At 62.0% G+C, this 56914-nt stretch carries 52 protein-coding genes (2 of these 52 only partly in view); 17 read left to right on the plus strand and 35 right to left on the minus strand.

Annotated features, from left to right (window positions below):
* The 3 genes from cuyB to ACN6KF_RS33045 form a co-directional block, all read left to right on the plus strand.
* Positions 1-187: the 3' portion of a cysteate racemase gene (gene cuyB / locus ACN6KF_RS33035; protein ID WP_434961107.1), read on the plus strand. It extends 548 nt beyond the left edge of the window; 187 of the gene's 735 nt are visible here — the last part of the coding sequence; the start codon falls outside the window, past its left edge; the stop codon is at positions 185-187.
* A gap of 231 nt (positions 188-418) precedes the next feature.
* Positions 419-925, plus strand: a complete 507-nt coding sequence (locus ACN6KF_RS33040) for a DUF2165 family protein (RefSeq protein WP_434961108.1) — start codon at positions 419-421, stop codon at positions 923-925.
* A 211-nt stretch (positions 926-1136) separates the two neighbouring features.
* Positions 1137-1934 (plus strand): phosphodiesterase, encoded by a 798-nt coding sequence (locus ACN6KF_RS33045; protein ID WP_434961109.1) that lies wholly within the window; start codon positions 1137-1139, stop codon positions 1932-1934.
* 143 nt (positions 1935-2077) lie between these two features.
* Here ACN6KF_RS33045 and ACN6KF_RS33050 read toward each other — a convergent pair whose 3' ends face one another.
* The 3 genes from ACN6KF_RS33050 to ACN6KF_RS33060 all read right to left on the minus strand — a co-directional run bounded on the left by ACN6KF_RS33050 (position 2078) and on the right by ACN6KF_RS33060 (position 5146).
* On the minus strand, positions 2078-4156 hold the full coding sequence (locus tag ACN6KF_RS33050; RefSeq protein WP_434961110.1) for a caspase family protein: 2079 nt from the start codon (positions 4154-4156) through the stop codon (positions 2078-2080).
* 263 nt (positions 4157-4419) lie between these two features.
* Positions 4420-4548: a hypothetical protein gene (locus ACN6KF_RS33055; protein ID WP_434961111.1), complete on the minus strand. Its 129-nt coding sequence runs from the start codon at positions 4546-4548 to the stop codon at positions 4420-4422.
* Positions 4549-4669: 121 nt separating this feature from the next.
* Positions 4670-5146 (minus strand): Lrp/AsnC ligand binding domain-containing protein, encoded by a 477-nt coding sequence (locus ACN6KF_RS33060; protein WP_434961112.1) that lies wholly within the window; start codon positions 5144-5146, stop codon positions 4670-4672.
* Between the two features lie 138 nt (positions 5147-5284).
* Here ACN6KF_RS33060 and ACN6KF_RS33065 point away from each other — a divergent pair, with 138 nt between their 5' ends.
* A complete protein-coding gene (locus ACN6KF_RS33065) occupies positions 5285-6304 on the plus strand; it encodes a 1-aminocyclopropane-1-carboxylate deaminase (RefSeq protein WP_434961113.1) in 1020 nt (339 codons plus the stop codon).
* A 212-nt stretch (positions 6305-6516) separates the two neighbouring features.
* On the opposite strand, the gene ACN6KF_RS33070 is transcribed toward ACN6KF_RS33065, so the two are convergent.
* A complete protein-coding gene (locus ACN6KF_RS33070) occupies positions 6517-7431 on the minus strand; it encodes a haloalkane dehalogenase (protein WP_434961114.1) in 915 nt (304 codons plus the stop codon).
* Between the two features lie 76 nt (positions 7432-7507).
* Here ACN6KF_RS33070 and ACN6KF_RS33075 point away from each other — a divergent pair, with 76 nt between their 5' ends.
* Positions 7508-8098, plus strand: a complete 591-nt coding sequence (locus tag ACN6KF_RS33075) for a TetR/AcrR family transcriptional regulator (RefSeq protein WP_434961115.1) — start codon at positions 7508-7510, stop codon at positions 8096-8098.
* A gap of 247 nt (positions 8099-8345) precedes the next feature.
* Here the strand turns inward: ACN6KF_RS33075 and ACN6KF_RS33080 are convergent, their stop codons facing one another.
* Complete coding sequence (locus ACN6KF_RS33080; protein WP_434961116.1) at positions 8346-8849, minus strand: hypothetical protein; 504 nt, start codon at positions 8847-8849, stop codon at positions 8346-8348.
* 523 nt (positions 8850-9372) lie between these two features.
* On the opposite strand from ACN6KF_RS33080, the gene wrbA reads away from it, so the two are divergent.
* Positions 9373-9972, plus strand: a complete 600-nt coding sequence (gene wrbA / locus ACN6KF_RS33085; RefSeq protein ID WP_434961117.1) for an NAD(P)H:quinone oxidoreductase — start codon at positions 9373-9375, stop codon at positions 9970-9972.
* Positions 9973-10489: 517 nt separating this feature from the next.
* Here the strand turns inward: wrbA and ACN6KF_RS33090 are convergent.
* The 8 genes from ACN6KF_RS33090 to ACN6KF_RS33125 form a co-directional block, all read right to left on the minus strand.
* Complete coding sequence (locus ACN6KF_RS33090; protein ID WP_434961118.1) at positions 10490-11347, minus strand: alpha/beta hydrolase; 858 nt, start codon at positions 11345-11347, stop codon at positions 10490-10492.
* On the minus strand, positions 11344-13290 hold the full coding sequence (fhuB, locus tag ACN6KF_RS33095) for a Fe(3+)-hydroxamate ABC transporter permease FhuB (protein WP_434961119.1): 1947 nt from the start codon (positions 13288-13290) through the stop codon (positions 11344-11346). Before fhuB ends, ACN6KF_RS33090 begins: the two co-directional genes overlap by 4 nt.
* A gap of 34 nt (positions 13291-13324) precedes the next feature.
* Positions 13325-13798 carry an ABC transporter substrate-binding protein gene (locus ACN6KF_RS33100; RefSeq protein ID WP_434961120.1) on the minus strand — a complete coding sequence of 158 codons (474 nt, stop codon included), beginning with the start codon at positions 13796-13798 and terminating at the stop codon, positions 13325-13327.
* A gap of 29 nt (positions 13799-13827) precedes the next feature.
* Positions 13828-14142, minus strand: coding sequence for an ABC transporter substrate-binding protein (locus tag ACN6KF_RS33105; protein WP_434961121.1), 315 nt, complete (start codon positions 14140-14142; stop codon positions 13828-13830).
* A 121-nt stretch (positions 14143-14263) separates the two neighbouring features.
* Complete coding sequence (locus ACN6KF_RS33110; RefSeq protein WP_434961122.1) at positions 14264-16666, minus strand: TonB-dependent siderophore receptor; 2403 nt, start codon at positions 16664-16666, stop codon at positions 14264-14266.
* 117 nt (positions 16667-16783) lie between these two features.
* Positions 16784-17746, minus strand: a complete 963-nt coding sequence (locus ACN6KF_RS33115; protein ID WP_434961123.1) for a FecR family protein — start codon at positions 17744-17746, stop codon at positions 16784-16786.
* Positions 17747-17985: 239 nt separating this feature from the next.
* Positions 17986-18492: an RNA polymerase sigma factor gene (locus ACN6KF_RS33120; RefSeq protein WP_434961124.1), complete on the minus strand. Its 507-nt coding sequence runs from the start codon at positions 18490-18492 to the stop codon at positions 17986-17988.
* A 522-nt stretch (positions 18493-19014) separates the two neighbouring features.
* Complete coding sequence (locus ACN6KF_RS33125; protein ID WP_434961125.1) at positions 19015-19983, minus strand: GlxA family transcriptional regulator; 969 nt, start codon at positions 19981-19983, stop codon at positions 19015-19017.
* Positions 19984-20100: 117 nt separating this feature from the next.
* Between ACN6KF_RS33125 and ACN6KF_RS33130 the strand changes: the two genes are divergently transcribed.
* Positions 20101-20742 carry an HD domain-containing protein gene (locus ACN6KF_RS33130; protein ID WP_434961126.1) on the plus strand — a complete coding sequence of 214 codons (642 nt, stop codon included), beginning with the start codon at positions 20101-20103 and terminating at the stop codon, positions 20740-20742.
* Positions 20743-21100: 358 nt separating this feature from the next.
* Here the strand turns inward: ACN6KF_RS33130 and ACN6KF_RS33135 are convergent, their stop codons facing one another.
* The 4 genes from ACN6KF_RS33135 to ACN6KF_RS33150 all read right to left on the minus strand — a co-directional run bounded on the left by ACN6KF_RS33135 (position 21101) and on the right by ACN6KF_RS33150 (position 27765).
* Positions 21101-23080, minus strand: coding sequence for a copper amine oxidase (locus tag ACN6KF_RS33135; RefSeq protein ID WP_434961127.1), 1980 nt, complete (start codon positions 23078-23080; stop codon positions 21101-21103).
* Between the two features lie 31 nt (positions 23081-23111).
* Positions 23112-24518 (minus strand): aldehyde dehydrogenase family protein, encoded by a 1407-nt coding sequence (locus tag ACN6KF_RS33140; protein ID WP_434961128.1) that lies wholly within the window; start codon positions 24516-24518, stop codon positions 23112-23114.
* Positions 24519-24628: 110 nt separating this feature from the next.
* Positions 24629-25552 (minus strand): helix-turn-helix domain-containing protein, encoded by a 924-nt coding sequence (locus ACN6KF_RS33145; RefSeq protein WP_434961129.1) that lies wholly within the window; start codon positions 25550-25552, stop codon positions 24629-24631.
* 143 nt (positions 25553-25695) lie between these two features.
* Positions 25696-27765: a 3-hydroxyacyl-CoA dehydrogenase NAD-binding domain-containing protein gene (locus ACN6KF_RS33150; RefSeq protein ID WP_434961130.1), complete on the minus strand. Its 2070-nt coding sequence runs from the start codon at positions 27763-27765 to the stop codon at positions 25696-25698.
* Between the two features lie 381 nt (positions 27766-28146).
* Between ACN6KF_RS33150 and paaG the strand changes: the two genes are divergently transcribed.
* Genes paaG through paaK form a run of 3 tightly spaced genes read left to right on the plus strand, consistent with a single transcriptional unit; the run spans position 28147 to position 30731 of the window.
* Positions 28147-28941: a 2-(1,2-epoxy-1,2-dihydrophenyl)acetyl-CoA isomerase PaaG gene (gene paaG, locus ACN6KF_RS33155; RefSeq protein ID WP_434961131.1), complete on the plus strand. Its 795-nt coding sequence runs from the start codon at positions 28147-28149 to the stop codon at positions 28939-28941.
* On the plus strand, positions 28938-29387 hold the full coding sequence (gene paaI, locus ACN6KF_RS33160; protein ID WP_434961132.1) for a hydroxyphenylacetyl-CoA thioesterase PaaI: 450 nt from the start codon (positions 28938-28940) through the stop codon (positions 29385-29387). The genes paaG and paaI overlap by 4 nt, the downstream gene beginning before the upstream one ends.
* Positions 29388-29420: 33 nt before the next feature.
* Entirely contained in the window at positions 29421-30731 is a 1311-nt protein-coding gene (paaK, locus tag ACN6KF_RS33165) for a phenylacetate--CoA ligase PaaK (RefSeq protein WP_434961133.1), read from the plus strand.
* Between the two features lie 15 nt (positions 30732-30746).
* On the opposite strand, the gene ACN6KF_RS33170 is transcribed toward paaK, so the two are convergent.
* Positions 30747-30998: a hypothetical protein gene (locus ACN6KF_RS33170; RefSeq protein WP_434961385.1), complete on the minus strand. Its 252-nt coding sequence runs from the start codon at positions 30996-30998 to the stop codon at positions 30747-30749.
* Between ACN6KF_RS33170 and ACN6KF_RS33175 the strand changes: the two genes are divergently transcribed.
* Positions 30913-31512 (plus strand): TetR/AcrR family transcriptional regulator, encoded by a 600-nt coding sequence (locus ACN6KF_RS33175; RefSeq protein WP_434961134.1) that lies wholly within the window; start codon positions 30913-30915, stop codon positions 31510-31512. The genes ACN6KF_RS33170 and ACN6KF_RS33175 overlap by 86 nt on opposite strands.
* A gap of 78 nt (positions 31513-31590) precedes the next feature.
* Here the strand turns inward: ACN6KF_RS33175 and paaZ are convergent, their stop codons facing one another.
* From paaZ to ACN6KF_RS33225, 10 genes are all read right to left on the minus strand, one after another.
* Entirely contained in the window at positions 31591-33645 is a 2055-nt protein-coding gene (paaZ, locus tag ACN6KF_RS33180) for a phenylacetic acid degradation bifunctional protein PaaZ (protein ID WP_434961135.1), read from the minus strand.
* Between the two features lie 52 nt (positions 33646-33697).
* Positions 33698-34474 (minus strand): Phenylacetic acid catabolic protein, encoded by a 777-nt coding sequence (locus tag ACN6KF_RS33185; RefSeq protein ID WP_434961136.1) that lies wholly within the window; start codon positions 34472-34474, stop codon positions 33698-33700.
* A complete protein-coding gene (gene paaE / locus ACN6KF_RS33190) occupies positions 34464-35537 on the minus strand; it encodes a 1,2-phenylacetyl-CoA epoxidase subunit PaaE (protein ID WP_434961137.1) in 1074 nt (357 codons plus the stop codon). Before paaE ends, ACN6KF_RS33185 begins: the two co-directional genes overlap by 11 nt.
* Positions 35538-35544: 7 nt before the next feature.
* Positions 35545-36102, minus strand: a complete 558-nt coding sequence (paaD, locus tag ACN6KF_RS33195) for a 1,2-phenylacetyl-CoA epoxidase subunit PaaD (RefSeq protein ID WP_434961138.1) — start codon at positions 36100-36102, stop codon at positions 35545-35547.
* Between the two features lie 9 nt (positions 36103-36111).
* Positions 36112-36861 (minus strand): 1,2-phenylacetyl-CoA epoxidase subunit PaaC, encoded by a 750-nt coding sequence (gene paaC / locus ACN6KF_RS33200; protein WP_434961139.1) that lies wholly within the window; start codon positions 36859-36861, stop codon positions 36112-36114.
* 20 nt (positions 36862-36881) lie between these two features.
* On the minus strand, positions 36882-37166 hold the full coding sequence (gene paaB, locus ACN6KF_RS33205) for a 1,2-phenylacetyl-CoA epoxidase subunit PaaB (protein WP_434961140.1): 285 nt from the start codon (positions 37164-37166) through the stop codon (positions 36882-36884).
* A 41-nt stretch (positions 37167-37207) separates the two neighbouring features.
* Positions 37208-38212, minus strand: a complete 1005-nt coding sequence (gene paaA / locus ACN6KF_RS33210) for a 1,2-phenylacetyl-CoA epoxidase subunit PaaA (RefSeq protein ID WP_434961141.1) — start codon at positions 38210-38212, stop codon at positions 37208-37210.
* A gap of 30 nt (positions 38213-38242) precedes the next feature.
* Complete coding sequence (gene pcaF, locus ACN6KF_RS33215; protein WP_434961142.1) at positions 38243-39448, minus strand: 3-oxoadipyl-CoA thiolase; 1206 nt, start codon at positions 39446-39448, stop codon at positions 38243-38245.
* Positions 39449-39963: 515 nt separating this feature from the next.
* On the minus strand, positions 39964-41199 hold the full coding sequence (locus tag ACN6KF_RS33220; RefSeq protein ID WP_434961143.1) for a dihydrolipoamide acetyltransferase family protein: 1236 nt from the start codon (positions 41197-41199) through the stop codon (positions 39964-39966).
* Positions 41200-41201: 2 nt separating this feature from the next.
* Positions 41202-43280, minus strand: a complete 2079-nt coding sequence (locus ACN6KF_RS33225) for an alpha-ketoacid dehydrogenase subunit alpha/beta (RefSeq protein ID WP_434961144.1) — start codon at positions 43278-43280, stop codon at positions 41202-41204.
* A 134-nt stretch (positions 43281-43414) separates the two neighbouring features.
* Here ACN6KF_RS33225 and ACN6KF_RS33230 point away from each other — a divergent pair, with 134 nt between their 5' ends.
* Entirely contained in the window at positions 43415-43882 is a 468-nt protein-coding gene (locus ACN6KF_RS33230) for an Lrp/AsnC family transcriptional regulator (protein ID WP_434961145.1), read from the plus strand.
* A gap of 281 nt (positions 43883-44163) precedes the next feature.
* On the opposite strand, the gene ACN6KF_RS33235 is transcribed toward ACN6KF_RS33230, so the two are convergent.
* Positions 44164-45057 (minus strand): LysR family transcriptional regulator, encoded by an 894-nt coding sequence (locus ACN6KF_RS33235; RefSeq protein WP_434961146.1) that lies wholly within the window; start codon positions 45055-45057, stop codon positions 44164-44166.
* A gap of 153 nt (positions 45058-45210) precedes the next feature.
* Between ACN6KF_RS33235 and ACN6KF_RS33240 the strand changes: the two genes are divergently transcribed.
* Together ACN6KF_RS33240 and ACN6KF_RS33245 are read left to right on the plus strand one after the other, a co-directional pair.
* The gene (locus tag ACN6KF_RS33240) at positions 45211-45861 is read left to right on the plus strand and encodes a hydrolase (RefSeq protein WP_434961147.1); all 651 of its coding nucleotides are present in this window, start codon (positions 45211-45213) and stop codon (positions 45859-45861) included.
* 204 nt (positions 45862-46065) lie between these two features.
* A complete protein-coding gene (locus ACN6KF_RS33245) occupies positions 46066-47034 on the plus strand; it encodes a quinone oxidoreductase family protein (RefSeq protein ID WP_434961148.1) in 969 nt (322 codons plus the stop codon).
* Positions 47035-47308: 274 nt separating this feature from the next.
* On the opposite strand, the gene derI is transcribed toward ACN6KF_RS33245, so the two are convergent.
* The 6 genes from derI to ACN6KF_RS33275 form a co-directional block, all read right to left on the minus strand.
* Positions 47309-47746, minus strand: a complete 438-nt coding sequence (derI, locus tag ACN6KF_RS33250) for a D-erythrulose-4-phosphate isomerase (protein ID WP_434961149.1) — start codon at positions 47744-47746, stop codon at positions 47309-47311.
* Between the two features lie 38 nt (positions 47747-47784).
* Positions 47785-48558: a triose-phosphate isomerase gene (locus ACN6KF_RS33255; protein ID WP_434961150.1), complete on the minus strand. Its 774-nt coding sequence runs from the start codon at positions 48556-48558 to the stop codon at positions 47785-47787.
* Positions 48559-48622: 64 nt separating this feature from the next.
* Positions 48623-49609: a sugar-binding transcriptional regulator gene (locus ACN6KF_RS33260; protein ID WP_434961151.1), complete on the minus strand. Its 987-nt coding sequence runs from the start codon at positions 49607-49609 to the stop codon at positions 48623-48625.
* Entirely contained in the window at positions 49602-50534 is a 933-nt protein-coding gene (locus ACN6KF_RS33265) for a sugar phosphate isomerase/epimerase family protein (RefSeq protein WP_434961152.1), read from the minus strand. Before ACN6KF_RS33265 ends, ACN6KF_RS33260 begins: the two co-directional genes overlap by 8 nt.
* A 7-nt stretch (positions 50535-50541) precedes the next feature.
* A complete protein-coding gene (locus ACN6KF_RS33270; protein WP_434961370.1) occupies positions 50542-52089 on the minus strand; it encodes a glycerol-3-phosphate dehydrogenase in 1548 nt (515 codons plus the stop codon).
* 5 nt (positions 52090-52094) lie between these two features.
* Complete coding sequence (locus ACN6KF_RS33275; protein WP_434961153.1) at positions 52095-53696, minus strand: FGGY-family carbohydrate kinase; 1602 nt, start codon at positions 53694-53696, stop codon at positions 52095-52097.
* 724 nt (positions 53697-54420) lie between these two features.
* On the opposite strand from ACN6KF_RS33275, the gene ACN6KF_RS33280 reads away from it, so the two are divergent.
* The 3 genes in view from ACN6KF_RS33280 to ACN6KF_RS33290 are tightly spaced (at most 15 nt apart) and all read left to right on the plus strand, a layout consistent with a single transcriptional unit that may run on beyond the window.
* The gene (locus ACN6KF_RS33280; RefSeq protein WP_434961154.1) at positions 54421-55077 is read left to right on the plus strand and encodes a DUF2291 family protein; all 657 of its coding nucleotides are present in this window, start codon (positions 54421-54423) and stop codon (positions 55075-55077) included.
* Positions 55074-56618: a sugar ABC transporter ATP-binding protein gene (locus ACN6KF_RS33285; protein ID WP_434961155.1), complete on the plus strand. Its 1545-nt coding sequence runs from the start codon at positions 55074-55076 to the stop codon at positions 56616-56618. The genes ACN6KF_RS33280 and ACN6KF_RS33285 overlap by 4 nt, the downstream gene beginning before the upstream one ends.
* A gap of 15 nt (positions 56619-56633) precedes the next feature.
* A protein-coding gene (locus tag ACN6KF_RS33290; RefSeq protein ID WP_434961156.1) for an ABC transporter permease crosses the window boundary here: on the plus strand, positions 56634-56914 show its 5' portion. The gene runs 763 nt beyond the window's last position; the window shows 281 of its 1044 coding nt (coding positions 1-281); it begins with the start codon at positions 56634-56636; its stop codon lies off the right edge, out of view.

Here is a 56914-nt window from a genome sequence, read left to right on the forward strand (position 1 = left end):
GGCGGCCTTCGAGCACTGCCGGGAAGACGGACTGGAGGCAGCCATTCTCGCCTGCACGGAACTTCCCATCGCGGCAGAGGACATGGTGCCGGAGGGCATGTTGGTGATCGACGCCTCGCGAGCCTTGGCCCTGACCTGTGTTCAACGACTTCGCAATCCAGATCGCAGGCGCAATGCCGCCATGTGAGGGGCCCGGATGTCTGAGGTTTTCGACGGAGACCCGAGGCCACTAAGCCATTTTGCCGGGCGACAAAGGCTTATGCGTATGCGCTGCCGCCGGTCTCATCGGGTCCATGGCTCGCGGCGCATCGAAGGCCTTCGCACTGGCCGTGAGAACGACGCTGCCACCCCGAGGCCTGTTGGCTGGAGAATCATTCAAATCGAGGGCCCATCCGTCTCAACCGAGGAAGTACAGCATATGTCCACGCGCTACGCCAAGATCGTCATGTGCCTCTGCCTTGCCGCTTTCGCCTTTCTCGTTACGTTTGGCAATATTACCGACTATGGCTCGAACTACGAATTCGTAAAGCACGTCCTGTCGATGGACAGCACGTTCCCAGGCAACAGCTTGATGTACAGGTCGATCAGCACTCCGGTTTTATGGAATTCTTCCTATATTCTGATCATAGCCGGTGAAGGAATTACCTGTATTTTATACTTAGCTGCGACCGCTTCGCTCTGGAAAGCCCGTCACGCGCCGGCAAGAAGCTTCCATGCTGCCAAGAACTATGCCGTCATGGCGTCCACGATCGGTTTTCTCGTCTGGTTCTTTGGCTTCATGGTAATCGGCGGGGAGTGGTTTGCCATGTGGCAATCGTCAACCTGGAATGGCCAGAATCCCGCCTTCAGATTCTATGTCACCATTCTCCTCGTACTGATCTTCATCATGCAATCCGACGAGGACGTCGAACGCCCGACGGCGTGAGAGGGACCTGACCTTTTGCGAGCCAACGGGCTGCCGTCCGGGACGTCACGACAGTGGAATGGTCATGCGCCGATAGATTGTCGGCCGCGGCGCCCCTAGCGCCCTGCCCATTATTTGCCTGGCGAGGGTGAAGACTGGGCATAGTTCGGGCTTGTTCCGGGGGCCGAAGTCTCTTTTGATGACTGGCTAAGAAACATGATGAGGCAGCAGAGTGCTGATCGCCCATTTATCCGATCCCCACTTGCGAGAAAAAGGCCATCTCTATCAGGGGCTTGTGGACTCCAATGCGATGTTCGATCTGGCGATTGAAACGCTCAAAGCGTTCAGGCCGGAGCCAGACATTGTCATCATCGGTGGCGATCTGGTCGATGAAGGGGCCGAAGCAGAATACGAGACCGTCCGGCACGCGCTATCCAGATTGCGCCAGCCCGTCTATGCGATTCCAGGCAACCACGACGAGCGGGAGGCATTCAGGGCCTGTTTCAGCGAAACAGGCCACCTGGTGGCGGCTGGCCCTCTCCATTTCGATACAGGTGGGCGATGGCCGGTCCGTGTGATCGGCTTCGACGTCACCGTTCCCGGCCAGCATTACGGAGAAATCGATGATGCAGCCCTCCTCTGGCTCGAGAAAGCGCTGACGGAACACCCGGATCGGCCGACCGCCATCCTGATGCATCAGCCACCGATCGATAGCGGCATCGATATCATCGATGCCTATAAATGCCTTCGTGGAGAGCGCCTTGCCGAGCTATTGCTCCGCCATGGCAATGTCGAGCGCGTCCTCTGCGGACATATTCATCGTTTCATGCAAGCGCGGTTCGCAGGAACCACGCTCCTGACCGCACCGAGTACCGCAACTTCCATCGCGCTCCGCCTGACAGAGGGCGCCCCACCTGCCTCCTATGTCGAGCCACCGGCCTTCTTGTTGCACCATTGGCGGCCCCGACAAGGCCTGGTGACCCATTGGGTTCCGATCGGACGCTTTCCTGGGCCGATGCCCTTTTTCTGAACGACGACCTCGTTCTACATCCGGTATCCGCTTTTCGGTACGATGCGGCAAAACGTGTTTAGACGGAAACGCTATTTTGCTCTAACTCTTTGATTCGACGCATCTTTGCGATTCTTGGCAATTCCGCCAAATCGCAAAACACTCTAGTCATTTCCGATGTATGAGACCCGATCCTGGGCCACGCTCGCCTGCTGTTCCGGGGGCAGCATCGAAAAGGCCAGATCGACGAGCGCCCGCCCGTTGGGCAGATCCCAGGAGAACCAGGGCCCCGATGGCATCGCCACGGGCGACAGTCCCGTCGACGAGGCAATATAGCCGGGCATGGCCCGAAATCCGGATGGTATCGCCGCCAGACGGGTCTCCTTGCCGCTGTAAAGATCATACACCGTCGACGACGTTCCAGCACTCGCGAGCACGAAACGCCCCGTTGGATCGAAGGAGACGTCCATGACCAGGCCCTTGGCTGACAAGACCCTCTTCTTGGAACGAAGATCCCAGACCATGAAATCAGCCTGTCCGCTGAAGCCATTGTCGGGCATGACCGTGAGAGCGACGTAACGCCCTGCCGGGTCATAACCGAAATGTGTCACGGACCTTGCGGGAACATGATCGATCAGCGTCAGCCGATGCTCCTTCAGATCATAGGTCGCAATCACGGGCCGTTCGGGTTGCTGGCCCGACGACAGCAGCAGGAGCAGCCTGTCTTCGTCTATATATCTTACCGTGAGGGCCTGGGTCGCATCCGGGACGGGGGCAAAACTGGTGCTGTCGAAGGCTTCGACGACACTCCCCGTGCGGGCGTCGAGGATCTGGAGAATTTTCTTGTCCGTTGCGGTTGCATAAAAGAAGCGCCCATCCGGACTGAAGCCGATGTCGAAGATCCATGTGCGCGGGCCGAACAGGCCACCGACAGCCTCATGAGCGATCACGGTCTCGAAGCGCTTGACGCCAGTGGCCACGTCCCATCCCGCGACGGTGCCGTTGCCATAGCTCAACAAGAGGGTGCCATCGGGGCTGAATCTGGCGCCATGGGCCTCGTTTGCGGGATATTCCGTCACCGGGCGCAACAGAACCTGGCGTGATCGAGACCAAAGCTCAAGGCTGGAAGCACCGTTCTCGAGCAAGCGAAACACCGCGACCTGATCACCGTGGATATCGCCAAGGGGCAAGCCGTTCACGGGCAATTTCGACATGCTGGCATGCATGGCGGAGAAGACGGCGAGATAGGCATCCGGAAACGCTTTGAGCGTCGCCTCGCTCGGATCGGCCGGCAACCCTTTCAAGGCGGCAGCCAGCGCGGCTTGCCGGCCCTCGTGGGTCCACAACAGCTTCAGCGACAGGTTCGCCCAATTTTGCGAGACCGCCTGGGCCTCTTGCAAGGTCTGTTCACCATCGAGCTTGAGCTCGCTGGTGAGCGAGGATTTCATCCAGGGTGTTTGAGCCCATGTCGTCTGCTCACCGACGGCGTTCGTCACCTCGCTCATCACCCGCTGGATCGAGTAGCCGGGTGCGAGGACCTTGTGAATGAAAGCATCTGTGAAGGGGCTGAGGTCGCCATCGCCATCCACGGCGACCGAGTTGGGCGAGGTCGAATAGGCCACCATCAGGCCATGGGTCTGCGGCGAAGCGGATTTGGCGACAGGGACTCTGCTGGCCACGACCTGGATGCCGCGGCCGGTCGACACCGACAGGCCTTCACGGCCCTGGCGCGCCAGCGGATTGTTCCGGCAGGCGTCGAGGAATACGAGTGTCGCGGCGGCCCGGCGTTGGAGCTCATCGACGATCGGCTGCACGGGCACAAAGCCCGTCTTGAGATTTCCTGCGTGCGCATTGAGAGCAACGAGGTAGTTCTCATCATCGACCTGGATGCCATGGCCCGAATAATAGAACAGGCCGATGGCGGCGTGCGACATTCGCGCGCTGGCGAGCGCCAGGCAGGCCTGCAATTGCCGGCCCGAGGCATCCGTGATGAGGAAGACCTCGAATCCAAGCCTGCTCAATGCCCCGGCGACGGCGGCGGCATCGTTGGCAGGGTTTGCAAGCGCCGGTAATCCATGCAGATAGGCCGCATTGCCCACGACCAGCGCCACGCGCCTGTCACTGCTATCGCGGCCCGCCGGGATCTGGCGGCAAAAGCCAGCCTCGGGCGAGGCCGCCCTGACTCTCTCGACGATACCGAATTGGAGCAGGATCAATGCAAGCAGGGACAGGCGGGTGAGCAAGTTCGGCATTTCCTGCAGTTGATCGATTGCTTGAGCCCCGCCTCCTTCTATAGCCGCAATTGACTTGCCTCTTCCAGCAGCCAGTTGATTGAGCGGGACGAACGGATTGCGGACAGCGGAAAAGACTGTGCCGAACCGTTGCAGGCCTGCCGCGGATTGGAAGGCCTGCATTCCCGTTCCCGCCTTCGCAGGGCATCAGCAAAAAGCCATATGCGCGAACAAGCCCGCAACGGTCATAAGCGCGACTGCTGAACCGAGATCGATCAAGGTTCAGGATCCTGCAGCGGCACCACCAGGCTTTCATGGACATTCTGAAATGGCAAGTCGCCAGCAGGGCCGAATTCGAGCGCCTGGCCGCCCAGGATCCTGCCACCTTTACGGACCTCGAACACGCCGCGCAGTTCCTATATTTGCAACGCCTGTCTTCGAAAAAATGGGCATCCCCCTTTCGGTACGATGCTCGAGAGAACAACAGGACGGATCAGGTCTTTCGCCAATAAGGGCATCCTTCCGTCAGAACGGCAGGCGCGCATTGTCCTTGACCTCCCTCATGACGAAGAAGGTGCGCGTCTGCCTCACGCCTGGCAATGCGATCAGTTTCTGCCCATGCAACTTGTTGAAATCCGCCATGTCGCAGACGCGGATTTTCAGCAGGTAGTCGAAATCGCCCGCCACGAGATTGCAGTCCAAGACCTCCTTGAGCTTGAGTACCGCTCCCTCGAAGGCAGCAAAGCTTTCGGGTGTCGAACGGTCGAGCACCACACCGACCATCACGAGGGCACCGAGACCGACGGAGACGGGGGCGATCTCGGCACGAACACCGGTGATGAAGCCCTCGTCGAACAGGCGTTGCGTGCGCCTGTGGCAGGTGGCCGGGCTGACATTCACGCGTGCGGCAAGCTCGGCATTGCTCAGCCGGCCATCGCCATGGAGGGCGCGCAATATGTTGATATCGATGCGATCGAGATCGGAGATGGAAGGTTCTTTCATTTATATCCTATTGTTAGGAACAAGTTGCACTCAAATAGTAGTCTGATCGAGATTTTTATAAAAGATGAAGGTGAAATTCGAAAGCACCCTCCAGGACTTTTCGACTAGGCTCGGTTCCTGTCTCATGGAGCCAGTCCGATGTCCCTTCTTGAAAAATTCGAGCGCTATCCGCTGACCTTCGGCCCGACGCCGATCGAGTACCTGCCGCGTCTCACCCAAGCCCTTGGCGGCAGGGTTCAGATCTATGCCAAGCGCGATGACTGCAACTCCGGCCTTGCCATGGGTGGCAACAAGCTCAGGAAGCTTGAATATATCGTGCCGGATGCCATCGCCTCGGGAGCGGACACGCTGGTGTCGATCGGCGGCGTTCAGTCCAACCACACCCGCATGGTGGCGGCGACCGCCGCCAAGATCGGCATGAAATGCGTGGTCATCCAGGAAAAATGGGTGCCGCACTACGACGCCGTCTACGACCGGGTCGGCAACATCCTGATGACACGGCTGATGGGCGCTGACTGCCGGCTCGTCGAGGACGGCTTCGATATCGGCATCCGCAAGAGCTGGCAGGATGCGATCCAATCCGTCGAGGCGGCCGGAGGCAAGCCTTATCCGATCCCGGCCGGCGCCTCGGTTCACAAGTTCGGCGCCCTCGGCTATGTCGGCTTTGCCGAGGAGGTCGCAAAACAGGAGGCGGAGCTTGGCTTCACGTTCGACTATGTCGTGGTTTGCGTCGTCACCGGCTCGACCCAGGGCGGCATGATCGTCGGCTTTGCCGCACAGGGGCGCGCCGATCGCGTGATCGGCATCGATGCTTCGGGTACTCTCGAGCAAACGCGGGCACAGGTACGCACCATCGTCGACAACACCGCGGCGTTGGTCGGGCTCGGCCGCAAGATCGGCGAGCACGAAATCATCATCAACCCGGACTATGCCTATCCGGCCTATGGCGTCCCGTCGGCTGAAACCAACGAGGCGATCCGGCTCGCCGCCCGCACCGAGGCGATGATGACGGACCCGGTTTACGAGGGCAAATCAATGCAGGGGCTGATCGATCTGACGCGCAAGGGCTTCTTCCCCGAGGGCTCACGCGTGCTTTACGCCCATCTCGGCGGCGCACCGGCCTTGAACGGCTACAGCTACTATTATCGCGAAGGCTGACATGGATTGCCCATTCCCGGGCTTGCCGGGAACGACACCGGCGCGAGGGCATGGACCCGGAAGAGACTGGCCTCCGGCTCTCGCGCAACAAGCTGTACGGGACCGTCTCAGCCGCTTGCGGCAAGAAATGGCCCATCGAGATCGCGCCGAAGAATTGCGGCATATGCGCTCCATCGTGGCCCGCGCGATCGGCGTTGCTTCCCGGGAAGCCTTCATAAGTTTGTATCGATCGCAGGCGACACAGCAAACCCGTTCTCATGCAGTTCGATCAGGCGGCACACGCCTGAAGCGATCTCTTCGGGATGATCCTCCTGAAGATAATGCGCACCGCTGCCCAGGTGTACGACCTCGCAATTGTGGAGCTGCCTCGCAAAGCCTTCGGCGAATTCTGGAGAGACGAGTGCTCCCGGCTCACCAACGAACAGGATCTTAGGATAGGAACTCCTGCGCAAAGCGACATGAGCTCGTTCGAGCAAGGTCCAGACGTCGCTCGGCTCGCCTGCAATCGGCAATTCGTTCGGCAGCCGCCAAATCGGACGACGCGATTGCGGGGTTGGAAATGGCGCCCGATAGGCGTCCATTTCGTCGACGCTGAGCGCGCGCTTGATGGAACCGGGCAGGACATGTTCGATGAATACATTGTCGTCCAGAATCAGTTTCTCGCCGATCCCCGCCGTTCGAAACTTCTGGAACAGCGCCCTGGCCGCCTCAACCTGATGAAAGTCATCCCAACTCGCCATCGGACGAATGAATTCCATGAAAGCAAGGCCGCGGACGAAACCGGGCCGCCGCGCCGCAAGTTCGAAGGCAAACGCCGTCCCCCAGTCTTGCGCGACGAGATAGGCCGAGGATATGCCGAGCCCGTCGATGAACGCTTCGAGATAGCGCACGTGGTCGACGAAGCGATAATCGATTTCGGGTTTTCCTGACTCTCCGAACCCGATCAGATCCGGGGCCACGCAGTGGGAACGCGACGCCACTGTTCCGATAATGTGGCGCCAAATGTAGGAAGACGTTGGGTTTCCATGCAGGAACAGCGTGACGGGGGCACTCTTCGAGCCCGCATGGCGATAGGCCATGTGCGAGCCGAGTACCGCCAGACTGGACGTTTCGATATTTGCTGACATGACAAACGCCTCCCCTATATACGTACGAGCGTATTGTGGATTTGACTTATAATACGATCGTGCGTATTGTCAATGCATGCCGAAACCATCGAACAAGAACGAGTTCATCGCAGCAGGAATGCGGGTAATGTTCCGCAAGGGCTACCATGCGACCGGAATACGCGACGTCGTCGCGGAAGGAGGCGTGCCGCAAGGCTCCTTCACCAACCATTTCGGATCGAAAGAGGCGTTCGCCCAGGAAGTCCTCGACCATTACTTCATGCAGACCCAGGCAATCGTCGAAGAGGCCTTGGGCGACCACTCGCTTTCCCCGCGCGGCCGGTTGCTGCGCTATCTCGACATCATTACCGACCGGCTGGCCGCCGATGGCTATTTGCGTGGGTGCCTCATCGGCGACTTCAGCATCGAGGTCTCTCAGGTCAGCGAGCCGCTTCGCGAGCGGCTTGTCGCCATCTACCGCGAATGGCTCCGCCCCTTCGAAGAATGCATCGCGGAAGGGCAAAAAGCGGGGGAGATCGAAGATCGCTTCTCTCCCCAGGATCTGGCGGATTTCCTGCTGACGTCCTGGGAGGGGGCCATTCTCCGCATGAAAGTGGAACAGAGCGAAGAGCCGCTGGAGCGTTTCAAGAAGATTGCGTTCACCAGGATATTTGCAAAGGGATCGTAGGACGTGTCGGACAGGCGGGTCACGGTCCTTTGGACCCGCCGGAATGCTCCCTGTTTGATCCCACGTCGCCTTGTCGTTCTGGCCTTGCTCCGACAGGAAATCCAGGGTGCCGGCCCAACCTGCCGCCCTCTTCGGCGAGCCCTGACGGCCTGACGACCGCCCAGTTGCATGCCGGATTTGCGATCGTTGCGAATGTCGACCCCGCACCAGGGATCAGGCTGCCGAACACTGCCCTGCGTCGGCGGGATCAAGCCGCCGCGTATCTTCCTGCAACCGCCGGACGGAACTTCACTGCCGCCGCAAGGCCCAGCACTACGAAGAACAGCAATGTCAGGCCCTGCGTGATCGTAAAGGGCGGCTCTGAAGCCGTCGGTGCGGCCTCGTGCAGCACACCAACCTTACCAAAGGCCTGGGCGATGGCGACGAAGACCAGAAGGTAGAGGCTGGCAACCATGCCGACGGCATAGATCCAGCGCCAGAAGGCGCCGGCGAGGAGGCGGGTCCTGGCAATGAGTACGACTGCCAGGATGACCAGCGCGATGATAGCGACGATCACGGCCGGCGTCAGGCCGGCCAGCGGCAGGATGAAGCCGGTGGCACTGGTGAGGATGGCGGTGATCAAAAAGAACCATGTCGACCCCGAGCTCGCACGCGAGCGGAAAAGGTCCATCACGGCGGGCACGCCGGCAAGAATCGCGGCGATGCTGATCAAGGTGTGAATGACGATCAGAGTGACGTTAAGTGTGCTCATGGTGCCGGCTCCTGGCTGGAGGAGCAACCCGCCCAAGCTATGCTGGTGCGAAGGAACGGTAGAGCGACGCAGCCATTGTCTTTCCAGAATTGACGCATCGAAACCCCCTCGCTGCGATGATCGCCCCGTATTATCACGATCCGTAAGTAGGCCGTCGGTCCTCACCATCCCCGCCCTACATTGGGAAAATTTCAGGAATGGAATGGTACTATAGAGCCTCTTTCTGGAATTATTCAAACTAAAACGCAACCGCTTGCAATGCAGCCTGAGGCCCTTTCCGTTGAGGGTCAAAATCGCGGCGAATCTCTGTAATTCGCAATCATATCAACAGCTTATTGTAGAAATCGACGTCTGGCCTGCCGATCCAGTAGAATTTCGCTCCGTCATGGGGCGAAAGGATCGACTTCGCAGGGGACACCAGCTCAACCAGGGGATAGCATCGAGGACTGCGCAGAGCTCCGAAAACGGCACAGATATCTCAACGAGCTAGAAAAAGTCCCCTCACCGGAAGGAAACCCCCATCATGGCCAAGGTCCTCGTGCTTTATTACTCGTCCTACGGGCATATCGAGAGCATGGCCAATGCCATGGCAGACGGTGCTCGCGCCGCCGGCGCTACCGTCGACATCAAGCGTGTGCCGGAAACCGTTCCTGAGGACATTGCAAGGAACGCTCATTTCAAGCTCGACCAGGCGGCGCCGGTCGCCGGCATCGCGGACCTCGAACATTATGACGCGATCGTGGTCGGCACAGGCACGCGCTTTGGCCGGATGTCCAGCCAGATGGCGGCTTTTCTCGACCAGGCCGGCGGGCTGTGGGCACGCGGTGCCCTGAACGGCAAGGTGGGCGCGGCCTTCACATCGTCGGCAACCCAGCATGGCGGAAACGAAACCACCCTGTTCTCGATCATCACCAACCTGCTGCATTTCGGCATGATCATCGTTGGCCTGCCTTACAGCCATGCGGGCCAGATGACCCTCGAGGAGATCGTCGGCGGTGCTCCTTATGGCGCAACCACGGTTGCTGGCGGTGATGGCTCGCGCCAGCCCTCCGAAATCGAACTCCAGGGCGCCCGCCATCAGGGCGAAATCGTTGCGCGAACAGCGGCCAAGCTTTTCGACTGATCCGAAAGGCCGGGCCGCATACCCCGCAATTCCAACCGATATTGCCGAGCCAATTCATGCGAAGGCTAAACCTTTGCAAAGGAGAAGCCATGCCCGAGGACTTCGAAGGCAAAGCCGTGCTTGAACCGATGCAGCCTCCCGTGAACCGCACCGGGTTTGCCGGAGGCTTCGACACATGAGAGATTGGAGCCAATATGGGCAAGACGACGAACAAGTTTTGACCTGAAGTCCGCGAGTGGGCCATTCGAACGGTTTTGGATCACAAGGCTGATCTCTCGTCGCGATCGGCAGCTGTTTCATCGATCGCAACCAAGAAAGGTTGCTTGCCGAAGACGCTGCACGGATGGGCAAAGAAGACCGAGGTCGTGCGGCAAGCGAACTGGTCAGCCGAGTGACGTCGTAGAGAAGATAAAGCTTCTTGAACGGGAGAATCGTGAGCTTCGTCAGGCCAACGAGATTTTACGCAAAGCGTCGGCCACAAAGCCAACTTACCCAAGAAACCTATTTGATACAGATATCACGATGAACCGAACGCGAAGCGGACCGCCTGATTGATGGCGCCCGGCAGCACCGACATGTGGTTTTCGCCGTCCTGCAATTGAAAGGATGCCACAAGGCCTGGCACGCCGGCCAGGCGGTGCACCATGGCCCGGGCATTGTCGACGATCCGGCTGTCTTCATAGCCTCGGACGCGGTCGGCCGCGTCAATCGCCCCGACTTGAAAAGGAGCCAGCCGCTGTTCGTACTCGCCGGCCATCACCAGCAGCCGTCCCGAGGGTTTTGCCTGCGTTCGCGCCACGAAGCGTTCGGCCTCGTCCACGATACCAGCCCCTTCCCACCAGATCGCGGGGCTCGCAGCGATCCGGGCCGAGAAGGCTTCGGGCTTGCGAAATAAAGCATGCAGCACGAACAGACCACCGAAGGAATGGCCGAATATGGCCTGCTTCTTTCCGTCGATGGGGACTAGGGATGCGATCACGGGCTTGAGTTCGTCCTCGATGAACGCCAGGAACTGGTCGGCTCCCCCGGTGCGCACCTCGGGGCCATCCTGTGTGTGAGGCGGATAGGTCATGCCGGGTGGAGGACCCATGTCCCAGGATCGGCGGACGCTGTCATAGGCTTCCGGCGTGGGATAGCCGATACCGACCAGAACACCCGGCATGATACCGGTGCCAAGTGGATAGGCCGCCTGGACACGTACGATGTCGACCATCGTTCCAACGATGGCGTTGGCATCGAGGAAATAGAGGACGGGCCACCCCTGTGGCGGCGGTGCTTCCTTGGGAATGCGCAGGAAAATGCGATAGGGCGGCATCTTCGATGCTGGGCTCAGATCGAAATAGATCGTGTCGGCGATAGGGGCTGGTGTGCTCATGATGGTGACCTGCGTGATAAGAGCCAAATCAAGGATGGGCCTCCGATCAAGGATGCCGCCAATCCAGCCGGAATCTGCCGCGGGAAGGCAATGGTGCGGCCGAACCAGTCGGCTGCGACCATGACCAGCCCTCCTATGATGGCTGCCCCTGCCAGTTCCGCCAGGGCCTGACGCATGCCGAGGCGACGCGCCAGATGCGGTGCCATCAAGCCCACGAAACTCAGCGGCCCTACGATCAAAGTCGCCATGGCGGCAAGGAGGGCGCTCAAGCCCAGGGTGAGGACATGGCTGTGCGTAGGATTGAGGCCGAGAGCCAGCGACATGCCCCTGCCGAGCGGCAGGATGGTCAGCATGCGCACGGTCAGCAACAATCCGCCAAAGAGCACTGATGCCGCACCGATGCTCGCAAGAGCTGCCGTGGCATCCACCGAATAGGTCGAGCCCATCATCCAGTTTAATAGCAGCATCGCACGCGGATCCCCGCCGGCCATCAATACGTTGATCATGGCGTCAAACATGGCGCCAAACGCTATTCCGACAATCAACGCTCTATCAGGGCTTGCCTTGCGGTCGAGAGCCAGGATGGCTGCCAGTGCGATGAAAGCGCCGATCGATGCTGCAAGCATTTGTGCGCCTTGCCCGACCGTGGACAGGGAAAACAACGCAACGGCAAGGCCGAAGGCTGCTCCTGCGCTGACACCCAAAACTTCCGGACCGGCCATGGGATTTCCCGTCAGCCGCTGAAGGAGACATCCGGCCAGGCCCAGCATCGTGCCTGCTGCCAGAGCCGCAATCGCGCGAGGTAGCCGCAAGGGCACCAACCTATCGAACTCATGGCCGAGGCTCAGATGCCACCCTCCGCCATCCCTTCCGACCGTGGTGGACAGCACGAGGACGATGACCAAGAGGATCACCAACCCGATGAGACGGTTACTGATTGCGGGAGCAAGGGGCGCTTTCTCCACGAAGGGAGGTGGAGGCACCAGCGGGACACTCCTTTGCCGCACGAGCAAGACGATGAGGAGAGGCGCGCCGAGCAGGGCCGTTACAGCGCCTGTCGGGAGGCTGAGGCCTGATAGCGCGTCTGCCGTCTGAACGCCTTGGTCCACGAGCCACAGAAGGCCGGCGCCCATTGTCGTCGACCAGACCAGTTGGTGGCCCGCACGCCGCGCTCCCAGGGAGCGGGCCAGCACGGGAGCTGCGAGGCTGACGAAGCCGATGACGCCGACCGCACTGACGACATTGACGCTGAGCCCGACGGCGAGCGCCAGCGCACACAGCCTTGCGGTAGTAACGGAAAGACCGAGACTTCGTGCTTTGGCGTCGTCAACCGTCAACAGCGTCAAGGGCCGTACCAGCAAAACAGCGGTCAGTGCGGCCGCCACGAGGACAGGCGCGAGTTTGGCCGCCACCGTCCAGCCCTGTTGGCTGAGCGAACCACTGCCCCAGATGAAGAGCCCGGCTAGATACTCGGTCTTGAAGAGGGTCAGCATGGCCGTAAGAGCCGCGCAGAAGAGGCCTGTGACAAGTCCCGCGAGAGCGACTGAGATCGGGGCGAGGCCCTGTCGCCAAGACAAGGCCAGGACGGCCGTGGCTGCCAGCGATCCGCCTGCCAGAGCCGACCAAACCCGCCCGAAGGCAAACAGCCATGGTGCCCATAGCATCGCCACGCTCAGGGCAAGGCTTGCTCCCGCTTCAATGCCCAACGTGGTCGGAGAGGCTATGGGGTTGCGCAATGAAAGCTGGCACAGCGCGCCGGCCAGCCCCAGCGAGGCTCCGCACAGGAGACTGACGACGAGGCGCGGCAGGAAGCTGTAGGCGAACAGCATCTGGGCCGTGTCGGCGGTGTCCCCCCTCCACAGGGCCTCAAGCCAAATTCCGAAGGGCAGGCGCCCGGCGGCATGCGACCAGCTCAAGGCTCCCGCTGCTACAAGCAGGATCATGGTGAGAGCTGCGGGGCCCCCTCGGCGCGCGTCCTCAACCATTGGCATTTTCGGCAGCTGCAAGATGAGCGCCCAGCAAGGCACCAAAGCGCATCGCGGAAGGCAGCATACCGAAGGCCGACACGGCAGGCAGACGATGGATGCGCCCCCCGCGAACGAACGGCAGGCTATTCCACACCGGGTTGCTTTCGAGGCTTTGCAGAATATCGGGGGCGACCGGTTCCAGGTAGAGCAGCCGGCTTTCCGGATTTATGACGAGATCTTCCAGGCCGATCGTCGAAAAGCCCCAGTAATTGGTCGAGCCAGTCCAGCCATTGGCAAGACCGCATCGCTCGATCACATCCTGGAACAGGCTGCGTTTGCCGTAAATGCGCAGATGCCCCTCATCGAGGAAATTGACAACCAGCAAGGGCCTGTCAGCGGCCCGACGAAGCAGGCCGCGCAGTTGCGCCATCGTCGCCGCACTCTTTGCGACCAAAGCCTGTGCCGGGCCATCGCGCCCGAGCAACGCGCCAAGCCGAAGCGTTTCCCTGACGCTCAGTTCATAGGGACGTCCCCCTGGGGGGCGTAGATGGAGAAGGTCTGCGTCGGTGCAAGGCGTGCCATCACAGGCTCGATTGCGGCCAGATAGGGCGTGGTGATGATCAGATCCGGCGCAAGCTGCGTCAGGAGTTCGAGATTGGGCTCTCGGTCGGTTCCCAGATCGACGATGCCCGGCGGGAGGCGCGGTTCGACCACCCAGTCGTTCCAGGCTTCGACCTGCGGCATGGCGACCGGTGTCACGCCCAGACTGAGCAGGGTTTCGGTCAAGCCATCGTCGAGCGAGGCAATACGCGCGGGATACGCAGCCATTTGCAAGGCCGACGGCGCTGCCGATGCAACACCAAGCCCATACGCGAGCGCGGCCAGCCCTCCGGTCATGAAGCCCCGGCGGCTGCGCGAGAGACATGAAGGTTTGCCGAACTGCAAGACGTCACCAGCGATAGCGCAGGCTGGCGGTCATGACCCGACGCGCGCCCTGGTAGCAGAACCCGGCCTCGCAGGTGGTGTATTTCTTGTCGAACAGGTTACGGGCATTGGCTTGCACATCCCAGCCTTTCAACCCCTGCTTGATCTGCCCGAGATCATAGCTGAGCTTGGCATCCACCAGCGCAACCGCTTCGTTCTTGAAGGAGTTCGTGGCGTCGCCATAGCTTTCTCCGAGGTAACGCAAGCCGAGGCCGGCACCGAAACCTGCCAGGGCAATGTCGCCAGGCGCCTGATAATCGACCCAGGTCGAGAAACTGTTGCGCGGCGTCGCGGTCGGCACCTTGCCGATGGTTCCAACCTCCCCGGTGATCGTCTTCAGATCCAGGAAGGTATAGGCACCGCGCAGGCTGAAGCCGGCACCGAGATTGGCCACGGCCTCAAGCTCGAAGCCGCGTCCGCGGATCTTGCCTCGCTGCGACGAAACATTGTTGATGGAGACGATGCCGCCATCCTGCGTGATGTCGAAGATGGAGGCAGTGACCATGCCGTCGAACCAGGTGGGAGCATATTTGATACCACCCTCGATCTGCCTGCCGGTCGTGGGCTTGAATCCGATTCCGTTGGCTGAACCAAGGTTGGGATTGAAGGAGGTGGAATAGCTGACGTAGGGAGCAAGGCCATTGTCGAACAGATAGGTCAGGCCCACGCGCCCGGTGAAGGCACTGTCGGACTCGCTCTGCCGGGTGTTGCTCACCGGCTCGCGGGTTTGGATATGGGTCCGGGTTTCAACCCAGTCCTGCCGCCCGGTCAGTGTCAGGATCCATTTGTCGTATTTGGCCTGTTCCTGCACATAGAGACCGAGCTGGTTCTGCTTCTGCCTCGTGATGGTGTCGAAGGCTGGATCAATGAACGGCCCAAGCGAAGCGCCGGTCGCAAGATTCTGGTCCGGCCCATCGCCAAAGCCGATGCGGCTGTCGAGTGTCAGGTAGGAATAATCCAGGCCAGCCAGCAGCTTATGCTCGACGGGCCCAGTGGAAAAATCAGCCTGAAGCTGGTTATCGACGGCGAATGAGTCCATAACGTCATGGACATAGCCCAGCGAGCGTTTGGCGATCATCGTCTCTGTATCGACACTGCCGACGCCGGTATAGCGAACCTCGGTGTCGACGCTGCCGTAGCGAAGCTTCTGCCTGAAAGTGAAGGTATCGTCGAACTTGTGTTCGAACTGGTACCCAATGCGATATTGGGTCTGCTCGAGGCTGTTGTAGTCAGGATCGCTTTGCGAATACTGGTTCGAGGGTGAACCGGCCCACCCGTAATAGGGGAAGGCGGCCGGCGTCTTGGCCTCGAGATATTCGCCGAGCAAGGTCAGCGTCGTCTGGTCGTTCGGGCGCCAGGTGAAGGCCGGCGCCAGGCTGGCCAGCTTGTCATCGCCGCCGCCGAGGACGTTGGCTGCCTTCCCGTCCCTGAGGGTTCCGGTCAGGCGATAGAGCAGCGTTCCATCGGCGTCGAGCGGACCGCCAAGGTCGACATTGCCCTGAATGTGGTCCCTGTTGCCACCCTCCAGCGTCACTTCACCAAAGCGCGTATCGACAGGAAGCTTGGAAGTGATGTCGACCAACCCGCCGGGCGATCCCAGTCCGTACAAGGCCGAACTCGGACCGCGCAGCACCGCAATGTTCTCGACATTGTAGGGATCGACCTTGAAGACCGCCATGTTGGCACCGGGAAGGCGCAGCCCATCGCGATAGATACCGTTATAGGTGACGTCGAAACCGCGGATGGAGAAGGAGTTGAAACGGGAGTCGAAACCCGCGGACTCCGTACGCACGCCGGGCGTGTAGGCGACGGCCTGCGTCAAGGATTGCACATTGCGATCGTTCAGCTCCTTGCGGGTGAGCACCGTCACCGATTGCGGGGTCTCGATCAGGGGCGTGTTGGTCTTCGTGCCAGTCGCGCTACGCGTGGCAACGTAACCGGTGCTGCCGTCGCCATTGCCCTGGACCACGACCGGATCGAGCTCGATGGCACCGGAGATGCTGGCCGTTCCGTCCCGGACAATGGGCGCCGTGATCGCGACCGTGCTCGAATTCGTAAAAGTGTAGGACAGGCCCGTTCCACGCAGCAAACGCGAAAGCGCCTGCTGCGGCGTGACCGAGCTGGCGATACCGGGCGATGACTTGTCTCGCGCGATCGCGGGCAGATAGGTGATCTGCAGGCCGCTTTGACGTCCGAACGCCGCCAGGGCCTGGCTGAGCGGTCCCTTTGGGATGATGAATTGAACCCGCGCGACCTGTGCGCTTGCCGGGCTTGGGAGCAGTGTGTGGGCAATGGCGCTCGAAGCTGTCAGGGCAACCCACAACACCCGGCCGGATAGGCTCCCACGCAAGCACCGAGCCAATACCATCGATAACCCTCCTCGTCGACACCGGGGCCCAGCTCCACTCGACGATCGGATCGCGAGCGGGCCCCTTGAGTGAAGACGAATGGAGGGCGCGAAATTTCTCCCCTCTGCGAAGCTTTTTTAAGCGCGCGATATCACGGTGAGGTAAGGGCCGATCGAACGCACCCGGCCTCCCAGCGGGTGCACTACCGCTTCCAGGGCGCGCAGGGGATTGCTGGGATCGAAGACCCCGCTGATGCGGTTGGCGCCAAAACCGGCATCGGCAATCAAGACACGTCCCGGTTGCCAGCGCGCGATCCTTGCCACGACCGCCCGGATCGGCTCGTTCTCGACCAGGATCTGGCCGCTGCGCCAGGTGCCAATCTGCCGGATATCCCGGCTGCCCCGCGTGGCAAGGCGCGTGCGCTCGTCGAAAGTGGCCCATTGGCCGGGTGCCAGCCGGTTACCATCGACCAGACTTGGGCCGGGAAGGTCTATCTCGACCAATCCGTGTTCCACCGAAACCGAAATGAGCCCGGCGTCATTGCCGAGGTCGAAAGCCGTGCCGCGCGCGGTGGCGACCATCTCTGAGGCCGCGGCTCGGAAGGGGCGTGAGGGATCCTTGGCAACTTCAAAAAATGCCATGCCTGCCAACAAGGTGACGGTTCTTTGGCTACTGTCGTAATGCAGAGCGATGGCGCTATCGGGACCGAGCGTTGCCGCGCCACCGTCAGGAAGCGTGATGCGACGGATTTCCGCCGTGCCGGTCAGATGGTCCGCCTGGGCACGAAGGATCAGGCCCGGTAAAGCGAGATATCCGCCAGCCAAGGCCCCTGCCCCGATTATTCCTCCAGCCAAAAGGCTACGACGCGTCAAACCCCTCCGGAAGCGCGGTTCAGCTTGACAACCAGGGGCAAGGACCCGACCGGCGATGCCATATATTTCCGAAACCTCGAGCCATGCCTTCTCATAGGCCGGGCCTCTGGCGCGCCAGCGCCTCACCATCTCCCGGGACACCGGATTGGCCGGATCATTCTGGAGGCGGATCATGAGATCGGCTGCTTCCTCGAACAGCCGATCTTCCTGGGGAGAAGTCTCGTTCATTGATGGTCCTTGGGCTGACGATCGGGCGCCAGCCAGCCACTCCTGACTACATCAATAGAACGGATGAGCGGAAACGATTTTCCCAACACGGACAAGGCTTCACATAATGCCGGATTGGCTGACGCCTTTCACCGCGCCTACGGCGTCGGCCCCGATTTCGGGTTGAAGCCCGACGCTGTAGGTTATTGTCGTCGCATCGTTTTTGCCGAAAATCGGCGCCCGCTCGTTGGCGCGATGCTCTAGGCCTTCTCGCGCAGCCGAGCTCGAACATGAAGATAGGCTTCACGGATCAGCGTCCAGGTCCTGGTTGTCGACAGGTCGAGTTCTCCTGCGATTTGGCTGATCGTCTTCTCGCCCAGGCGGTGCATTTGGAAAGCCCGGCGCGTGCGATCCGGCAATTCCGCCAGCGCGGCTGCCACGATCGCAAGGTTCTGGCGGTCGATGACGATCGTCTCCGGCGACGGCTTGCCATCCGAGATCGCTGCGAAGTCCTGGTCTGCGAGGTCGTCCTTCAGCATCAGCCGGTCGCGGCGCTGCTGATCAATGCGCAGATTGCGTGCAATGCTATGAAGCAAGGCCCGGGGATTGGCATGATCCCCATCGGTGTGCGATCCAACCGAAAGTAGCCTGAGAAACGCTTCCTGCGTCAAATCGGCGGCATTTTCAGCCGTGGCCCCCTTACGCCGCAGCGTGTTGGAAATCTCCTTGGCGTAGCGCTGAAACAATGTGCGGATGTCCAGACCCACTTATTGGTTTCCCCCGAGACCAGGGTGCCGACTTGCCATCAGGTCATGCGGCGAGGCTTGCGGAGACATTTCTTCATCAAGATCCACGCAGATACGGACGAGGGATGACGAAGGGAAGAGGCACGGAGCTTGAGTCACGACATCGGCCAGCTTGAGGGAGCATGCCTCCCTTTGCCATTCTCGGAATTCTCTTGCAATAACAATGTTTTATATAAGTTCTAGACTGGGCACTGATGGCGAGAACCGCCATCGTCTCGGCAATGAAGGCATCGAGGGGCATAGCCACTTCTGCCTCGCGGCTGTTCATCAGGTCGGTACGCACCCAAAGGGGCACGAACTCGAGCACGCCATGGGCACAAAGCCCGCGAATTTCATGAATCCAGTTCCTCGATTGAAGCTAAAGAATTCAATGCGGTCATGCGGGAAAGGCGTTGCCTAACATCGGCAGCCCGCTGACGGATTGATCCTTGGTCGCTTCGTCCTGAAGCATGTCCCAACGCTCCGCGAGCCGGCCGACACCGATCAGGCTGCGATGAGGGCGAAGCGCTTGCGATATTCCGCCGGCGTTACGCCGACATGGCGCGTGAAGGCGCGTCGCAACGTGTTGGCGTCAGCGAACCCGCAATGTACTGCGACCTGTTTGGGGGCTTCGTGCCCCTGTTCGAGCAGCCGCCGCGCCGCATGCACCCGTACCTCCTCGACCCATGTTGCCGGTGTGATGCCGACTTCGCTGCGAAACAGGCGAGCAAAGTGGCGCGGGCTGAGATCCATGCGCTTTGCAAGGCTCGCAACACTATGGCCGTGTCCGGGATTGGCTGCGACCCAACGCTGCAGCTCCTGAAGCGCAGCCCGCCCCGCCGGCACGGCTTCGCCCTTGCGGCTGAACTGCATCTGCCCGCCCGGGCGCTTGAAGAACATCACCAGCTGGCTTGCCACGCGCATGGCAATCTCGTGGCCGAGATCCTCCTCGACCAGGGAAAGGGCAAGGTCGAGGCCGGCCGTCACGCCCGCGGCGGTGCGTAGCGCCCCATCACTGACCTGTATGGCGTCCTCGTCCACCGTGACGCCCGGAAACTGCCTTGCCAGTTGCTCGGCCACAGCCCAATGCGTGGTCACGCGCCGGCCGTCGAGCAAACCCGCCGCCGCCAGGAAAAAGGCACCACTGCATACCGATCCGAATCGTCGGGCCATTGGTGCCCTCCGGCGTAGCCAGTCGACGACGATGCGATCCGTCGGCATCTCGGCTGCATTCGGACACCCGGCCACGAGAAGCGTGTCGATCGCTTCCTCGATATCACGGTCGATGATGCGATCCGGCATCAGCCGCGCCCCGGAGGAGGCGCGGATCGGCCCCGGTTCGCTCGCCGCAATGAGCAGGCGATAGATCTCACGGCCGGCCTGGGCATTCGCCTCGGCGAAGACGTCCAGGGGACCGGAGACGTCGAGAAGCTGCACGCCCGGCAGTGCCACCATCACGATCGTTTTCGCCATGACCTGCATTCACGTCCGCTTCGATCTGAATTTGTCTGCTTTTGAGACATTACATCGATTGCAGACAAACTATCCCAGTTCTAGCCTGCCTGCGAGTAGAAAATACAGGAGCAGGCAATGCCACTCATACCGAAAGAAGCGAAGATCCCCGACAGCACGTTGGCGCGGGCAATCACCGAGTTTATTCGCGATAGTGAGACAGAACTTCTCTTCAATCATTCCAGTCGCGTCTATCATTTCGGTGCGCTGGCGGGCATCCAGAAGGGGCTCAAATTTGATGGTGAGCTTCTCTATGCTGGCGCAATGTTTCATGATCTCGGCCTCATGCCCGGCCATAGCAGCAAGAACGAGCGTTTCGAGGTCGATGGCGCCCATGCCGCGCGCGACTTCCTGAGAAGCCACGGTCTTTCCGAAGAGGAGGCCTACACCGTCTGGACCGCGATCGCGCTCCACACCACGCCGGGCGTGCCGCAGCATATGCACCCCGTCGTCGGCCTCGTGACAGCCGGCGTCGAGATGGACGTGCTTGGGCTCACCTACAGTCACTATTCCGATGCCGAGCGTGAGGCCGTCGTCAGCGCCTTTCCGCGTACGCCGACATTCAAGGAAGACATCATCCAGGCCTTCTACGACGGCATCAAGCACAAGCCGCAGACTACTTTCGGCAACGTCAAGGCCGACGTCATCGCCGACAAGGAGCCCCATTTCCACCGCGGCAATTTCTGCAGCGTCATTCGCTGCTCGCACTGGCACGGTTGAAACGGCCGCCGCCATCAACACGCTGTGCGGCTAGAGCGTTTTACGATGAGACGGAAGCACCAAGAGTCGCAAATACGCTTCGAAACAAGGGGTTAGGGCAAACAAGCATTCAAACCTGAACGCGCTTTGGCCTTTGACTGGGAGACCAGCATACCCACAATTCATCGCCATCAGGCGACTGCCTTGACGCCGAGCAGTACATCTCGGGTCTACCCGATTTGGGACCTGCAGGCCGGAATTCATTTCGGGGGCTTGGCGTCGTGACCTCACTGTGCGAACTGGCGCGAAGTGGCTGATGAAGCTTTAAAGTCCCGATGGCCCACCCTTTTCCAGGCGAGCCATCGGCGTGCCGTCCATCTTACTTCGGCGCGCGGATCGTCAGCGCCGGATTGTGGGCGAAGAAATTATGCGGCTCGATATGGATGGTCTTCCATTCGGTCGACATCACGGGCCAGTCCTCCATGCGCGGGATGTGATGGAAACCGGCGGTGAACCAGGTCACGATATCCTTGCCCATCAGAGGTTTGTTGGCCTTGACCCATTGAGGCAGCGTATCGGAGCCGTCGCTCTGCATGGCAAACTTGCCGCCGGCATATTGCTGTTCGGGGTTATAGACCGTGTTCCAGACCGAATACTCGATATAGGCGTTGCGCTTCATCGGCGGATCGTTGGCGAAATCGAACGGGCCGTAGGCGACATCACCATGGTGGATCATCCATCCCGGCTCCTGGCCGAGATAGCCTTTGCGAGAGGGATCGGAGATCATGAAGTAGCGTGGTTTCAGTGCCGAAAGCTGGTAGCGCGCCTCCAACTCCGTTTTCGGCATGGTGTGCTGGACTGTCCACATCGATCGGCGCGGGCTCTTCGGGTCGAGCTTTGCGGGAACGATGTCCATCGTGCCGAAATGATTGATCGACTGGTCGATGTCGAAGTCGATCCGGAAGTTGAAATAATGGTCATGGTTTGCGGCCACCAGGTTCGGCGCGATCAGCGTGCCATGGGCGGTGTCGCTGGCCGCCGTCGGATCTTTCATCGAGGTCGATGCCACGCCCTTCACGGCGTCGAGGCCGGTCGCTCCGATCATGATCCTGATCTGGCCGTCCTGTTGCAGACGATAGTCGATCAGATAGTCGTAATTTCCAACCTCCGAGGCTGTGCGCATTACCAGTTCGGTGGCCGGCCGGCCTTCCGCGGGAAGCGGTTTTTCCGGGCTCTGGGCGAAGACTTCGAAATGGCGCCATGCCGGGTCGCCGATGCTGCGTTCGAATATGCAGATGGCGTTGGGTATGGTTAGCGGATTGCCCTTGTCGTCGGCAATGGTTGCCGGCAGGAAGGTCGCATGGCTCGGGCAATCGACGCCCGCCCGCAATGGGCTGAGGAACAAGCCAAACCCATACTCGCCGCTGTCCATATAGGTGCGCCAGTACCAGCCTTCCGTTGGATCCATGTAAGGCACGAACACTTCCGACAGGTGCGACTGATAGATCACCGAGCGCCATTGGTCCCCGTCCCTCACATCGAGGTTGGACACCACCAGGCCTGGCCGCTTGTCGACCCGGAAGTTGAAGCGCCACATGTCCCATTCGAGATGGCTGCCGGTGATCTTGTAGTTGGGCCCGCCCGGCTGCGAGAGGGTTGCCGGGCTCATTTCCGGACGGAGCGGCTCGCGCGCGGCCACCTCCTTCTCGGTATAGCCCCAATTGTCCTTGGGGCCCTCGATCACGCCCGTATCGATGACACGAAGCACCTTCTTCTTGCCGACGTCATAGACGGCGAAAAGACCTTCGATCGGCTTGGCGTAATAGTTGGAGCCTTCGGGAACCCGATAGCACGGCACCTTCATCAGACGGGAGTCTCGATACTCCTCAGTGAAGAAATTGCCTGCCGTCAACGGCAGGCAGAACGCCTGTTCCGGCGCCAAGCCGCGCTTTTTCAGGCCGGCGATCATATCCGGATCGGCCAGGGCGCCCTGGAGAGCGCCCATGAACTCGGTGAAGAGCACCATCGGCTGTCCCTTGATCGGCGTCGTGCTTTCGACCGTTCCCCTGGTGATGTTGACCACGGCTTCCTTGAAGCCTTGGGGACTGGTCAACTGTACATTGGCCTCGCGATCGAGCAGGTCTCCCTCCTTCCAGGAGAGCACCTTTTCCTTTGCAGGCTCCTTGAGCTCGATCAGGGGAAAGAGAGTGTTGTCGTCGACAACCTTGCCTTCGCGCAGGATCTTGTTGATCTTCTGATATTCTTCCGCGGTCAGTCCATCCAGCGGATGGGCCACTGCGGCAGAGGCGCTGAGCGCCATGATCACGCTGGCGGAGGCCAGATATTGTTTTAGGTTCATTGCATCCTCCCTGTCTCGATGTTCTTGCTGCCTACGCGAATACCACCTGGATATCGGTGTATTCCTGCAGTCCCTCCTCGGCGAATTCGACGCCCAAGCCTGAAGCCTTGACGCCACCGAACGGCGCGTTCGGTTGAATGGCGCCGTGCTTGTTGATCCAGACGGAGCCGCATTGCATGCGGCTCGCCACCGCCTTGGCCGCCGCGATGTCGGATGACCAGACCGAGCCGCCGAGGCCATTGGCACTGTCATTGGCAAGGTCCACGGCTTCGTCCACGGTCCTGTATTTGATGACAGGAAGCGCGGGCCCGAATTGCTCCTCATCGACCAGCGGGTCACCATTACGCAGGCCCGCCACGATCGTCGGCGGAAAGAAGAGCCCCTCGCCGGGCTCGCCGCCCAGCAGCACCCGGCCACGCTCCCTGGCGTCCTTGACCAGGCGCGAGAGCTTCTCGAACTGCATGCGGTTCTGCACGGGACCGAGCACGCTGCCCTCGTCCATGCCGTTGCCAACCGGAATGTTACGCGCATAGGCGACAAGCGCCTCGCAGACAGCGTCGTGGATGGATTCATGCACATAGAGGCGCTTCATCGCAGCGCAGGTCTGGCCGTTATTGATGAACGCGCCCCAAAACAATCCTTCGGCGATCGCCTGCGGATCGGCGTCCGACAGCACGATGCCGGCATCGTTGCCGCCCAGTTCAAGCGTCAAACGCTTCATCGTCTCGGCAGCCGCGCGTATGACCTTCTGGCCGGTCGCGCAGGAGCCGGTAAAGACGATCTTGCGGATATCGGGATGCGCGGACATGGCCGCGCCGATGTTGAACGCGCGGTCGTCACCCGTGACGACATTGAGCACGCCAGGTGGCAGTACTTCGTTCATGATCTCGACCAGGCGAAGCGTGGCGAGCGGCGTCAGGGGCGAGGGCTTGATGACGACGGTGTTGCCGGTGCGTAGCGCCGGCATGACATGCCAGATCGCAATCATCACCGGGAAATTCCAGGGCGTGATCGAACCGACGACACCGAGCGGCTTGCGGTGTAGTTCGACGCGCCCGTCACTATTATCCTGCAGGATTTTCGGCGATAGCGAAAGCCCCGTCGTGTATCCGGCCCAGGCGACGGTGCCGCCCAGTTCCCAGCGTGAGCCGAGGCCGTTCAGGGGTTTACCCTGCTCGAGCGTAAGGATATGCGCGAGTTCCTCGGCATGGGCCTCGATCTGCGCGGTCACGGCGGCACAGGCAGCCTGCAGTTCCTGATCGCTCCTGGCCGACCAGGCCGGAAAGGCCGCCTTGGCTGCCGCTATGGCAGCGCCGAGCTCGGCCGGCCCCATGTTCGGCGCCCGGCCGGCCTCCGTTCCTGTCGCGGGATTGAGCACGCTGAAGCTGTGCTCGTCGCCGATCGGCTTGCCATGGATCGTCGCAGTCTGGACGGTCATTTCATTCCTCCCCGCGGAGCCCCGGAGCCGGGACTTGTTTGACGGAGAAGGTAAGGGAAAGCGGGTGCTTCAAGCTTGGGCGGTGCCGTCGCGGCGATTGGACAAACCCGTCAATGGCAACGTGCGACTGCTCCCGGCGTCACGCCATATTTCTTCCGGAACTCCCGGTAGAAGTAGGATAGGTCGTTGAAGCCGACATCATAGGCAATGGCGGCGATGCCGCTCAGCTGCGCGTCCCGGGGCGTTGCCAGCCGCGTCTTGGCGAGATCCAGCCGCCGATTGAGAAGCCGGTGGCGCGGCGTTTCGCCGAGCGGTTGGAAATGGCGTTGCAGCATGCGTTCCGACACGTTCAACCGTCGCGCCAGTTCACTGGCACCAAAGTCGGGATCGGCGCAATGCCGGTCGATCATCGTCAACGCCCGCGACAGAAGGGTTTCCGCCGATCGGACATCGCCGTTCCTTTTGCTCCCCCTGAGGTAGGCGCCCAGCAGGCACAGGAAGGCCTCGCTGAGTTGCTGCGCGACGGATGGCTCTTCCAGCAGCTTGGCGATCACCGCCCGCATGGCCAGCCACAGGGGATCATTCCGGCTGATGGCGACGCCACCCGTGCAGGCCTGGCCAAACCGATGCAGCATCTCCTCGCGCGGCATGTGAATGGAAATCTGGTTCGACCGTGCACCGTCATAGACGAAGGAGGATGGCTTGACGGAATCGACAAGGAACATGTCGCCGATTGCAAGGTCTGTCGGTCGTTCGCCCTGTTCGACGCGGCAATGGCCCTCGTCCTGGATCAGCAGGAACAGATGCTCGCCCGGGTCCTGCCGGATCGCGCGCGCCCCGCGTTGGACATGGCGTGCATCGAGCGCGACGATCGCCGTATCGAAGAAACCGACGCGGCGCGTGGCGACATCCCCAGCCACCAAGCCGGCACGCGTCATCGGCTCCAGATCGAAGGCGCCGCAGGTTTTCCGGATTTCGGCCTGCAAGAGTTCCACCGCCATTGGCCTGTGGGTCGGCGTCATCAAGGGCTGCATCGTTCCCTCCCTAGAGCAAAGTGCGATTTCTTCTAATCGCACTTTCTCTCTATCTCTTTGTTTTGTCGCGTTTTCTTCATCTAAAAGTCCAGAAACTTTCTGGAAAACGCTTCAGTATTTGTGGAATGCTCTGTTCTTGTTTTTCAGCTTCGCTCTTCCATCGCCCCAGCCCAATTGCCGGCAACGACCGCACGCCTGAGAAGGCCGCATGGTGGCTCTGCAAGACCTGCCGCCGCCAGGCGGTCGAGAGCCGCACCAACATCGGACAGGCCACGACGTTCGGCATAGTGCATCGGGCCGCCCCGCCACCGTGGAAAGCCGTAGCCATGGATCTCGACCAGATCGATGTCCGAGGCTCTGAGCGCGATCCCTTCCTCCAGGATCTTTGCCGCCTCATTCACCATCGGCAAGACGATGCAGTCGGCCACTTCGCCATCATTCCATCGTTGCTGGCGCCAACCCTTGGCCTCCTCTGCGACGACATCGTCAACCGTTCTCGACGGCTGAGGCGTGCGCGTGCCCTCGGCATAATCATACCAGCCGCCGCCCGTCTTCTGGCCAAACCGCTCCATGGCACAAAGCCTGTCTGCGATGGGTGCGAAGGGGGCCTCCCCCCTGGCGCGAGCCGCGCGGCGCTGAAAGGCAGCGATGTCCAGGCCGCCAAGATCCTGCGCCTCGAAGGGGCCCATGGGCAGCCCGAAGACACGCATGGCGGCATCCACCATCTGGGGCGTCGTGCCGGACAGGAGAAGCCGCTCGGCTTGGGCGCGCATGACTTTCAAGATCCTGTTGCCGATGAAACCGTCGCAGATGCCGGCCCGCACGGGGATCTTGCCCAGCACGCGTGCCAGGGCAAAGCTGGTGGCCAACACAGCAGGCGCCGTCGCATTCGTCGGCACGATCTCCAGCAGCTTCATGACATGGGCCGGGCTGAAGAAGTGCAGCCCGAGGAACCGCTCCGGCCCGGCAATGCCGTCTGCTATTCTTTCGGGATCGAGATAGGAGGTGTTGGTTGCAAGCACGGCATCCGCGCGGCAGACGCGCGCGAGTTCGATGAAGACCCTGCGCTTGACGTCGAGATCTTCGAACACGGCCTCCACGACGAGGTCGACATCGGCAAGAGCGGCATAGTCCGTCGTGCCCGTCACCCCAGCAAGCCTTTCAGCCGCAGTTTCCGGGGTGATCCGGCCACGTTTGGCCGAGCTGTCGAAGATCGCGCGAAGATTGGCAAGGCCGCGTTCGACCACCTGATTGTCACGTTCGACCAGCGTGACGGGATGACCGGCATCGCGAAACGCGGCTGCAATACCTGCCCCCATCGTCCCGCCCCCGATAACGGCCACGGAGCGGATCGTACGGGGCGAAATGCCGTTCAGTTGTGGAGGACGCGGGGCCGCTCGCTCGGCGAAGAAGACATGTCTGAGCGCAGCGGCCTGTGTCGAACCGCGAAGTTCGAGAAAGGTCTCCCGTTCGAACGCCATTGCCCGGTCGAAATCCACCTCCGTGGCCCTCCTCACGCAGGCGAGTGCGCGAAGCGGTGCATCTTCCCGTTTAGCGCGGGCACCGACGGCTCCTGCCGCCGTTTCCCAGAAGTCCTCGTCGACGGCCCGCACATCTCGCTCGCGAAGTGGGAGCGGCAAGGATTGCTGTACTGCTGTTCGGGCAAAGTCGACGGCGCCGCTTTCGAGATCTCCGTCGATGATCGCATCGACCAGGCCCTGCTGGCATGCCTTCGGCGCAGCGACCGGGGTTCCGGTCGTGACCATATCGACAGCGAACGCCGGATCAATCACACGCGGAAGGCGGACTGTGCCGCCGGCGCCCGGCACGATGCCGAGCCGCACCTCGGGCAATCCCAGGCTCGCGGGAGCGGAAGCTACCCGAAAGCGGCAGCCGAGCGCGACCTCCAGCCCTCCTCCGAGTGCACTGCCGTGAATCGCCGCGACCCAAGGCTTGAATGCGGCTTCGATCCGCGCAACGAGGTCCGGGAGATGTGGCGGAAGCGGAGGCTTGCCGAATTCGCCGACGTCCGCACCGGCAATGAAGGTGCGCCCCGCACAGATCAGAACAACCGCCCGCACCGCACCGTCGGCGTCCAGCGCTTCGGCGGCTTGCCATAGATCCTGGCGTAGCCTCTGCGAGAGAGCATTCACGGGAGGATTGTCGACTGTGACGATGGCAATCTCGCCATCGCGCGTGATGGATACGGTCATCGGCTGGATCCAAGGTGAGTATAACGAATTCGCACATCGACGATCTGCCTACCGACTGATCCATCGGGCAACCAAGCATGGTACGGTCGTTGTCTGCGGTCGTGCACTTTTGCAAGAGCGCGGACAACGGTGTTCGATCCGCTGTTACGGACTGGCGGACCACCGCCTCTATCCGGACCGCGAAGGCCCCTGCCCTTCGAAATTTCGGGACCGCCGCGATCCTGCTCCGCGTCCAAGGCCCTGCCGCGCATAGGTCGGCAGCGGTCAAACCAGGCGTTCATCACATTGTCCTCCCGAGACGCAGCTTTATAATTGACCGGCCGGTCGGTATATGCAAGAGTTTTGTGAACCGCCGCTCGTTACGGTGGAACTGGAGGAAACATGGTTGCATCGGACACCGTCCTGGTGGCGTTTGGCGATGGCGTCCTGCGTCTGACGCTCAACCGGCCGGACAAGCTCAACGCCTTCAATGAGGAGATGCATCGGGCGCTGCGCGCCGGCTTCGAGCGGGCCCATGAGGATGCCTCGGTTCGCGCCGTGCTGCTCACCGGTGCCGGCCGTGGCTTCTGCGCCGGGCAGGATCTCGGCGATCGCGATCCACGCAAAGGCGGCGCGCCTCCTGATCTCGGACAAACTATCGAGGTCTACTACAACCCATTGGTCCGCCTCATTCGCAGCCTTGAGAAGCCGGTGATCTGCGCCGTCAATGGCGTGGCAGCCGGTGCGGGCGCAAATATCGCCTTCGCCTGCGACATTACGATAGCCGCGCGTTCGGCGCGGTTCATCCAGGCCTTTGCGAAGATCGGTCTCATCCCGGACTCGGGCGGAACGTGGAGCCTGCCACGCCTGCTCGGAGAGGCTCGCGCCAAGGCACTGGCGCTGACAGCCGAACCGCTGGACGCGCAAACGGCAGCGAGTTGGGGCCTGATCTGGAGGGTCTGCGATGACGACGCATTGTTCGACGAGGCGGTCGCCCTCGCAAGCAGGCTGGCAGCAGGGCCGACGAAAGGCCTGGGCATGACCAAGCGCGCAATTCAGGCGGCGGCAACCAATTCGCTGCACCAACAATTGGAACTGGAACGCGACCTCCAGCGTGAGGCTGGGCATAGCGCCGACTATGCCGAAGGCGTTGTCGCATTCTTGGAAAAACGCAAGCCGGGGTTCCAAGGACAATGACAACAGCGGATGTTTCGACGGCACAGGAACTCGCCAAAGCCTGTGCCGATGCCATGTGGGAAGAAGACGCCGCGACCCGTCACCTCGGCATTGCGATGGAACGCGTGGCACCGGGTATGGCGGTGCTGTCGATGACGGTTCGTCCTGAAATGACGAATGGCCACCGAACCTGCCACGGCGGCTATATTTTTGCGCTGGCCGACTCCACCTTTGCCTTTGCCTGCAACAGCTACGATCAGCGCACCGTCGCTCAACACTGTTCGATTACCTACATTGCGCCCGCCTTTGCCGGAGATTGCTTGACGGCGACAGCGCGCGAGGTTTCGCGCCGGGGACGCAGTGGCCTCTATGACATCAACATCACCAACCAAAACGGCGACCATATCGCTGAATTTCGCGGCCATTCGCGCACCATCAAGGGCACCCTGTTGCCAGGGCGGGAATAGGCCTGCGGTCGAAAATCTCGGAGGAAACGACAAATGGAAGACCTGGCCCCTCGTCCCGGCGATCTTGACGCCATCGAGACTGCCTCGCGTGACGAGATCACCGCCCTTCAGCTCAGACGCCTGAAGTCGACGCTCGACCATGCCTACCGGAATTCGCCTCACTACAAAGCCACCTTCGCCGCGGCTGGCGTTCATCCCGACGATCTGAAAACGCTGGCGGATCTGTCGAAGTTTCCCTTCACGGTCAAGAAGGATCTGCGCGACACCTATCCTTTCGGCATGTTCGCGGTCCCACGCGAGAGACTGGCACGCATTCATGGCTCCTCCGGTACGACCGGAAAACCAACGATTGTCGGCTACACCGCAAATGACATCGAGATGTGGGCCACCTGCGTGGCGCGATCGATCCGCGCGGGCGGCGGACGGGCCGGCGATATCTGCCATGTCGCCTATGGCTACGGCCTGTTCACCGGCGGCCTCGGCGCGCATTATGGCGCCGAGAGACTGGGCTGCACCGTCGTGCCGATTTCCGGCGGCATGACCGAACGCCAGGTCACCTTGATCCAGGACTTCAAGCCACGGATCATCATGGTGACGCCATCCTATATGTTGTCGATTCTCGAGGAGTTTCGGCGCCAGGGCCTCGACCCGCGCTCGTCCTCGCTCGCTGTCGGCATTTTCGGCGCGGAACCATGGACGAATGCCATGCGTAAGGAGATCGAACAGGACTTCGACATGCATGCCGTCGACATCTACGGTCTTTCAGAGGTGGTCGGCCCCGGTGTCGCCAGCGAATGTGTGGAAACCAAGGATGGCCTGCACGTCTGGGAAGATCATTTCTACCCGGAAATCATCGACCCGGAAGCCGGCGAGGTATTGCCGGATGGCGAGATCGGAGAACTGGTCTTTACATCGCTCACCAAGGAAGCGCTGCCGATCATCCGCTATCGGACGCGTGACCTGACCCGGCTTCTGCCCGGCACGGCTCGATCGATGCGCCGCATCGAGAAGATCACCGGCCGCTGCGACGACATGATGATCCTGCGCGGCGTCAATGTCTTTCCGACCCAGATCGAGGAGCAATTGCTGAAATGTACGGGGTTGGCCCCGCAATTCCTGATCGAGCTGACACGCAAGGGCCGCATGGACGAAATGGTCATTCATGTAGAAGCGATGCCGCAGGCAGCCAATTCCGACGCCCGGCTGGCCGCGGCGAAGGATCTGGCACACCGTATCAAGAGCGTGGTCGGCGTCAGCACGAAAATCCTGGTTGGCGATCCAAACTCCCTCCAGCGTTCGGAAGGCAAGGCTAAACGCGTGATCGACAACAGGCCGAGGGAATAAGGCCGCTGGATTGGCTCATTCTTTGAAACGACTGAACGGCACCGGCGGGCTGGCCCGATAGCCAGACTTGCATCGCCCGACAAAAGCATGGTCGATGTTCACGACGGAGGAGGAGCACATCGACGACATTGATTCGGCGGAATAGAACGTCGGCAGCGATTGCAGGTGAAGGATACGAGACATGGCGCGAACAAGGGCGGCCGATTTCGACGACAAGCGCCGCAGCATTCTTGAAAGCGCAGCTGCCGTCTTCGCCAAGCTCGGCATGGAGCGAGCGTCGATGGCGCAGATCGCCCAGGAAAACAATGTCTCCAAAGCGTTGCTCTACCATTACTATCCGAGCAAGGAGTTGCTGATCTTCGACATCGGTCGCACCCATCTCGTCGAACTAGAGGCCGCGATCAGCAAGACCGACGATCCGGCCCTGGAGCCGCGCCAGCGTCTTCGCAATCTGATCGGCAGCGTCCTGGAGAACTACCGGTCGGCTGCGGATTTTCATCAAGTGCTTCTCAATGCGACGGGATCGCTGCCCGATAGGCAGCGTGCGGAACTCCAGCAGATGGAGCGCCGTATCGTGAAAGCCTTTTCGGACGTGCTGATCGAAATCAATCCGGCGTTGGCGAAGAGCAAAGCGGGCGTCACGCCGGTTACCATGTCCCTCTTCGGTATTTTGAATTGGGTCTATACCTGGTTCAAACCGAGTGGAGCGCTGAACCGCGACGGCTATGCCGACATGGTCACCACGCTCTTTCTGAACGGCGCAGAGTCGCTTGGCCGCTAAGGCATCGACGAGGCGAGAAGCGATTTCGAAGCCACCTCTTCGCCCCTGCGCATTACACCTGCCTGCTCGAACTCGATCTCACAGGGTCTTGGCTACCATGGTCAGGACATCATATTGGGCGACCACCTCTGCATCCTGGTTCGATACCATGCAATCCCAGCGCACTTCGCCATAATCTTCGGTCTGGCGAGGATTGATCTGCTTGCAGGTCAAGGTCACCCGCAGCGTGTCCCCCGGATTGACCGGCTTGAGGAAACGCAGACTGTCGACGCCATAATTGGCGAGTACCGGTCCCGGCGCCGGATCGACGAAAAGGCCCGCCGCGAAGGACACGATCAGATAACCATGTGCCACGCGCCCGTCGAAGAAGGGATTGGCCTTGGCAGCGGCCTCATCCATATGGGCATAGAAGGTATCGCCGGTGAAACTGGCGAAATGCTCGATGTCCTCCAACGTTACGGTACGGGCAGCTGTGACCATCTGGTCGCCGATTTCCAGTTCAGCCAGCGATTTGCGGAACGGGTGAACACTGTCCTGCTTCACCTTGGCGCCCTGCATCCAGCGGCCGGTCACTTCGGAAAGCAGCCAGGGGGCCGCCTGCACGGCGGTACGCTGCATATAGTGCTTCACAGAACGCATGCCGCCGAGTTCCTCGCCGCCACCGGCGCGTCCGGGTCCGCCATGCACCAGCCCAGGCAATGGCGAACCGTGACCCGTCGAGGATTTGGCGCTGGCCCGATTGCCGATCAGCAGGCGGCCGTGCCACGGCCCCAGCGCCTGTACGGCCTCGCGCGCGAATACGGGATCGTTGGTGAATACCGAGGCAACCAGGCTGCCCTTGCCGCGCCGGGCCAGCGCGGCCGCATCCTCGATGGTCTCGTAGGGCATGATCGTGCTGACGGGGCCGAACGCTTCCACATCGTGAACCGCCTGCGCCGAGGCCGGCTTGTCACAATAGAGCAGCACCGGATTGAGGAAGGCGCCTGCCTCGGCGTCACCCGATATGATGGTCGGCCGGTCGGGATCGCCGATGACGATCTCGGCATCGCGCTGCAGGTCCTTGATGCGCTGGCGCACCTCGTCGCGCTGTGCCAAGCTCGCGAGGGGGCCCATCCTGGCCGTATCCTCGGCCGGATTGCCAACGGCCGTCTTCGCTAGCCTGTCGCCCAGCGCCTTGACCAGTGCCTCGACACTGCGGTGCGGCGCGAACACGCGGCGGATTGCCGTGCATTTCTGGCCGGCTTTCACCGTCATTTCGCGTGCGACCTCCTTCACGAACAGGTCGAATTCCTCGGTGCCGGCCACGGCATCAGGGCCGAGGATCGCGGCATTGAGAGAATCCGCCTCCATGGTGAAGCGTACCGAATTTTCCACGATCGAAGGATGCGATCTCAGCTTTCGGCCGGTCGCTGCCGAGCCGGTAAACGTCACGACGTCCTGGCAGTCGACATGATCGAGGAGATCTCCAACCGAGCCGCTGATCAGTTGCAGCGCGCCTTCCGGCAGGATGTTCAGGGCGATGATACGGCGCACCATCAGTTCAGTCAGATAGGCGGTCTGGCTGGCTGGCTTGATGATCGCCGGCATGCCGGCGAGCAGGGTCGGTGCGAGCTTTTCGAGCATGCCCCAGCATGGGAAGTTGAAGGCATTGATGTGAATCGCCACGCCTTCCAGCGGCGTCAGGATGTGCTGGCCGGAGAAGCTATTGTCACGCGACAGGGCTTCCACCTCCCCATCAATGAGCGTGCGCGCATTCGGCAGCTCGCGCCGGCCCTTGGAGGCGTAGGATAGCAGCGTGCCGATGCCGCCCTCGATGTCGATCCAGCTATCGGTACGGGTCGCGCCGGTTGCGGTCGACAGTGCGTAGAATTCTTCCTTGGCTTCCATCAGCGCCTGCCCGAGCGCCTTCAGCATCAGGGCCCGTTCATGGAAGCTCATCTTGCGCAGGGCCGGCCCGCCGGTGCGGCGGCCGTGATCGAGCATGGCCTTCATGTCGAGGCCGCTGGCATCGATATGGGCAACCACGTTGCCGGTCGCTGCGTCGAGCAGCGCCACCGCCTTGCCGGCGCCGCGCAGCCATTGCCCCGCAACATAGGACTCCAGTTGTCGGCTCGTGATCACGGGTGCGTTCATCGCAATTACTCTTCGGTTTGGGGGCGAATGCGAAAGGTCGATCGGAGGGCGCTCAGGCCAATCCGATGTCATGGAGCAGCACGCTCACCTGGCGCTCCCACTCGCTGGCGAGGTCGGGATTGCTCGTGCGGCGCAAGCCAAATTTCTTCTGCGTTTCGAAATGCGCGGAAGTCCCGCTGCCGAAGCTCGCCGCGACGCGCGGTCTCCAATAGGCGATCGAGGCCTCGACCGCCGGTCTGGCGGATCGGTCCTCCAGGATCTTGCGCAAGCCTTCCTCGCCAAGTTCCATGTGCCGGCGCTCTCGCGGCGCGACGGTGCGGAAGATCTCTGCCAGCGGCTGATAGGACAGTCTCGAAAACTCACCGAGCTGGATGACCACGGCGCGGCCCATCAGCACGTTCATCACCACCGCATCGGTCCAGCCTTGCAGCGGATAGTGCAACACGGCAAGCCGCATGTCCGAACCATGACGCGCGGCCCCCAGATCCCTGTCGCGCGCCACGCGCTTGGTCCAGGGATGGTGGTTGGCATAGCGCGAGACGTCGGCACCGAACTCGCCCATGATCTCCAGCACGCGCTCGGCATGATCGAGTTTCTCCAGCACAATGCGCGAGGCGGCAATGCGCTCCTTGATGCCTGGTCCTAGATTGACGACATCGGCGAAACCCGCGGCCCCGGCCAGTTCGCTGTCGACGAAGGTCGCCATCAATCTGAGCAACTCGCCACGATAACGCGGCGGCGCGTTTTCAGGCGTCGTCAGCATGCCTCCCTGCGCCAGATAGCTCTCCAGCGGCATGGGGGCGGCGATGTCGGCCGGCTCATTGGTCATAGCTCACCACCACATTGTCGCTAAGCGGGAAGCATTGACAGGTGAGCACATAGCCGCGCCGCACTTCGTAGTCTTCGAGAGCATGATTGGTTTCCATTTCGACCTCACCCTCGAGCACCATCGCCCGGCACGTCGAGCAGACCCCTGCCTTGCAGGCATAGGGTGCGTCGAGATTGGCGCCCAGCGCCGCATCGAGAATGGTCTGGCCCTTCTTCGGCATCTCGATCACGCGGGTCGAGCCGTCGAGCGTGATCGTGGCCTTGCAGGTCTCCGCCCTGGCGCCATCGGCCGCGGCCTTGACGGTAGGCGCCGCCCGACGCGGAGCCGAGGCGAACAGTTCGAACTTGATCTGGTCATCGCGCAGCCCGTGCTCGCGCAGCGATGCGGCGATGGCCAGCATCATCGGCTCGGGTCCGCAGATGAAGGTCATGTCGACGCTGTCGATGTCGATCCAGCTCTTGAATAGCCGGGTACATTTGTCAGCGTCGATGCGGCCGGAAAAGAGGTCGATGTCCTGCGACTCGCTTTCCAGCACATGGATCACGTTGAACCGCCCGAGATGCATGCTTTTGATGTCCTCGAGTTCCTCTCGGAACATGATCGAATTGATCGAGCGGTTGCCATAGATCAGTGTGAAGCGAGACCTGGGTTCGCGCGCCAGCGTCGTCTTGATGAGCGACAGCACCGGCGTGATGCCGCTCCCGCCGGCAAAGCCGAGATAATGTCGCCCGCATTCGGGCTGCAGCGGCACGTGGAAGGCACCCATCGGCGGCATCGCCTCCAGCGTGTCGCCGGGCTTCAGCCCCTCATTGGCCCAGGTGGAGAAGGCGCCGCCGTCGACGCGCTTGATGCCGACCTTGAGCACACCCTCGTCCTTGCCAGCGCAGATGGAGTAGGAGCGGCGCAGTTCCTCACCGTCGAAAGAGCGGCGAAAGGTCAGATATTGGCCTTGGGTGAAATCGAACGCCGCCCGATGCTCTTCGGGAGGTACGAGTGTGACCACCACCGCATCACGTGTCTCGCGGCGAACGTCGGCGACTTTGAGTGACAGGAAGCGGGCCATCGGTCCCTCAAATGCTCTTGAAATAGTCGAAGGGTTCGAGACATTCGGTGCAGCGGAAATGCGCCTTGCACGGCGTCGAGCCGAATTGGCTGATACGTTCCGTCCGTGTGGAGCCACAGCGTGGGCACGAGACCTCGCGAGGCTGCAGGGATCCTGCACACGCCGCTGTTCCCTCGACGGGCGGCGCAATGCCGTAGGCCGACAGCTTGTCTCGGCCTTCGGTGCTGATCCAGGCCGTCGTCCAGGCTGGCGAAAGCTGGCGCTTGAGCCGGAGCTTGGCGATACCTCTCGCGCGCAGATGGCGGTCGATCTCGAAATTGATGACACTGGTCGCCGGGCAGCCGGAATAGGTTGGCGTCACGGTCACTTCCAGTGTGTCGCCAGCCCAGGCCACCTGGCGGATGATGCCGAGATCGGTCAGCGAGATCACCGGGATCTCGGGGTCGGGAATTTCCGAAAGCCACGACCAGACGCGCGCCTCGGACGGGTGAATCGGTTCGCCCGTTCCGGACGCCGCGTCGTAACGGGCCGCGGGCACGACCGGCACGGGGTGTGGTTCAGGCATCGCCGCACCTCACCAATTCGCGCCGGGATAGGCGCGCTGCAGGAACTGCATTTCAGCCAGGATGTAGCCCAGATGCTCGGAGTGCACGCCGCGCTTGCCACCCTTGTGGGCGTATGACTTCTCTGGCGCCTTCAGCGTCGCGTCGGCGAGCGTGCGGCCCACATGCTGATCCCAGGCCGCGCGCAGCGATTCCGGCGCCGGTGCGACGCCGCTCGATGCCAGCTCTTCGTCAACCGCATCACTCAGGAACATCTCGCCGGCATAGGGCCATAGGACATCGAGCGCGGACTGCATGCGCGCATGGCTTTCTTCGGTGCCATCCCCCAGACGCACCACGAGGTCGGCGCTGCGGTCGAGATGATAGGTGGCTTCCTTGGAGGCCTTTTCGGCGATCTCGGCGACCCGCCTGTCGCTCGACGTCATCAGCGCTTTCAGCATCGGCAAGTGCCAGGCATCGAACAGATATTGCCGCATGATGGTGCGGCCGAAATCGCCGTTCGGCTGCTCGACCAGCAGCAGGTTGCGGTAGGCCGACGCGTCGCGCAGATAGGCTAGAGTATCGGGCGTGCGGCCCTTGCCTTCGGCCTCTGCGGCCAAGCCCAGCCAGAGCTGCGTCTGGCCGATCAGATCGAGCGCCGTGTTGGCCAGCGCGATATCTTCCTCGAGCGCGGGCGAATGACCGCACCATTCGGAATTGCGGTGTCCGAGGATCAGGCAGGTGTCGCCCATCCTGAGCGCAAACTCGGCCAGCACCGGCAAGCCGGAGGAAACGTGCGCCATCACATATGCCCCACTTCATCCGGCACGTCGAAGAAGGTCGGGTGCCGATAGACTTTCGAATTGGCGGGATCGAATAGCGGACCTTTCTCGGAGGGAGCGCTGGCCACGACGTCGGAGGAACGCACCACCCAGATGCTGATGCCCTCATTGCGGCGGGTATAGACGTCGCGCGCATTGTGGATCGCCATTTCGGCGTCGGGCGCGTGAAGGCTTCCGACATGCCGGTGGTTCAGACCGTGCTGACCGCGGATGAAGACTTCCCACAAAGGCCATTCTTTGGACATTTGGGTCACTCCTATTGACGAGTTGCCGACGTCATTGGTGATCATTCCGCCGCGATCTTGGCGGCCTGCCGGCGTTGCGCCTGCTTGCCTGCATGGGCCGTCAATCCGTCGCGGAACCAGGCGCCGTCGTCCCAGGCCTTACGGCGCGCCTCCAGGCGCTCCCGGTTGCACGGGCCGTTGCCGGCGATGATTTCAAAGAATTCGTTCCAGTCCGGCTCGCCGAAATCGTAGCCGCCCTTCTCCTCGTTCCATACGAGCTTGGGATCGGGGATGGTCAGGCCGAGGAACCTGGCCTGCGGCACGGTCTGGTCGACGAATTTCTGGCGCAGTTCGTCATTGGAATCCTGCTTGATGTTCCAGGCCATCGACTGCGCTGAATGCACCGAATCCGTGTCGGAAGGACCAAACATCATCAGCGATGGCCACCACCAACGGTTCAGCGCATCCTGCGCCATCGCCTTCTGCTCCGGCGTGCCCTTGCACAATACCGCGAGGATGTCGAAGCCTTGGCGCTGGTGGAAGCTCTCTTCCTTGCAGATGCGGACCATGGCGCGCGCGTAGGGCCCGTAGGAGCAGCGCTGCAGCGGCACCTGGTTCATGATCGCCGCGCCGTCCACGAGCCAGCCGACGGCGCCGATATCGGCCCAGGTCAGTGTCGGGTAGTTGAAGATCGAGGAGTATTTGGCCTTGCCGGAATGCAGTTGCTCATACATCTCGTCGCGGCTGACGCCGAGGGTCTCGGCGGCGCAGTAGAGATAGAGCCCGTGGCCGGCCTCATCCTGTACCTTGGCGAGCAGGATCGCCTTGCGCTCCAGTGTCGGCGCGCGGGTAATCCAATTTCCCTCCGGCAACTGGCCGACGATCTCCGAATGGGCGTGCTGGCTGATCTGGCGCACGAGCGTCTTGCGGTAACCCTCCGGCATCCACTCCTTCGGCTCGATCTTCTGGCCGGCATTGATGCGCTCCTGAAAGGCACGCTCGACCGGATCCATCTCGTCGAGGGCGAGGACTCGCGCGGCATCGGTCTTGACCATCTGTGCGTACATCGCGGCGTCTCCCTTTCTACGATCCGCGCGTCAGACGCGCTCGAGGATCAATGCAATGCCCTGGCCCACACCAACACACATCGTGCACAGCGCATAACGTCCGCCGGTGCGCTGCAACTGCCAAGACGCCGTGGTTGCCAACCGGGCACCACTGGCGCCCAGCGGATGGCCGATGGCGATGGCGCCGCCATTCGGGTTCACATGAGGGGCATCATCTGGCAAACCGAGTTCGCGCAGCACGACCAATGACTGGGCGGCAAATGCTTCATTGAGCTCGACCAGGTCGATCTGTCCGAGCGTCAGGCCAGCCGTTGCGAGCGCCTTGCGCACGGCGGGTACCGGACCGATGCCCATGATACGGGGAGGCACACCGGCGGCAGCCATCGCAACGACGCGGGCACGCGGCGTCAGGCCATTTGCCTTGGCGGCCGCTTCACTGGCGATGATCAGCGCCGCGGCACCATCATTGACGCCCGAAGCGTTACCGGCCGTTACCGAAAGATCGGGACCGTTGACGCCTCTCAGCTTGGCGAGCTGCTCGATTGTCCCATCGGGGCGTGGGTGTTCGTCGCGCTCGACCGCGATCGGGTCCCCCTTCTTCTGCGGCAGGCGAACCGGAACAAGCTCGTCGGCAAACCGACCCGCGATCTGCGCCGCGGCCCAGCGCTGCTGGCTGCGGAGCGCGAACATGTCCTGGTCCGCACGCGATACGCCGAAATCCGCGGCAACGTTGTCGGCGGTCTCAGGCATGGAATCGACGCCATGCACCTTCTTCATGTTCGGATTGATAAAACGCCAGCCGATCGTAGTGTCGTAGACCGCGTTGGCACGCGAAAAGGCCGTATCCGCTTTCGGCATGACGAAGGGCGCGCGCGACATGCTTTCCACGCCGCCGGCAATCATCAGACTGCAGTCCCCGGCCCGAATGGAGCGTGCGGCCAGTCCCACTGCATCGAGCCCTGAGCCACAAAGCCGGTTGACGGTGGTGCCTGGAACATCGACGGGCATGCCGGAAAGAAGCACTGCCATACGCGCAACATTGCGATTGTCCTCGCCCGCCTGATTGGCGCAGCCCAGGATAACGTCGTCGACAGCGGACCAATCCACACCATCATTGCGCTGCATCAACGCAGCCAGCGGAATCGCGGCCAGGTCGTCGGCGCGCACGCCCGCCAGCGCTCCGCCATATCGGCCAAACGGCGTACGAACGGCATCGCAGATGAAAGCGTCAGGCATCGACCCTCCGTGGCCCGGGGCATCTTAAATAATTTACCGACCGGCCGGTTATGTAATTACACCTTTTCCTGATCGAGTCAATCAGGACCGTCACCTCAGGGGTGGTCGCTGATGTCCATATCCCATGCGACCCCACCGCCTCCCCTCCGCTGTTACTCGACATACCGTTTGGCTGTTTCAGTGGCTCAGCTCGAACCATCGCAACATCGAAGCACGCATGGCGGAGCGCAGATGTGACACTTTCTGTGAAAACGTCTGTAGCCGGGTCACCGATTTCGGGCCGCAATGAAGTCGATCAAGTCGCACTCATTCGGAAAATGCCACCCGATATCGGAAGATGGCAGTCGGCGAGTGGCGGCTACTCTGGTGGCTTCCTTCGTTGAGGCAAGTGTCCCCATGGGTGGCGCGACGCTCAACACAGGCAGCTCCCGGGCCCGTGCTGAGCTGCCCGGATCGCGTAGACATATTCTCCCGGACCGCCGCCGATCACGAGAACGTCGTAGTCAAGACCCTGGTCACAGCGGCCACTCCTGCAGCGTTTTTACGAAATGACTCAGCCATGCGTTCGTCTGGTGCCCGTCAAGCGAACGATGATCGATGGTCAGCGACACGTAGGCCATCGGCCGGATCACCAGCGCATCGCTGCCGTCGATCTCGCGTACTACGGCACGCTTTTGCAGCGCGCCGACGCCTAGGATGGCCGACTGTGGCTGATTGATTATGACGGGTGTCGCCACCAGGGAGCCGGAGACACCATGGTTCGAGATGGTGAATGTTCCGCCGCGCATATCGGCCGGGGACAATTTGCCGTCACGGGCACGGAGGGTCAGGTCCTGGAGCCCGCGGGCAATGCCCTCCAGGGCCAGATCCTGAACTTGATGGATCACCGGCACGACCAGCCCCTTGTCGCCCAGTGCCGTGCCAATACCAATATTCACATCATCGAAGATTTCGAGCGCATCGTCGTGCCAATGGCTGTTGACCTCCGGCACCGCACGCATGGCGGGGACGCAAGCGGCTGCGATATAGGCGGTATAGGACAGATTGATGCCGTCTTCGGCTAACCGCCGCTTGTGATGGTTGCGGTGGCGAATGATGGCGCTGAAATCAGCCTCGAACACAGCCGTCACATGAGGCGCGGCCGCAACCGAGCTCGCCATATGCTGAGCAATGGCAAGCCGCATCGGCGAATGTGGAACTCTACGGGACCCTGCCGGTGTGGACGCTTTCGCGCTCGCCGGTCGCGGCTGGGAAACTATCGGTGCAATCATGGTCTGTTGTGGCTCGGCCGCCCTCCTGTCTGCCGTGAGCCCTCGCTCCGCGACGGCGGTCTCCATATCGGCGCGTGTGACGCGCCCGCCCTTGCCCGTTCCGGGGATATTCGCCGGGTCGATGCCATATTGCTCAGCCGCGCGACGCACTGCCGGCGAATAGCGGATTGCCCCGTCCCCCGCTGCAGCCGGGACAGCCGTTTGGGTTGGACGGGGCTCGGCGGATGGGGAGGACGCCTCTCCGATAGTTACCCGGGCCAGCACCGCTCCCGGAATGGCGATCTCGCCCGTATCGAGTACGATTTCCGACAGCACGCCGGCGACAGGCGAAGGAATTTCCTGCGTGACCTTGTCTGTCTCCAATTCTACCAGCGGTTCGTCGATCGCGATCTCGTCGCCGCTTTTTTTCAACCAGTTGGCAACGATGGCCTTTGTGCCTTCGTGTTCCGGAGGAACGCAGATGTCGATGACCTCGGCCATGATCAGAACTCCAAAAGCTCGGTGATGCGCTCGCGGATGCGCGCTACCGATGGAACCGCCCATTCGAGCAGTTCGAGATTATGAGGGCTCGGGATGTCGGGCATGGTAAGACGCGAGACAGGCGCATCCAGATCCATGAAAGTCTCGTCGGCGACGACGGCCGCTATCTCGGCGCCGAAACCGCCGGTGGACAAGTCCTCATGAACGATCAGGCAGCGACCCGTGCGTCTCACGGAATCCAGCACCGACTGACAATCCCAAGGCATCAGAGTGCGCAGATCGATCACGTCTGCGGAGATGCCCTCGGTAGCCTCCTGACAACGATTGACCATGGCGCCCCAGGTGACGATCGTGATGTCTTTGCCGCTCCGGACGAAATCTGCCTTGCCAAAGGGCAGGACAAAATCATCTCCGGGATAGGGCCGGCGCGCCCAGCTATGATCCAACATTTCCCGATGCTCGAAGAAGATGACAGGATCGTTGCCCCGCAATGCGGCACGCAACAGTCCAACGGCATCGCGCGCGTTGGAGGGCACGGCCACCTTCCAGCCGGGCTGGTGGACGAAGGCCACCTCGTTTGTCTGGCTATGCCAGGGATCGCCGCATTTGAAGAAGCCGCCCGGCATGCGTACCACCATAGGAGCGGCGAAGCGGTTGTTGGTACGCCAGCGAATCGTACCGCAATCGTTGATCTGTTCGGTTGCCGGCTCTGCATATTTGCGGAACTGGATCTCCGGTACGGGTAATAATCCGGCAAGCGCCATGCCCACGGCCCGGCCGATTATGCCTTCCTCAGAGAGCGAGGTGTCGAAGACACGGCCAGTGCCGAATTTTTCCTGCAGACCAAGCGTTGCGGCATGAACGCCGCCCTTTGTGCCGATATCCTCGCCGAACAGGACCACACGCTCATTGATCGTCAGTTCGTGCTCGAGGGTGCGCCGGATGGCCGTGACCATGTTGATGCGCTGCCCCTTGTCGGCTGGTCTGTCGGTACTTGGGGGCACTCTATAGCCGGCACGATGCTGGCCTCCCATCGCCTGCATTTCGCCCTCGTAGAAGACGTTTCGCATTACGGTCTCGGGCTTCGCAGACGGGCGCGCTTCCGCCACCTCCAGCGCCGCTTCAACGGCGCTTTCGGCATCAGCGGACACGGTCTTCCATTCCTCTTCGCTCATGATGGCAGGCACGAGATATTCCTTCAGCCGCGGCAATGGATCGCGCCTCCATTCCGCTGCCACGATTTCCTCCGACTTGTACGTTTGGGTGTCCTGAAAGCTGTGGCCTTGGAGGCGAGGCACCGTCAGATGCAGCATCGCCGGGGTCCGGGTCTCGCGCACATGGGCTATGGCCTGGTGGGACAAACGTGCGGCCTCGGCCGGATCCGTGCCGTCGCCTGAAAAGATTGCCAACCCCTGCCAGGAGGAGAGGTTCGCCGCGATGTCCCCCCCGGGCGTCTGGAACGTCGAGGGAACCGATATGCCATATCCGTTGTCCTCCACGTAAAACAACATCGGCAGACCTTCCGTCGTGGCAATCGTAAGTGCTGCCCAGAAGCCGTTGGAGGCAACCGACCCGTCACCTCCAAGAACCACGGCGATCGCACGTTCGTATTCAGGCCTGTGCAAGGTCTCGCTGTAATAGCGGATGGCTTGCGCCCATCCCGCCGTCGGCGTGTACTGTGTACCGACGCCGCCGCACATCGGCAGCGCGGAGGCTCCTGTCGGATTGGGATAGTTGAAGACGACTCCGATGTCGCGACCGTCGGAGTAGCCACCCGACCGCCCCATGGCGGATCCTAGCGCATCCGCAGGATCGACACCCAGTGTAAGCAGCAGGGGACGAGATCGGTAGTAACCGCAAGCCGCGTCGTGTCGATCGGACAATTGCAGCCCGAGGAGTATTTGGGCCATGTCATGTCCGCGTGCGGAGAACTGATAGAGCACCTCTTTGCTCGGGACCAGTTGGGTCTCCTCCAGACTGTCGAGTGTCCTCGACAGATGCAGCAGATAGACGACACGACGCCAGTCAATCTCGGGGGCCGGCAGGACTGGCAATGAGCTGCTGAGCTGCGCTTGCGCCATCTATTTCTCCCCTGGTTCCAAACCAGAACGCCTGGGAAAGCAATCATATCTCGACAACTCAGGAAATACGTTTCATTCTCGACCGGATTTTAATGAAACTTGGTATGAGTGTTTCGATAATGCGGAGAAAGTGAATGACAGCCGCCGAGCTCGATGCGCTTGACAGACGCATTATCCGCGCCCTGCAACGCGAGGCGAACATAAGCCATGTCGTATTGGCCGAGCAGATCGGAAGCTCCCCTGCATCATGCTGGCGCAGGATCAAGAAGCTTGAGGAAATTGGGGTTCTGGGGCCGACAGTGCGTCTTGTAAGCCCCGAATCTATCGGGCGGGGACAGACCGTCTTTTGCCAGATCCGGATGAAATCCCAGGATCCGGCGGCCCGCAAAAGTTTCGAGCTTTTCGTCGGAAGCTACGAAGAGGTATTGGAATGCTATGCAATGACGGGAGACTGGGATTATGTGCTGAGGCTGGCGGTCAAGGATATCAAGAACTACGAGCGCCTGCTCCTGGACGGGATCCTCGCCCACAGCTCGGTTGCGACCTCTTCGTCTCACTTCGCGCTAAAGGAGGTCAAATACACAACGATCCTGCCACCATGACGAGCATCAGGCCCTCGCACAGTCGCGCCCCAGAATCGCCTGGCAGTAGAATTTGGTGACTGATCTGGCCAGGTCGCAGTCTCGGCGGGCAAACACGTACCAGTGGTATTCAAATATAAGGACCGCCCGGGTTGATCAGACCGGGACGGTTAGCGATTTATGACCAAATTTGTTGCGGGGATCCGCAACCAGGTCTTACGCGCGCAGCGCATCACAATGGCTGAAACCGCGATTTCCCTCGGCATATTACGATAGAGGCGATTGGCCGAACCGTTCGCGCCCTAGCCGTCAAGGCCCCAAAGATCCGTGTTGCGTTTGAAATACTCAATCAGCATCTCCGTGAGCACCCGCACTTTCCGCGTGGGATGCTGACCGGGCGGGCGGACGACATAGGCGCCCCCCGGAGGTACCGGATAGCGTGTCATGATCGGGACCAGTGCGCCGGAGGCCACATATTCATGTGTGATGCAGTCGGGGAGCCAGGCGATACCGAGACCTGCCGCCGCCGCCGCGGCAAGCGCCGTGGCACTGTCGGCCTTGAACCTGCCCTGCGGCTGAACCGTGAGGATCTCATCACCATCCATGAACTGCCAGGCTTCCGTTCCCTGCATGAGGGCCTGATGGGCGGCGAGTTCGCCCGGAGTCCCGGGTGACCCGTGCACCTCGATATAATCCGGGCTTGCGACAAGCTTTCCATGGATCGGCCCGACACGCTTCGCGATCAGGTTGGAGTCCTGAAGGTAGGCGCCCCGGATCGCGCAATCGAAACCCTCTGCGATGAGATCGACGAAGCGATCGCTATAGGAAGCATGGATGTGAAGCTTCGGGTGCAGACGCGCCATTTCCGCAAGCACGGGGGCGAAGTGGGTCGCTCCGAACGTAAGCGGCATGGCAACCCTCAGGCTGCCGCGCAGCTCACCGGTGGGGAGGATCGTTTCCCGGGCCGTATCGATCTCGGCGCTGGCTCTGGCCGCGTGATCTCTGAACGTGATTCCTGCTTCTGTGAGCGCGGCTCCGCGGGTCGTTCGTGCAAGAAGCTGGACGCCAAGCTCCGCTTCAACCCGAAAGAGCCGCCGGCTGACAATCGACTTGGAGACGCCGAGCCGGCGCGCCGCCGCCGATACGCCCCCGGCATCGGCCACTGCGACGAATGTCTGTAGATCTTCGATATCCAATTCAGCGTTCCTCATTTCGCGACACAGCTTACCGAACTACGGCACTACCGCATCGGGATGGGGAACGGCAAATTGCGGCCGGCAAGCGTCGCCCGCTGGCGCATGTCTCACGCAAACCCAATGTCGCACAAAGCGGCAGCAAAGGACGCAATAATGACCTTTCGCAACGGCCTTGATTCGCTTCTTCGGCCCGAAGACTCGGTCCTCGTTCTGATCGATCATCAGCCTTACCAGCTCGCGAACCTGAACAGCCACGACCCGCATATGGTGGTCAACAATTCGACGGCTCTGGCGAAGGCCGCCAAGGCGTTCGGCGTGCCCACCATCCTGACCAGTGTGATCGCTGACCGGGGCGGCGTCATCTTCCCCCAGATCACCGATGTCTTCCCCGGTCAGGAAGTGATCGACCGGACGTTCATCAATACCTGGGAGGACCAGAAGGTTGTGGATGCGGTGAAGGCGACGGGCCGCAAGCAGCTGATCATCGCGGGCCTGTGGACCGAGATTTGCGTGGCAATGCCGACGATCCAGGCGCTCGGCGAAGGCTGGGATGTGACGGTTGTCACCGATGCGTCCGGCGGCACTTCGGTCGAGGCACACGAGGTCGCCATCCAGCGCATGATCGCGGCCGGCGCGAACATGATGACCTGGCTGGCGGTGGCTTCGGAATGGCAGCGCGACTGGGCTCGCACAGAGCATGCCGCCGAGCTTTCGGAGGTGCTTGTGCAGCATGCCGCTGGCAGCGGCATTGCCTTTCTCTGGGAGCAGCAACTGCTCAAAACGCCCGTGCCGAGCAAAGGCTGATCCGGGCCGGGATGGCGAGTTTCGATACAAATCCAGAGCGATCCGTATGTAGAGCCTCGCCAACCTCACCTCAGAGGGAAGCCTTGTGATGTCAGCGATGAATATCATCGCCGCAGCCGGAGGTCACTTCGGCACCTTAAAGAAAGGCCCCCTTGCTGATGCGTCTAATCGTTCCCCCAAGAGTAATGACGCAGTGAGAGAACCATGAAAGCAGCCATCTATGATCACCCCGGCCCGCCGGCTGTCCTTCACTACGCGGATGTGCCCGATCCGGTTTGCCCAAACGATGGCGTCCTGATCCGTGTCGAGGCTGCCGCCATCGAGGGCGGCGACCTGATCAATCGCGCGTCCACGCCTCCACCCCATCCAGCCTTCGTCGTCGGCTATGCCGCCGCTGGCGAAATCATCGCGGTCGGAGAGAAGGTGAAGAACCGTCATGTGGGCCAGAAGGTGACGAGCTTCGATCTCGCCGGGTCGCATGCGGAGTTGCGTGCCGTCGCCGTCAGCCGGACATGGCCCGTGCCGGCGGGACTCGACATCGCCGCTGCCGCAGCTCTGCCCATCGCATTCGGGACCGCTCATCACTGCCTCTTCGCTCGGGGCGGTTTGAAGCGTGGCGAAACTGTCCTCATCCAGGCGGGCGCCGGCGGCGTCGGGCTCGCCGCCATCCAGCTTGCGCATCGGGCAGGCGCAACTGTGCTTGCAACGGTCTCCGGGGCGAAGAGGGCCGAACGCCTTGTCGATCTTGGCCTCGATCATGCGATCGATCATCGCTCGGCCAACGTCGCCGATACGGTCATGCGTCTGACAGAAGGCCGTGGCGCGGATCTCGTCGTGGACCCGGTAGGAACCACCCTGCAAGGCTCCCTGTCGGCGCTCCGGCCCGAGGGGCGTTTGATAGTCGTGGGTAACGCCGGTGGCTCGCAGCTCAATATTGATCTGTGGTCGGCGCTACAGGCGAACCAATCGCTTTTCGGTGTCTTCATGGGAACGCAACTGGAAAAGCCGGATGTCTACCGCACGGTCTCCAGCATGCTGGAGCTGGCGGCAACTGGGGATCTCAAGGTGATCGTGGACAGAACGTTTCCCTTTGCGGCCGCCTCTGAAGCCCACGCCTATGCCGAAGGCCATTCCATCCTCGGGCGCGTTGTAATCGTCTCGGCCAGGCAATGAGCACGTAGGTCGGGTGAGCCATCGTCGCGCCCTCCGGGGGCCAGGGCTGCAGGATAAAATGCATCACCCTGCTTCTGTCGGGCGCGGCAAAGGCTACAGCGCGGCGGAACTCACCGAACTCATGGATTCAAACGCAAAACGTCATCGGGGCCGTAAGGCCCAGATGGCGAGCGACTTATGACAGAATTGGTTGCCTCCATCCGACCGCGGCTCCCGATGCGTTAGCGTTGTCACAGCAGCCGGCAAAGACCGCCGTCACTCGGAGAGGCAGTCGCTACCTTCTGGCATCGAGCTGATCGATGGCATGCACATTTCCGGCCGAAGGGCCTTGGGGATCGAAACTCGAGGACAGCCAGGTGTCGACGATGGCCTTGGCCAGTTCCGGACCGACGACCCGCGCACCCATGGTGATGATCTGGGCATTGTTCGACTTGGCGGCGCGTTCGGCCGAATAGGTATCATGCGTGAGGGCCGCGCGGATGCCCGGCACCTTGTTGGCGGAGATGCATACGCCGATGCCGGTGCCGCAGAACAGGATGGCGCGATCATGCTTGTGGTCGAGGACATCCTGGCCGACCTTGGCGGCGAGATCGGCATAGAAGCCCGACTGGCTGAGGTCGGTGATCTCCAGGTCCGGGCGATTGGCCAGATGCGCGGCGATGACGTCGAGCAGGGGCTTGCCCGCGCTGTCGGCTCCGAGTGCGATTTTCATGGCGGTTTTCCTTCCTTGCATAAGGGGATGGGAGCGCATCAGGGCCGTGCCGACAGGGCTCGGGCCGTGCGATCGAGGATGTCGAGATAGCCCTCGGCCTGCCAGGCGGAGCGGCCGATGAAGAGGCCGTCGATATGGGGTTGGCCGATAAGGTCGGCGGCATTGCCCGGGTTGACGCTGCCGCCATAGAGAACCGCAGGGGCCGTACCGAGACGCCCGGCCGCAACCTGCTTGATCAGGGCCTGCTGGCCATCGGCATAGTCGGCGCTGGCTGGAATACCGTTCTCGCCGATGGCCCAGACCGGCTCATAGGCGAAGATGATTTCCACGCCGGGCTTGCCGCTGCCAAGCTGCGAGAGCGCCCCCTCGACCTGGGCCGCCAGTACCTCTTCGGCCCTGCCGCTCTCGCGTTCCGCCAGGGTCTCGCCGACGCAGATCAGCGGTATGAGGCCATGGCCTATGGCCGCCGCCGTCTTGAGGCCGACGGTGCGATCCGTCTCACCGAAATGCTCCCGCCGCTCGCTATGCCCGAGTTCGACCAGGTCGAGGCCACAATCGCGCAGCATTCGCGGCGAGATTTCGCCGGTCCAGGCTCCCGCGTCGGCCCAGTGCATGTTCTGCGCGCCGACCTTCACCCGCGTCGCGGCCAGCGCCTGCTTGACCTCGCGCACCAGGGTGAAGGGCGGGATGACGAAGGGTTGCAAGCGATCATCGACCGAAGCCAGCGCTTGGGCCAGGGCGTTCGCAAAGGCCAGGCCCTCCTCCAGGGTCTTGTTCATCTTCCAGCTGGTGCCGACCCAATAACGTGTCATTTTCCGTGTATCTCCGTGCCGACCGCTGCCGACCGGCTTGCAAATTCGTGTGTTTGAAGCGGGCCTAGCCGAGCAGCGCCCGCGCAGTGGCCTCGTCGGTGATCAGGCCTCGGAGACGGCCGCTGAGCAGCACGGCCCGGACGGCCTCGGTCTTGTTCGCCCCGCCTGCGATGCCGACGATGTGATCGTCGGCGCGTCCGTTCAACGCCACGCCCAGGGTTCGCGAGGTCAACGAGTTCTCGAGCACGCGCCCCTGGGCATCGAAGAAGTAGCCGAGCATTTCGCCCACGCCGCCCTCGGCCTTGATCTCCCGGATTTCCTGCGGATGCATCATGCCGGACGAGACAAGCTGGGCGTCGGCATCGACCGAACCGATGCCCACCACCTTCAGCCCCGCGCCATTGGCCATGGCGAGCACCTCGCCGATGCCGCGCTGGGCGAGCAGGACTGCCTTGTCCTCGGCGGAATTGGCGAAGAACGGCACCGGCATCACATAGGCCTGCGCACCGGTCTTCTCGGCGATGGAGTGCATGACGTCGTGCGGGTTGACGGCATAATCGCGGGTGAGCACGCCGAGCAGCGAGACGAAGCGCATCTGGCCGGCCGCGATGCGCGACATATGCGCGACGGCAGACGTCAGGGTCCGCCCATGGCTCAGGCCGATGGTGCGATGGTCGCCCCGCTCGATCTCGCGCCGCAGGAAGCCCGCTCCGGCCTGGCCGAGCGCGCGCAGCGGGATGCCATCCTCGCCGAGATCGGGAGCGACCTCGCAATGATCGAGATGGAAGCGCCGGCAGAGCTCTTCTTCCAGCTCGACGCATTCGATGATGTCGCCGTCGATGGAGACCTTGACCACGCCGCTCGCCACTGCCCGCGCGATGAGGCGGTGGGTCTTCACCGAGGGCAGGCCGAGCCGCTTGGCCACGGCCGCCTGGGTGAGGCCGCCGACATAATGCAGCCAGGCCGCGCGACGGGCGAGAGACTCCTCCAGCTCGTTCTCCGTGACGGCGCGTCCCATCCCGCCTCTCCGTCCCCGTTCCGCGTCAGACATGAAGATCCTCCACACCTGTCTCGATGAAAGGCGCCCAGAAGGCGATGCTTTCGGCAATCTGGGGCACCACCTGGCGGTCGTTGGGCTCGCGCTCCTTGAAGCTCAGCTCCAGGCAGATCTCGTTGTCTGCAGCCCCGCCCTCGGCAAGGGCCGCCAGCAGCGGTTCGGGCTGGATCCGGCCCTTGGCATTGAACTCGGCCGTGAAGGGGCGATGGCCGCCCTTGTCCATCAGGCTCTGCTTGATGTGGATGATCGGAGAAACCTTCGGCACGGCCCGGGCCCAGGCATAGGGGTCGTAGTCGTCGGGATTGGACGAGGTGACGTCGCCGTGATCAATATCGGCCATCATCCACATCGGCACGGCCATGTCGGCGGCCGTCAGCCGCCGCTGCAGCGACAGGCAGGCCTCGATGGTCTCGCCAAACTCGCGGCCGATGCTCATCGGCTCCCAGAAGACAGAGGTGAGGCCGGCAGCCTTGGCGTGCTCCGCGACCTGCGCCCAGCACTCGATGGCGATCTGGACCAACTCGTCGCGGCGGGCCGTGTCGTCATAATCGGCATAGGTGAAGATGGCGAACTGCGTGCCGACCGACGTGCCGCCGAGATCGCCGATGATGTCGGCGAAGGTCTTGAACCAGTCGACATAATAGCGCCGCACATCTGGATCGGGATGTCCAAAATGATTGAGCCGGCCATAGGGCCCGGTCATGCCACTGGTCACGCGTACGCCGGTGCGGGCCAGGGCGCTGCCCATCTCGCGGACCAGGCGCCTTATGGTGGGCGCGGGCCAGCTCGGATTGATGAATTCATGGGTGAGCTGGAGGTCGCGCAGCCTGAGACCGCGCGCCACCGTGTCGATCAGATCGTCGGGATCGGCGAAACGGTTCACCAGCGGATTGGTATTGAGGGACAGCGTCAGAGGCATCGGATCCTCAGGCGGAAACGTTGGAAAAACGGGTCGGCGTAGCCTCGCCTGCGGTCGGCATCTCCTGCTCGAACCAGGCGATGAAAGCCGCCTTTTCGGCATCACTCAGGTGGAGATAGTGCTTGGTCCGGCGCACCAGGACGTCCTCGGCGCTGCGGGCCCATTCATGACCGGCGAGATAGCGCGCCTCGGCCTCGAAGAGGCAGCCGCCGAAATGACGGCCGAGATCGGCAATGCTGCTTGCCGAGCCAACGACCTGCCGGGTGCGTGCCCCATAGGCATGGCCATAATGCTGGAGCAGCCGGTTGGGCATCCAGGAATAGGCGATGCGCAGGCTCTCGACGAAGCTCACATAATCGGCATTCTCGATCTCGCCGCCCGGCAGCTTGGCCTCGCGCGTCCAGTCACCGCCCATTTTGGGGAAGAACTTGCCGAGCCTGTGCATCGCGCGCTCGGAAAGCTCACGGAAGGTGGTGATCTTGCCGCCGAAGACGTTGAGCAGCGGCACCCCGCCCGTCTCATCGAGATCGAAGACGTAATCGCGCGTGACGGCGGATGGATTGCCCTTGCCGTCATCGAAGAGCGGCCGGACGCCCGAAAAGGCGTGCAGCACGTCCTGTCGGCGCAGCTTCTGCTTGAAGTAGCGGTTCACCGCTGTGATCAGGTAGTCGATTTCCGTCTCGTCGGCAGCGACGTCCTCGGCGGCGCCCTGATAGGCTATATCCGTGGTACCGATCAGCGCCATGTCCCCTTCATAAGGATTGATGAAGATCACGCGCTTGTCGTGGTTCTGCACCAGATAGGCCTGCTGCCCCTCCCAGAATTTCGGCACGATGATGTGGCTGCCCTTGACCAGGCGCACATTGCGTGTGGAGTTGGAGCCTGCCACCTGTGCGATGACATCGGAAACCCAGGGCCCCGCCGCGTTGGCGATGCAGCGCGCTCGGTGCGTGCGGGTTTCGCCTGTGGTCTCGTCACGAGTCGTGACGGTCCAGGCCCCCTCCTCCCGCCGCGCCGAGACGGCCGCCGTACGGGTGAGGATCGTGGCGCCCTTTTCCGCGGCTCCGAGCGCGTTGAGCGCGACGAGCCGCGCATCATCGACCCAGCAGTCCGAATATTCGAAGCCCTTGGCATATTGATCGAGGATCGGCGCACCGACCGGATCGCGCCGCAGATCCAGCACGCGCGTGCCGGGAAGCTTCTTGCGGCCACCGAGATGATCGTAGAGGAACAGGCCGAGGCGCACCAGCCAGGCAGGCCTGTCCTGCGGGCTGTGCGGCAGCACGAACCGCATCGGCCAGATGATGTGGCAGGCCGAGTTCAAGAGGACTTCACGCTCGATCAGCGCCTCGCGAACCAGACGAAACTCGTAATATTCCAGATAGCGCAGGCCGCCATGCACCAGCTTGCCCGAGCGCGAGGACGTGCCCTGGGCCAGATCGTCCTTTTCCACCAGCGTGACGGACAGGCCGCGGCCTGCCGCATCGCGGGCGATGCCGGCACCATTGATGCCGCCGCCGATCACCAGAAGGTCAATCGTCGGGAGGTCGATCATCTCACTCATACTGCAAGGCTCCTTCCCGCGCCCGGTGCTGCGCTTGCCCCAACGGCATCGTGCCGGGCGGCCGCAAGTGCATTCCAGGCCGGGGTCAATTCGAGGCGCGTGGCCCTGAAGGCGGGGAACAATTGATCGTAAAGGCTCGCCAGGGTCGGATCGGGCGGTTCTGGCGCCCCCAAGAGAGGTGTCACCCACTGGGCGACGCAGGCATCCATGTCCTTGAAGGCGCCGACGGCAACCGCCGCCATCATCGCCGCGCCGGCAGCCCCCGCCTCCTCGCGCGAGGAAACGCGCAGCGGAGCGTTGATCGCCGCTGACAGCACGGCGCGCAAGGCGCGCGAGCGCACCGCGCCACCGGCCAGGCGCAGTTCGGCCGGTAGATCGCCCATGGCGGCATAGCAATCGCGCATGGCCAGGCCGAGCCCTTCGACGACGGCGCGCACCAGGTCTGCATAGCGATGGCCGGCGGACAGGCCGATGAAGCCGGCCCGCGCATCGGCATCGACGAAGGGACCACGCTCCCCGGCATCGGAAATATAGGGATGGTAGATCAGCGATCCCGGGCGGCTGTCGGCCAGCCAGCCGTCGATACGCCTCACCAGGTCCTGATGCGCCACCTTCTGGCCCATCTGCGCCAGAATGTCGGCCGCGATCGTCAACACCCAGTCGATGTTGAGCGTGGCCGCCATGTTGGTCTGGACCTGGGTGACGATACCGGGCACGGGCAGGGCAATGACATAGCCGGTACCCTCCGCATTGAGATGAACGTCCGCCGCTCTCTTGGCCCGCATATGGACGCCGGTGGAGCCGATGGTCGAACAGGCCGCATCGCCCGAACCGCCATAGACACCCGCCCCCAGAGCGGCCATGACCATGTCGACATAGCCCAGGCTCACCGGCGTGCCCGCCAGCAATCCCGTCTGCTCCGCCGCGCGCTTCGTAAGGGCGTGGGTGACTTGGCTGCCGTCGAGGATTTCGGGCAACAAGCTGCGCCGATGCGTCAGGCCGAGGGCCTCCACGACCCCATCGTCATAGCGGCGGGTGCGGAAATTACCGAAGGTGAAGCTGGCTTCCGACGGATCCGTGGCGCGCACGTCTGTCAGGTTCAGATAGAGCCAGTCCTTGCAATGCAGCGCCACCTCGGCCCTGTCGAGCAGATCCGGATTGTGGCTGTCCATATGGGCCATTTGCGAGCCCTGCTGGCAGGTATTGAGGCCCGTGCCGGTGGCCTCGAAACGAGCCCTGTTCAGCGGGGAGACTGCCAGGCTGCGCACCGTGGGCGCAGCCCGCGCATCCAGCCACAGCCAGGCATCGGCCACCGGCGCGTTGTCCGCACCGACCAGCCAGGTGCCATCGCCCTGGGCCGTGACGGCGAGCGCCGCGGTGCGGGCGGCCAGATTCTCGATTTTGTCGGCCAATCCGCGCAGCGCCGCGACACAATCGGCCCAGGTCGCCTCCAGCGACTGGGTCGCCGAGCCGTCATCCCCGCGCAGGTAACGATTGGGTACGGAGGCGGCGCCGACCTGGCGGCCGCCGAAATCGAAAGCGACGGCCTTGATCACCGAGGTCCCGGCATCCACCCCGATCAGCAGATCAGCGGACATCGCAACATCCTTCGCGAACTGACAGGCCGACACTTCCGCGCATGATCCATCTCCCTGACAGAGCCAGGCCTCCCACACGCGCCGGCGATTTTCACCGTCCGCATCGATCTCCGATCACTGTGATTTTCATATATCACAAAGATATCATACGTCACGTAATTTATTGCCAACATAGCATATTATTTCAGATAACCGAACCCATAACCGGAAAGAGAAGGCCCATCGCAAAAGCCTCGGGCGCCTACCGACGCCTCCGCTTGGAATGCACTGAAAAACCGTCATCTCTTTCGTTTTTCAATCGCCAATTCTTAGTTATATAATTGATTTATATATATAAATTGTCATACCCTGCTCTTTTGAGCATAACGACTTACTCTATGAAAAATGCAGCAGCGGGCCACGCCAACGCCCCGCAGGCCACCCTGCTTCGCCGGAGAGATTGCCGCGGGATAATATCCTTCTCGGAAAACTTTTCTGCCAAATCAACGAGTCAAGAATATAACTCTGTTGACGTTTTATGAAACACAGATATAACATATCTCAATGATCAGCGAGAGAGCCGTCCGGCCCGTGAGAGCGGGCCGCATCAGCGGCAGAATGGGAGGAGCCATGCTGCGCATTCCGCGCACCGGGCCAGCGTTTGCGGCGCAAGCCGGGGCGAGCCTCGGCCAGACATTCCCTCACGCCGCGCTGGTCGAACACCGCAAGAATGTGGGGCCCGGTCATGAGCAATAGTCATGGTGCATCCGTGAGGGCGTCGGGCGCCGGCGGGCGTGTCCGGCTGGTGGTGCCGGCGCTTGCTCTTCTCGTCATTGCAGGAATCGCGTTCGATACCCGGATCGTGCAGATCGGCTCCAAGGACGATGTGCGCCAGGCGGCCTTTTCGCCCGACAGCTATGGCATCGAGCATTTTCCGCAGATCAAGGCGGCCATCGAGCAGCGCGCCGTCGAGGCCAAGACCCTCGCGCCGGAGGTCCTGGCCGACAAGGCGGCGGCCGCCACGAAATATGGCACGGCAGCCTCCACCGGCTCGATCATTCCCATCCGCCTCACCGGCATCGCCGGCGAGCAGAAGGCGGGCATCTATAAGCTCACGGTGGACGGACTGCCGGCATCCATCGGGGTGCGCGTGCAGACCGGCCCCGCCATCAACGGTACCGATCTTCGCGATGCGCCTGGCGACATCGCTTTCGGCCAGTTCAAGAACCAGATCGAGTATCAGAACGCCGGTTCGGCCATCAATCGCGAGATGAAGAAGCAGGTACTCACCGGCATCGACACCGCCAATCTCACCGGCAAGACCCTGGAGATCGTTGGTGCCTTCCGGCTGGTGAACCCGGAAAACTGGCTGATCACGCCCGTGGCGGTGACGGTGAAATGAGCGGCGAGCCCTCTCCTTCCGGCGCTCAGATGCCCGGGGTCGTGCTGGCCGCGCGCCACGTGGCCAAGTCCTACGGCAATGTCCATGCCCTGAAAGGCGTGAACTTCGACATTCATCGCGGCCAGGTCACAACCCTGTTCGGCGAGAACGGCGCCGGCAAATCGACCCTGATGAAAATCCTGTCGGGCATCGTGACGCCGACATCGGGCGAGATCCTCCTCGACGGCCGGCCCGTGGTGTTCTCCTCGGCATCGGACGCCCGCGACCAGGGCATCTCGATCATCCACCAGGAGCTCTCCCTCGCGCCCAATTTGTCGGTACGCGACAACATCTTCATGGGACGCGAGATCATGGGCCTCACCGGCGTCGACTTCGCTCGGGAGGAAGCAGAGACGCGCGCCTTGATGGCCGAGCTCGAAGAAGACATCGATCCCCTCACCCCGGTCGGCGAATTGCGGCTCGGGCAGCAGCAGATCGTCGAGATCGCGCGCGCCCTCTCGGTTCGCAGCCGCATCCTGATCATGGACGAGCCGACCTCGGCCCTGTCGGCGACGGAAGTGGCAGTGCTGTTCAAGGTCATCGGCGATCTCACCAGCCGGGGCGTCTCGATCGTCTACATCTCCCACCATCTCGAAGAGGCGCTCGAAATCACCAATCACGCCGTCGTCCTGCGCGACGGCACCATGACGGCCTACGCCCCGCGCGCCGAGATCGACCTCAAATGGATCGTCCGCAACATGGTGGGCGAGAACTATGATCTCGGCTCGCCGCCGGGGGGCTACGCCTTCGGCGCCACCGCGCTTTCGGTGCGCGACCTCACGGTGCCGGATCCCGCGGGTGGCGGCTACAACGTGGTCGACAAGCTGTCGCTGGACGTCAAGGCCGGCGAGATCGTCTGCATCTACGGCCTGATGGGCGCCGGCAGGACCGAATTGCTGGAGACTCTGGCCGGACGCCTCAAAGCCTCATCAGGCCAGATCCTGCTGGAGGATGACGAGGTCTCGGGCCTGACCATCGCCCGGCGCATCAAGGCCGGCCTGGCCCTGGTTCCCGAGGACCGGCAGCGCGATGGCCTGGTGCAGACCATGAGCGTGGGCCAGAACCTGTCCCTGGCGTCGATCGCCGACTTCACGCGCGGCTTGTTCACTTCTCTGAAGATCGAGCAGCAGCTGATCGAAGACACCATCCGCAAGGTCACGGTCAAGACGGCCGGAGGCGGAGCGCCCATCGGCTCCCTGTCCGGCGGCAACCAGCAGAAGGTGGTGATCGGCAAGATGCTGGCCACCAACCCCAAGGTGATCCTGCTCGACGAGCCGAGCCGCGGCATCGACATCGGCGCCAAGGCCGAAGTGTTCCGGTTGCTGGCCGAGGGCGCACGCCGGGGCCTCGCCGTCGTCTACTCCACGTCCGAAGTCGGCGAATGCCTCTCCGTCGCGCATCGCATCATCGTCATGCGCAAGGGCCGCATCGTCGCCGAATTCGGCGCAACCGCAAGCAAGGACGAGATCATGGCCGCCTCGGGCGAAGCCGTGGTCCATTAGGCTGGAGGCCTGCCCATGTCGCACACCGCTGCAAGTACGAGCGCCAAGGGGCAGAGATCGGGCCCCGGCCTCGGCCGGCTGCTCCTCGAAGGACGCGCCTTCTTCGCGCTGATCCTCATCGTCGCAGTCTTTTCGTTCTTGTCGCCGAATTATTTCACGCTCGGCAATTTCCTGACGATGGCTTCTCATGTCGCCATCTACGGCATCCTGGCGCTCGGCATGCTCCTGGTGATCCTCAACGGCGGCATCGATCTTTCGGTGGGCTCGGTACTGGCCCTGTCCGGCTGCGTCGCCGG

The sequence above is a fragment of the Labrys methylaminiphilus subsp. lupini genome, assembly GCF_051161885.1.
Taxonomy (GTDB): domain Bacteria; phylum Pseudomonadota; class Alphaproteobacteria; order Rhizobiales; family Labraceae; genus Labrys.

What these genes read in the sequence shown, in the direction of transcription:
- ACN6KF_RS33090 (WP_434961118.1), bottom strand. Translation starts at nt 11,347, where the DNA reads ATGAGCACACCAGCCCCTATCGCCGACACGATCTATTTCGATCTGAGC.
- ACN6KF_RS33105 (WP_434961121.1), bottom strand. Translation starts at nt 14,142, where the DNA reads ATGGCTGCGTATCCCGCGCGTATTGCCTCGCTCGACGATGGCTTGACC.
- ACN6KF_RS33065 (WP_434961113.1), top strand. Translation starts at nt 5,285, where the DNA reads ATGTCCCTTCTTGAAAAATTCGAGCGCTATCCGCTGACCTTCGGCCCG.
- paaI (WP_434961132.1), top strand. Translation starts at nt 28,938, where the DNA reads ATGACAACAGCGGATGTTTCGACGGCACAGGAACTCGCCAAAGCCTGT.
- ACN6KF_RS33150 (WP_434961130.1), bottom strand. Translation starts at nt 27,765, where the DNA reads ATGACCGTATCCATCACGCGCGATGGCGAGATTGCCATCGTCACAGTC.
- ACN6KF_RS33135 (WP_434961127.1), bottom strand. Translation starts at nt 23,080, where the DNA reads ATGAACCTAAAACAATATCTGGCCTCCGCCAGCGTGATCATGGCGCTC.
- ACN6KF_RS33070 (WP_434961114.1), bottom strand. Translation starts at nt 7,431, where the DNA reads ATGTCAGCAAATATCGAAACGTCCAGTCTGGCGGTACTCGGCTCGCAC.
- paaZ (WP_434961135.1), bottom strand. Translation starts at nt 33,645, where the DNA reads ATGAACGCACCCGTGATCACGAGCCGACAACTGGAGTCCTATGTTGCG.
- wrbA (WP_434961117.1), top strand. Translation starts at nt 9,373, where the DNA reads ATGGCCAAGGTCCTCGTGCTTTATTACTCGTCCTACGGGCATATCGAG.
- paaE (WP_434961137.1), bottom strand. Translation starts at nt 35,537, where the DNA reads ATGGCCCGCTTCCTGTCACTCAAAGTCGCCGACGTTCGCCGCGAGACA.
- ACN6KF_RS33225 (WP_434961144.1), bottom strand. Translation starts at nt 43,280, where the DNA reads ATGGCGCAAGCGCAGCTCAGCAGCTCATTGCCAGTCCTGCCGGCCCCC.
- ACN6KF_RS33185 (WP_434961136.1), bottom strand. Translation starts at nt 34,474, where the DNA reads ATGACCAATGAGCCGGCCGACATCGCCGCCCCCATGCCGCTGGAGAGC.
- ACN6KF_RS33275 (WP_434961153.1), bottom strand. Translation starts at nt 53,696, where the DNA reads ATGTCCGCTGATCTGCTGATCGGGGTGGATGCCGGGACCTCGGTGATC.
- paaB (WP_434961140.1), bottom strand. Translation starts at nt 37,166, where the DNA reads ATGTCCAAAGAATGGCCTTTGTGGGAAGTCTTCATCCGCGGTCAGCAC.
- paaA (WP_434961141.1), bottom strand. Translation starts at nt 38,212, where the DNA reads ATGTACGCACAGATGGTCAAGACCGATGCCGCGCGAGTCCTCGCCCTC.
- ACN6KF_RS33145 (WP_434961129.1), bottom strand. Translation starts at nt 25,552, where the DNA reads ATGCAGCCCTTGATGACGCCGACCCACAGGCCAATGGCGGTGGAACTC.
- ACN6KF_RS33040 (WP_434961108.1), top strand. Translation starts at nt 419, where the DNA reads ATGTCCACGCGCTACGCCAAGATCGTCATGTGCCTCTGCCTTGCCGCT.
- ACN6KF_RS33060 (WP_434961112.1), bottom strand. Translation starts at nt 5,146, where the DNA reads ATGAAAGAACCTTCCATCTCCGATCTCGATCGCATCGATATCAACATA.
- ACN6KF_RS33220 (WP_434961143.1), bottom strand. Translation starts at nt 41,199, where the DNA reads ATGGCCGAGGTCATCGACATCTGCGTTCCTCCGGAACACGAAGGCACA.
- ACN6KF_RS33125 (WP_434961125.1), bottom strand. Translation starts at nt 19,983, where the DNA reads ATGGCGAAAACGATCGTGATGGTGGCACTGCCGGGCGTGCAGCTTCTC.
- paaK (WP_434961133.1), top strand. Translation starts at nt 29,421, where the DNA reads ATGGAAGACCTGGCCCCTCGTCCCGGCGATCTTGACGCCATCGAGACT.
- paaD (WP_434961138.1), bottom strand. Translation starts at nt 36,102, where the DNA reads ATGCCTGAACCACACCCCGTGCCGGTCGTGCCCGCGGCCCGTTACGAC.
- ACN6KF_RS33080 (WP_434961116.1), bottom strand. Translation starts at nt 8,849, where the DNA reads ATGAGCACACTTAACGTCACTCTGATCGTCATTCACACCTTGATCAGC.
- ACN6KF_RS33130 (WP_434961126.1), top strand. Translation starts at nt 20,101, where the DNA reads ATGCCACTCATACCGAAAGAAGCGAAGATCCCCGACAGCACGTTGGCG.
- ACN6KF_RS33115 (WP_434961123.1), bottom strand. Translation starts at nt 17,746, where the DNA reads ATGAACGAGACTTCTCCCCAGGAAGATCGGCTGTTCGAGGAAGCAGCC.
- ACN6KF_RS33175 (WP_434961134.1), top strand. Translation starts at nt 30,913, where the DNA reads ATGGCGCGAACAAGGGCGGCCGATTTCGACGACAAGCGCCGCAGCATT.
- ACN6KF_RS33240 (WP_434961147.1), top strand. Translation starts at nt 45,211, where the DNA reads ATGACCTTTCGCAACGGCCTTGATTCGCTTCTTCGGCCCGAAGACTCG.
- fhuB (WP_434961119.1), bottom strand. Translation starts at nt 13,290, where the DNA reads ATGATCCTGCTTGTAGCAGCGGGAGCCTTGAGCTGGTCGCATGCCGCC.
- ACN6KF_RS33265 (WP_434961152.1), bottom strand. Translation starts at nt 50,534, where the DNA reads ATGCCTCTGACGCTGTCCCTCAATACCAATCCGCTGGTGAACCGTTTC.
- paaG (WP_434961131.1), top strand. Translation starts at nt 28,147, where the DNA reads ATGGTTGCATCGGACACCGTCCTGGTGGCGTTTGGCGATGGCGTCCTG.
- ACN6KF_RS33245 (WP_434961148.1), top strand. Translation starts at nt 46,066, where the DNA reads ATGAAAGCAGCCATCTATGATCACCCCGGCCCGCCGGCTGTCCTTCAC.
- ACN6KF_RS33280 (WP_434961154.1), top strand. Translation starts at nt 54,421, where the DNA reads ATGAGCAATAGTCATGGTGCATCCGTGAGGGCGTCGGGCGCCGGCGGG.
- ACN6KF_RS33285 (WP_434961155.1), top strand. Translation starts at nt 55,074, where the DNA reads ATGAGCGGCGAGCCCTCTCCTTCCGGCGCTCAGATGCCCGGGGTCGTG.
- ACN6KF_RS33260 (WP_434961151.1), bottom strand. Translation starts at nt 49,609, where the DNA reads ATGTCTGACGCGGAACGGGGACGGAGAGGCGGGATGGGACGCGCCGTC.
- ACN6KF_RS33230 (WP_434961145.1), top strand. Translation starts at nt 43,415, where the DNA reads ATGACAGCCGCCGAGCTCGATGCGCTTGACAGACGCATTATCCGCGCC.
- pcaF (WP_434961142.1), bottom strand. Translation starts at nt 39,448, where the DNA reads ATGCCTGACGCTTTCATCTGCGATGCCGTTCGTACGCCGTTTGGCCGA.
- derI (WP_434961149.1), bottom strand. Translation starts at nt 47,746, where the DNA reads ATGAAAATCGCACTCGGAGCCGACAGCGCGGGCAAGCCCCTGCTCGAC.
- ACN6KF_RS33075 (WP_434961115.1), top strand. Translation starts at nt 7,508, where the DNA reads ATGCCGAAACCATCGAACAAGAACGAGTTCATCGCAGCAGGAATGCGG.
- ACN6KF_RS33170 (WP_434961385.1), bottom strand. Translation starts at nt 30,998, where the DNA reads ATGCCGAGCTTGGCGAAGACGGCAGCTGCGCTTTCAAGAATGCTGCGG.
- ACN6KF_RS33140 (WP_434961128.1), bottom strand. Translation starts at nt 24,518, where the DNA reads ATGACCGTCCAGACTGCGACGATCCATGGCAAGCCGATCGGCGACGAG.
- ACN6KF_RS33255 (WP_434961150.1), bottom strand. Translation starts at nt 48,558, where the DNA reads ATGACACGTTATTGGGTCGGCACCAGCTGGAAGATGAACAAGACCCTG.
- ACN6KF_RS33110 (WP_434961122.1), bottom strand. Translation starts at nt 16,666, where the DNA reads ATGGTATTGGCTCGGTGCTTGCGTGGGAGCCTATCCGGCCGGGTGTTG.
- ACN6KF_RS33270 (WP_434961370.1), bottom strand. Translation starts at nt 52,089, where the DNA reads ATGATCGACCTCCCGACGATTGACCTTCTGGTGATCGGCGGCGGCATC.